The organism is Pseudomonas sp. GW821-FHT01A09 (genome assembly GCF_058986725.1).
This window is the reverse complement of sequence record NZ_JBYSWB010000001.1, coordinates 151881-207102: the sequence shown is the minus strand read 5'-3', so window position 1 is coordinate 207102 and position 55222 is coordinate 151881. Positions and strand designations below refer to the sequence as shown.

Below are 55222 nucleotides of genomic sequence, written 5' to 3'. Positions count from 1 at the left end.
CCGCCTTCAACGGCGCCCGTTATACCTGGGTAAAAAAACAGATAGGCCAATACGACTGGATGGAACGCGACGGCGTGACCGTGGTGTATTCCAACGGCACCCTGTACGGGCAATGGCCTGATGGCCGAGCGTTCGCAGGCAATCGCTACCTGGATCGCTATGAGGTGCAGGACGGTTTGATCACGCGCATGGATGTGTGGAACGACAGCGCGGAGTGGATCCTCGAGCCGTCGATCAATCGCCAGGCGTGAAGCCCGGCCACCCACGGTGCTCGGCAGCGCCACCGTGGGTGTTCACCGCCAGTTCGCTAGGGGGCAAGGTCCTTGCCGGGTTTGTAGAACACGAACTTGTCGGTCTGCGCGGTGCGCACATAGCGCTTGAAGCTCTCCGGCGACAGGCGCTTGTCGTGGAAGTACAGCGCGCCGTTGGTGCGGTCCTGCAACTGCTGATTCAGCGCCTTGCGGGCGACCTCCTTGGCATCCACGTAGCGATCCTCCTCCACCACCTGGTCGGAGCGGCCGTCGCACCACCAGGAGAACTGGCAGTTCTTCTTGTGTGCATCCTGCTTGACCACGCCGCACACGGTGTCGGCAAAACCTTCATGGCCAAGACGGTTGAGCACCACATTGGCAACCGCTTCCATGTCCTGCGCGTTGCCGCCCTTGGCCTCCCAATAAATCGTGCGCGACAGGCAGGTAATGGCATCGTCCACTGATTCCTTGCCCTTTGGATCGACCGCCTGCACCTCGGCCTTGGTGATGGTATCGGCCTTGGGCACGGGCGCCTCGGGCTGTGGTGAAGCGGCGTTCTGCTCCAGGGTTTCGGCCTTGTGCAGGGCCTTGCCGGGGTCGGCAGTGGCGTCGGCGGCCACAGCGCAGGATGAAGCGATGGATAACACGAGGACACATAGAACGCTGGCGGGGTAGCCCATGGTTGACCTGCTCTTGATGGCAAATTTCAGGGAGTACAGCCATACCATGGTTGCAGGCAATGCGCCACCACCTCACCCGTCGGCAGAAAATCCGCACTCAGCGCAACGGGCGAAAAAACTCGCGGATATCGTCGGCCAGCAATTGCGGTTGCTCCAGCGCCGCAAAGTGCCCGCCCTTGGCCTGCGGGCTTCAATGCCGTACATCGAAACGGCGCTGCAACCAGCTGCGCGGCGGCATCGGCAACTCACCCGGGAACAGCGCCACGCCCAGCGGCACTTCGACCCACTGCCCGGAGGTGAACTGCAACGGCCGCTGACCGCCCTCCACGTATTGGCGCAACGACGAGCCGATGCAACCGGTCAGCCAGTACGAGTTCAAGCCTCGCGCGCTGCCGGTTTGGCCCGCAGCAAACTGAGCGTCAACAACAGCGCCACGAACATCACCACGCCGCCCGCTCCTAGGCTCGCCTCGATCGCCACGCGGTACAGCTCGGTCAACTGCGCCATCTGCGTCGGCGAGCCACTGACCTCGCCCAGCCCTTCGAGCAGGTTGATGTGCTGAAACTGCTCCGGCAGCCGCGCCAGTTCACGATTGAGGGTAAAGCTCATGATGCCGCCCGCAGCCGCCACCCCCAGCGCACCGCCCAGGGAGCGGCAGAACGACATACCGGCGGTTGCCGCGCCCATCACTGCACTGGGCACCGAGTTCTGCACGATCACCGTGGCGTTTGGCATGCCGATGCCCATGCCGATACCGAGCACGCCCATGGTCACGAAAAAATACGCCGCGCCCATCTGCAGGTGCGCCCACACCAGCAGCAAGGTCAGCCCCAGGCACTCCAGGGCGACGCCCACCACCAGCAGTTGAATGAAATTCTGCCGCCTGGCGGAGAGCCAGCCACCGATCAGCGAGCTGATCAGTAGCATCGCCACCTGGGGCAAGGTCATGAAGCCCGATTCGGTCGGCGTTTGATGCAACACTGCCTGAAAGTACAGTGGCATGAACACCAGCGAGCCCATCATCGCGAAGGACATCGCCGCCGTGGCCGCCACCGCCACGCTGTAACGTCGATTGGCGAACAGCGCCGGGTCGATGATCGGCTCTGCGGCGCGGCGCTCGATGCGATACAGCAGGCCGAAGCCGACAAAGGCGATCACCCCCAGCAGCACCATCACCGCGTTGCCCAGTTGCTGAGCCAGCGATGACGCATGGGTCAGCAGCAACAACGCCGAGGTCGCCATGCACAACACGATCGCGCCCTTGTAGTCGATGGCCACGCGGGCCTGACGCTGCAAGGTCGGTACGTTGAGCATCAACCCAAGCATCGCCAGACCGCCCAGCGGCACGTTGATATAGAACACCCAGCGCCAGGTGAAATGGGCGGTGATGAACCCGCCCAGCAATGGGCCCGCCGCGCTGCTGATGGCGAACGCGGCGGAAAACAGCCCCTGGTAGCGCCCGCGCTGGGACGGTTCCACGGCGCGGCCGAGGACGATCTGCGACAGCGTCATCAACCCGCCGGCACCCAGCCCCTGCAAGCCACGAAACGCGATCAACTGCCCCATGCTGCTCGCCAGCCCGCACAACGCCGAAGCGCCGACGAACACGCCGATGCTGAGCAAAAACAACCGCCGCTGACCATAGAGGTCGGACAGCTTGCCGTACAACGGCGTGCTGATGGTCGAGGTGAGCATGAAGATCGTCACCACCCAGCTCATCGCCTCGAGGCCGTCCATCTCCCGGGCGATACGGGGCAACGCGGTGGCGACGATGCTCTGGTCCAGCGCCGCGAGAACCATGGCGACCATCAGTGACAGCATCAACCAAACGCGACCAGGTGCCGGCGTGGCGGCGGGAGGGGGAACGACGGCGGGGTTTTCCGGGAGCGACACACTAGCCTCTTGCAGGTCGGCCCGCACGACGACGGGCAAAAGGCTATTTAGCCTGATGCGCGTGGGGGTGAACAGGGCGACGGGGCAATCTCCTTATTGTCTGCACATTCCCCAAGGCCCAAGCGCTCGAGCCGACGCCAGCGCCTCACCCCTCGGCCATCACCCGATCGCGCCCTGCCCGCTTGCCCTCGTACAGCAAGTGGTCGGCCCGGCTCAGGGCATCACGAAACGCCTCGCCGGGCGCCATGGTCGCCACCGCCGCGGTGGCCGTGACCTGCAACGGCTGCGCCAGGCCCTCGCCCATCTCCGTGACCTCACCCGCGTCGGCACGGATGCAGGCCAGCACTCGCTCGGCCACCACCACAGCATCGGCGGTGGATGTCCCTGGCATCAGCACCAGAAACTCCTCGCCGCCCCAGCGCGCGGGCATATCGGTAGCGCGGATGCTCGTCGCGATCGCCTGGGCCACGCGTTGCAGCACGACATCGCCGACATCATGACCATGGGCGTCGTTGATCAGCTTGAAATGGTCGATATCGAGCATCAGCACCGACACCGTCTGCTGATGCCGCTGCGCGCCCAACTGCCGCACGCGCTGCATGATGCGCCGGCGGGTATAGAGGTTGGTCAGGCTGTCGGAATGGGCCGTCAGGAACAGGTTCATCTGCATCTGCAAACTGAAGCTCACCGACAGCGCCGCAGAGCGCAACAGCAACCCGGTAGCGGCCACGGCGTTGAGGATCCCGAAGATGTCCATCAATGTCGGGCTGATCTGTGCATCACGGCCCATGTAACGGCGCCCGGCAAAACCGCCGACCACCACCAGCATGATCGCCACGTTCAGGCACACCCGTAGCGCCCTCGCCCGCTGGAAACTGAACGCGACCACCGGCACCACACAGAACACGAACAGATAGAAATTGCTCTCCCAGCCCAGCACCCACGTGGCGAGCATGGCATGGGCGATGATCTCCACGCCCATGAGCATCCCTGCCAACCGGAATCGTTGCTGCTTGATCGCTTTGAAGCACCACACGTACACCAGCACACTCACGGCATTACCGAGGAACATCACCGGCACCTGCACGAACAGGAACAACACGAACAGCACCACGTGGATCGCGAACGCGAATCGCACGATGGTAAGGATGTGCTGCCAATACTGCACCGTAGCCTCGTAAAGCACCTGGGCGCGGTCGTCGTCGGAAAGGCTGTTCATCAAGGCAATCTCAGGGTACAGGCGGGCACGCGCCGGCGCGGAATCGAAAGTTCCACTCAAAAAGGTGTATCGGCCAAGGCGGTTGGAGCTTGATGGCGATCCGACCGGTAACTTCGCAGTCGGGGGGCAAGGCGGGCGCGATTTTGACTCGGGCGTCGACAAACAGCGAGCATCGGATTGGCTTTTTTTACCTCAACGATGGCTTGAAGTGATCCTCCATCGCGCCGATCCCCTACGACCTGCATGAATGCCACAGTGCCGGCCCCTGAGCCTTGATTGTCAAGAACCGGCCTGGAGATGAAATTTTCTGGTGCCGTGGGAGCCGGCTCCAAGGAGTGGTTCGCCCAAAGCAAGCGGATGTTGCATGCTCGCCGCAGGGCAAGATCAGCCCGGAAAACATGCCTCAGAAAAAATTGCAGATACCTTTGCCGTTATCTTTCGCATCGGTACTCGGCCAAGGCCCGAAGCCGCTTTGGGCAGTGACATTGGAGATCGAACGATCCTGGAGCATGGGGTATTTGGCCTTGAGTTTGGCGATCGACTCGGCATGGTCGATGTTCGAAAGGCAAAACGTCAGCGCGTTCGCATAGAAATCCCCGATATAGGCGATCTCACCGGGCTTGACCGTAAACACGATCGGCGCGGGCGCGGGTTTGGAGGTGCCTGCATAGAAGTGATAACGCCAGCCCTTGATTTCGTACTGCCCGGCCGGGACTTCATACATGAAAAAATTGCCAAGCAAGTTGGGCGGCGGCAAATCGTCTCCACCGCCGAGCGTCTGCAGTTGCAGCGCCGTGGCCGGCTCTGTTGCCTTGACGACATAAACTTCCAACCCATGGGGCTGAGTCAGAAAACCCTCGGTGATAGAGCCGATCAACACCGCCTTGGTCGGGTCCGGCGCAGTCTTGCCATCATAGCGGGGGTAGGTCGTCGCACAGGCAGACAGCACTGCGCTCAGGACGACGATTGCCATCCAGGCAAAAGGGGTGATTCTCGTGTTGCGTAGCATTTGATAGTCCTTGTCTCGAATATCCTGGAAGATCCTGAGCGCCATGCTCTACCGAGATGCATTGCCTCGGTGGCAACCACAGCAGCCGACCGCACCGCAGCCAACCCGCGCACCCGACCCAGCGCCCTAAGGCGCTGAGGCGTGGACGCCTTGCTTGCCTTGTTTGGCAATGGTCGCCAGCGCGGCACCCTTGATCAGTAATATTACGGCCGCGATATTATTGAGCCACTATTCTGACGTCAATGTTTTGCTGCAAATCGTATCGAAAAGGTTACGCGTCGCCGCCCAAAGGGACCGGGCGATCCGCGTGTTTCCAATACCAGCCTTCAAGTCGCTCGATGGCGCTGCACGCACAACACCGCCTGCCGCGTCAGCTGATCCAGATGCCGGTCCCGCTGCTTCTCGGCATCGGCCATCGCGCGCTTGCCATGCTGCTTGAGCAGGTAGGCATGAATCTGTTGTACCTCAAGGCTGCGGTAGATCGGTGCGATGTCCAGCAGCGGGATCAGCCCATGGGTGGCGTGGTCGCGGGTATTCATCAGCACCTGCGGACCGCGGGCGCCAAGCACCTGAAAGCCCAAGGCCTCGAACGTCAGCACCTTGCCCGGGTGGCACGCCAGTTCGGCATGGGGGTAACGGGCAGTCATGGCGTCGACCAGCCGGCGGGCGATGCCACGGCGACGATGCCCCTGGCTTACGGCCAGATAGGCCAGCGCGCAAGCCTCGGTGTCGTCCTTGACGGGCAGGTACAGCGCAAACCCGAGCACCGTGTCCGGGTCGTCTGGGTCGCAGGCGGTGAGCAGTTCGGCGGGAATGCCCTTGGCGCCGTCCATGCCGTCGAGATACAGGTGCACCTCGAAGCCCACACCGTATTGATAGAGGTTGTACAGCGGGTTGCTGGGGGCGATGGCGACGCTGCTGATGTCGGTGAGGTTGTCGACCACCATATGCAGGATCTGGCTTTTGACCGATTCGGCCGGGGTGGCGAGGTAATGGTTGAGGCTGTACATCAGGGGAGCGGCTCCGGGAGGCAGGACAGGCCGGGGCATGATAACCCGATCGCCGAGCAACTGTAGCGAGGGGGCTTGCCCCCCCAAACCTGGTCAGTCCGCACGTGCGTCGCTGACTGGGCCAATCGGGGGCGAGCCCCCCCGCTACATTGGGTTGGCTCAGCTCTTCTTGGTGTGTTCGGCGCTCAGTTTGTAGAAAGTCGCCGCGCCGCCTTCGGTGGCATAGCCGGTGTTGTCCTGGGTGTAAACGCCCGCCTTGAAGTACAGGGCCTTGGGCGCCCAGCTGCTGTCGACCTTGGAGCTCCATTGATAGTTGAAGGCGTTGACCGTCAGGTTGCCCGAAGGCGTCAGGTGGATGGTGTAGGTGAAGCGCTGGTTCATCGGCACCATCTGCGCCACGGTGATCACCGTCGGCTCGGCGTCCGGGGTCAGGCGATATTTGACGACGATATTGCCCAGGCGCTTGGCATCCTTGTACTGGTATTCGAGCTTGAGCATCGGCTCGGTGCTGCCGAAGCAGTGGATCTGGCCAATGACGATCTTGCCGGTCGAGGGCACCTGATTGACCGCCACCGCGGCGCGCAGCATGTTGTCGGCGTCGGCGTATTTCCAGTTGTTGACGCTGCCATCGGCCTTGGTCTCGCGCAGTTCGGTGCGCGGGTACACAGCGTTGGCGGTCTTGCTGCCGGTGACCGGCGCCCAGAAGAACAGCGTGTCGCCCGATTTGAAGTAGCCATCGGTGTAGCCGCTGACCAGTTGCGGGGTGTTGATGGTGACCGACGGGGTGCCGACGGGGATGCTCAGGTTCCAGGTATCGAGTGCGATCATGATTGACTCCAAAGGGGGCGCGTTTAGCCGTTGAACGGTCAGGCTGAGTGCCCACCGTTTGGTCAATGCTGTTATCGGCGCTCCGGCCCGGAGCTGAAACGGTAATGCCATATGAATGACGCCGGTAAATTGGCATGCGAACGCAAGGCCAGTATTACGCTATCAGCGCCTCATTTCGGGCCGCGAAACCCTATCCAATCCCGCTGCACCTCTGCGCCCACCCCCACCGCCAAGCAATTGGCAGACACCCGTCAACGCAGATGAAAAATAATTCAGTCATCAAGGCTGTTTCCCGACCAGCGGTATTCCAACCCGTGCGGTGATGACCCGCGCATGGCCGATTTCCACGCGCCCCTTAAGCTTGCGCCATACTTTCCGATACATTTGTAGACGCCTGCCAACACCCAACGCCATTGCCGCCGAGACCTCACATGTTGATCGCGCCCCATCCCGCCAATGAAGAAGCTCGCTTGCGTCTGTTGCGCAGCCTCGGTGTACTCGACACGCCGCCGGAAGAAGACTTCGATCGCATTACCCGGGTCTCCGCCGAGCTGCTGCAGGTACCCATTACTCTGGTGTCGCTGGTGGATGCCAATCGCCAGTGGTTCAAGTCCAAGATCGGCCTGGAGGTATGCGAGACCTCGCGGGACATGGCGTTCTGCGCCCACGCCCTGCATGTGCCGGACATTCTGTTGATCGAAGACGCCACCCTGGACCCGCGCTTCAGCGACAACCCGCTGGTGGTGGGTTTTCCGCATATCCGCTTTTATGCGGGCGTGCCACTGCGCAGTGACGAAGGCCTGGTGCTGGGCACCCTCTGCGCCATCGACACCCGGCCCCGCGATCTGACGCAAAAGGCCCTGGCGGCGTTCAAGGACCTGGCCCGGGTGGTGGAGCGCGATCTGCTGCAACGCAGCGTCACCCAGGACATGCGAATGGTCTGGGAGGATGACCGTCAGGCCAAGGTGCTCAGTGAGGCGCGCTTCGCGCTGGTGTTCCAGCAAACGCCCTGCGGCAAGGCCATTGTTGACCTGCAAGGGCGTTTCAGCGCGGTCAACCCCAAGCTCTGCGCCATCACCGGCTATGCGCATGAAGAATTGCTCAAGCTGACCTTCGCCGAGATCACCCACCCGGATGACCTGGAAAAGGACCTGCTCAACGTCGCCGATCTGCTGTTCGGTCGACGCACCAGCTACGCCTTGGAAAAGCGCTACATCCGTCGCGACGGCACCCCGGTGTGGACCGAGTTGAACGTGTCGCTGGTGCGCAACGAAAAGGGCGAGCCCGATCACTTTATCGCCGTGATCCTCGACATCACGGATCGCAAGCGCGGTGAAGAGGTGCTGCGCAACTACCAGCAGGAACTGGAAAGCAAAGTCGCCGAGCGCACCCGCGAGCTCAACGCCAGCCGCGAGACGCTGCAGGCGATCGCCGACAACATGCCGATCCTGATCGCGCACATCGATCGCGATCTGCGCTATCTGTTCAACAATGAGGTGTATCGCCAAGTGTTCGGCGTCGATCCGGCCTCCCTGCGCGGCAAGTACGTCAAGGATTTACTGGCGCCGGAGTTGTTCGCCGAGCTGCTGCCCAATTTCCAGCGTGCCCTCGCTGGCGAGCGGATGGTGCATGACGGCCTGATCTATAACCTCGAACAGGGGCGGATCTGGAGCGCGACTTACGTGCCCGATGTGCGTGGCGACGAAGTGGTGGGCTTTTACGTGATGTCCCAGGACATCACCGAGCGCACCCGAGTGGAGCGCAATCTGCGCGACAAGGCGATGCTCGATCCCCTCACCGAACTGCCTAACCGCCGGGCGCTGCACGAGCATCTGGAACGGGCGATCAATCAGAGCGCCCATTCGCCCGAGCCCTTCGCGCTGTTCTTCCTCGACCTGGACGGCTTCAAGGCGGTGAACGACCAGCACGGCCATGACGCCGGTGACGCGTTGCTCAAACAGGTGGCCGCGCGCCTTGAGCACACGGTGCGCAGAGGCGATTTCGTCTGCCGTTTGGCGGGCGACGAGTTCGTGGTAGTCGCCCATGGCGTGCCGGGGCCGGAGATCGCCGGGCGTATTGCGGAGAGCATTTGCGCGGCGATCGCTACGCCCTTTGAACTGAGTCAGGGCGCCGTGAAGATCGGCACCAGCCTGGGCATCGCCCTCAGCCCAGCGGCGGGCAATATTGCCGCCGAGACCTTGCTGACCCATGCCGATAACGCCATGTATGAAGCCAAGCGTCGTGGGCGCAATGGCTATCGATTCGCCGGCGGGGATTGATCGGCAGGGGTTTCAGGACTCGATCATCGCGGTGATCCGCGCGCTCAGCGCATCGAGGCCGAACGGCTTGGTCATGACCTGCATGCCGGGGTCGAGATGGCCGTGGTTGAGCACGGCGGATTCGGCATAGCCGGTAATGAACAGCACCTTCAGCTCGGGCCGCGCGACCCGCGCCGCATCGGCCATCTGCCGACCGTTCATGCCGCCCGGCAAGCCGACGTCGGTCACCAGCAGGTCGATGCGCATGTCCGAATTGAGTACCTCCAGACCGCCGGCGCCGTCGGCCGCCTCCACCCCGTGATAGCCCAGTTCGCCGAGCACTTCGGTCACCAGCATGCGCACCGTGGGCTCGTCATCGACCACCAGCACGGTCTGCCCTACCGCCACGACCGGCTCGCTGGTCGGTTGCAGCGGCGCTTCGCCCAGCGGCAGCTCACCCAGGTGGCGCGGCAGGAACAGACTCACCTCGGTGCCCTCGCCCACCTGCGAGCGAATCTTCACCTGGCCGTGGGACTGGCGCGCGAAGCCGTAGATCATCGACAGCCCCAGCCCGGTCCCTTGACCGATCGGCTTGGTGGTAAAGAACGGATCGAAAGCCTTGCTCAGCACCGCCGGGGCCATGCCGGCGCCGCTGTCCTGCACGCTGAGGCACAGGTACTCGCCAGTTGGCAGCCCCAGCGCCGCGGCCTGAGGCGCCTCCAGCACCCGGTTGCAGCAGTCGATGACCAGGCGACCGCCGTCGGGCATGGCATCGCGCGCATTGATGCACAGGTTGAGCAGGGAGTTTTCCAGCTGCCCGGGATCGGCATGGGTAATCCACAACCCCTGCGCCGCGCTGCAAGCCAGGGCGATATTGGGGCCCAGGGTGCGGCGGATCAGCTCTTCCATGCCGCGCACCAGCTCATCGAGACGTACGGGCCGGGGTTCCAGCGTTTGCCGGCGGGAGAACGCCAGCAACCGGTGGGTCAGCGCCGCTGCGCGCTTGGCCGAAGTCTGCGCGGCGCCGATATAGCGCTCGGCCTCGCTGAGGCGACCTTGGGCCACGCGGCTTTGCAGCAATTCCAGGCTGCCGGTGATGCCCACCAGCAGGTTGTTGAAGTCATGGGCCAGGCCCCCGGTCAACTGCCCCACCGCTTCCATCTTCTGTGCCTGGCGCAACGCCTCTTCGGCCTCATGCAACTCGGCGGTGCGCTGCTCGATGCGCACTTCCAGCGAATGCGTCAGCTCCAGCAACGCCGCTTCCTTGGCCAGCCGCCCGCGCACGATCGCCACATGGCTGGCGATGGTGGCGAAGAACTCCAGGCATTCGGGTTCGAAATGGGTGCGACCACGGGCGGCGAAGGACATCACCCCATACAGTGTCTGCCCCTCCAGCACCGGGAAGGCGGCGAAGGCGTCATAGCCGCAGCGCCGGCCCACTTCATAGCGCGGCTCGGTGGTGGCCTGCATATTGTCGATCACCAGGGGTTTCAAACTTTTGGCCACTTCACCGCACACCGGCAGATCGAAGGACGCATGCGCAAGCGTCGCCCGCACCTCGGCGCTGGCGCCCACCGAATGGGTCAGGTGCAGGTGCTGGCAATCGGGGGTCAGCACGTAGCTGTAGCTTTCATCGAAGCCCAGCAGGTCGGTGCTCTGCTCCAGGATAGGCCCGAGCACGTCATCCGGATCGACAGCGTCGAGCAGCCCGGCCGAGACCTTGGCCAGCATCATGAAGCGCTGCTCGCGGCGATGTTCGAGGGTGCGATCGCGCAGTACATGAACGTAGCCGCACACCGCGCCGCTGGCATCGCGCTCGGGCATCATCAGGCCCGGCGCCCAGAAGCGCCGGCTGTCCTTGCGCACGTACCAGCGCGCGCCGGTGCCCTGGCCGTGCTCCACCGCGGCCAGCATCTGCAGCCGGGCATGTTCGGCCTGGTTGTCCTGAGGAGTGAAGTAACGCTCGATCGGCTGGCCGAGCATCTCGGCCTCGCTCCAGCCCAGCATCTGCGTGGCTGAGCGGTTCCAGCGAGTGACGTTGCCGTTGAGGTCGAAATAGATCAGGGCGTAGCTGTCGCGGTCTTCCACGCTTGGGTCGCTCCCCAACATTAGCGTCGTGTGTAAGTGCCCGAATTGGCGTGCTGCGCACAGCCTGCAGCGCCACGGCAGGCCAGTGTAGTGTATTCGTGCCAGGCATGCCCGTGGCAAACGCCAAGCGTCTGCCCCGAGGTTTTCGCAACTTTATCGTGTCAGCCCCCTCGAACACTGGGCACCTTTCATCCTTCGAGGAGACCCACATGGCATCCGCCCCCCTGATTACCCTCAATGACGGCGTGAAAATTCCCCAGCTTGGTCTTGGCGTCTGGCAACTGGACGACGATCAGGCCTACGCCTCGTCCACCGCCGCGCTGAAGGCCGGCTATCGCCACATCGATACCGCCAAGATCTACGGCAACGAAGCTGGCGTCGGCCGCGCCGTGGCTGAAAGCGAGCTGCCCCGCGAACAGATCTTCATCACCACCAAGCTGTGGAACGAAGACCAGGGCTACGACAACACCCTGCGTGCCTTCGACGCCAGCCTCGAGCGCCTGGGCCTCGAGACCCTGGATCTGTACCTGATTCACTGGGCCATCCCCAAGAAGGGCACCTACCGTGACACCTGGAAGGCCTTTGTGCGCTTGCAGGAAGAAGGCCGCGTGCGCTCCATCGGCGTATCCAACTTCAATGTCGAGCACCTCGAACACATCATCCAGGACACCGGCGTCACGCCTTCGGTGAACCAGATCGAGACGCACCCCGACTTCGCCCAGACCGAACTCCACGCCTGGTGCCGCGCCAAGGGCATCGTCTCGGAATCCTGGAGCCCGCTGGGCCAAGGCGGCGAACTGCTCAAGCTGCCGCTGTTTGCCGATATCGCCCAGCGCCATGGCAAGACCCCGGCCCACGTGATCCTGCGCTGGCACCTGCAGCATGGCCACGTGGTGATCCCGCGTTCGTCCAACGCCGAGCGCATCGCCGCCAACATCGACGTGTTCGATTTCGAGCTCAGCGGCGAGGAGCTCAAAGCCATCGACGGTATCCGCCAGACCGGGCGTCTGGGGCCGGATCCGGAAACCATCGAAATGGGCCTGTAAGCCCCTATTCTTTTTGCACCCCGCGGCGCGGTGGGCCTGCAACGGCCACCCTCGTCGCCACGGAGGTTTTTAGTTATGTCTGAATCAGCATTGGTCGTCGGCGTCACCGGTATCGTCGGCAGCGCAATTTCTCGGTTGTTGGTTGATCGCGGCTGGCAGGTCGCGGGCCTATCGCGCACACCCACTCAGCAGGACGGCGTGACCCCGGTGGTCGCCGACCTCAACAATGCCGAAGCGCTCAAAACTGCGCTCAAGGGCCTGGCACCGACCTATGTGTACCTGGCGACCTGGTCGCGGCAAGCCACGGAAGCGGAGAACATCCGCGTCAACGCCGCCCACGTGCGTAATGTGCTGGGCGCCTTGGCGACCGATGGCACGGTGCGGCATGTGGCGCTGGTGACCGGCCTCAAGCATTACTTGGGCCCATTCGAAGCCTATGGCAAAGGCAGCCTGCCGCAAACGCCGTTCCGCGAAGAGCAAGGCCGCCTGGATGTGGAGAACTTCTATTACGCCCAGGAGGACGAAGTGTTCGCCGCCGCTGCGCGCGATGGATTTACCTGGAGCGTGCATCGCCCGCACACCATCATCGGCGTGGCGGTGGGCAACGCCATGAACATGGCCACGACCCTCGCCGTGCATGCTTCGATCTGCAAGCATACCGGCCGGCCGTTCATCTTCCCGGGCTCCGCCGCACAGTGGAACAGCCTGACCGACATGACCGATGCCCGGCAACTGGCCCGGCAACTGCTGTGGGCCGCGACCACGCCGGCCGCTGCCAATCAGGCCTTCAACATCGTCAATGGCGACGTGTTTCGCTGGCAATGGATGTGGGAGCGGATTGCCCAGTGGTTCGATATTCACCCAGCGCCCTTCCCCAGCGAGACACGACCGCTCGAACAGCAGATGGCCAATGACGCCGACGTCTGGAAGACCATGGCCGCGCAGTACGGGTTGAAGGAGGCGGATATCAGCCGATTGATTTCGCCGTGGCACACCGACGCCGACCTCGGTCGCCCGATCGAGGTGGTGACCGATATGTCCAAGAGCCGCAAGCTGGGCTTCCTCGACTATCAGGCCACCGACGATGCCTTCTTCGATGTATTCGCTCAGCTAAGGGAAGCGCGATTGATTCCGTAGTCCGTTAAACCCAACTCTGTAGCGAGGGGGCTTGCCCCCGATACGGTGAATCAGCCACACATGGGTTGACTGACACACCGCATCGGGGGCAAGCCCCCTCATTACAGGAGTGAGCTACCCTCCGGGTCTACAACTTGCGCACGCGCACATCGGTTATGCCCATCACCGCCGCCTGGGCCAGCACCTGCTCGGCGCTGGCTTCGGCGTTGGGCATCAGCAGGCTGTTCTCGCCATCGCCAAAGTGCAGCATCAACAGGTGCAGCGCCGCCTCCGGGGTGCTCATCTGCGTGTCTGCCAATTGCAGATCATGGTGATGAGGCTCGTGTTTGAGCAGGTAGTCGATGCGAAACACGTGCCCGGCCTCGGCGCTGATCGGTTGTTTTTCCCCCGTGCGTTCGGCGCTGTCGGCCGGGCCGATCACCGGGTACAGGTCATCGGCCAGCGGCGCCCCATGGTCGGGTGACTGCATACCGCTTTTGTAATTGGGATTGATGTCCATCGCTCACCTCGCTTGCAGGCCGCTCGAACCGGGCCTTTGAACATTCGAGCGAGGACGGGCGCAAGGGTGCCCGACAATGGGATGAGCGGTCACCCGGGCACCGTCGGGCAGACCGAGGGAATCCTCGTGGCTGCGTCGAGTCACAGCTGTCATGCACCCTGCAGCCGACGATTTATCGCTATCGGCGCCGCTGGGGATTGCATGCATTCAACCACTGCATCAGAGGTAGACATGACCATTGATAAAGAGCTTGAGAAAGAAGTGCTCACTCGACTCCTGCACGCTCACCCCCAAGGCCTGGGCAAGGAGATCCTCGATAACTATCGCGGCGAGACGGCAGTGTTCGAGACCCTCGGAGCCCTGCAGAACCGTGGGCTGATCCAGCACGGGCACGTCAACGCCAAGGACAGCGGCGCGCCGACGGTCAACTATCCCATCAAGCTCTCGGCGGCCGGAGTGAACGCTGCGCAAACGCTGTAGCGCCATCCGATGGCATGCCCGGCGCACGCGTCGGGCATGCCAGAGCCAATACTCCCGACAGTCACCCGAATCCGCGATCATTCCTGCCTTTATCGCTTCATTCCCGCCGTTCTGCCCCCAGTTAGCCCCGCAAGATGAAATTTCTCTCAGCTTTGTCCCGTAACCTCTTGTTACCGCTAATATTCAAAGCTCGAAATAATGTTTATGGAAGGTTTCTCCATGCACCGGCGCCGATTGCTGACTTTCCTGCTTGCGGGTGTCACCCTGCCCGCTCCTTTCCTCGCTCAGGCGGCACAAACCGTGCTGGCGGCCCGCGGATGGCGCCACGACGGCAAGATGCGCCTGGTGCTGGACCTCAGCGGCGACGTTCGCTATCAAACTTTTGACCTCGATGCACCGCCACGGATGATCATCGACCTGCACGGTACGCGCTTGGCCAAGGCGCTGAACGACGCGGCACTGGTGGGCGCGCCGCTCAAGGCGATCCGCAGCAGCGACCGCGGCAACGGCGATACGCGCCTGGTGCTGGAGTTCGTCGAGCCGGTGGACAGCAGCAGTTTCGTGCTGCCCCCGTCCGGCGAAGCGGGCCACCGCCTGGTGCTGGACTTCAAGCCCAAGGCTGCTCCGGCCACCGTGGCAGCCGCTACCGAGCCCGCCGCACCGGCCGTGGTTGCGCAAACCACCCAGCCCGAGATCAAGGCCCGCCCCGGCCAGCGCGACATTATCGTGGTGGTCGATGCCGGGCATGGCGGCAAGGACCCCGGTGCGCTGGGGGCCAAGGGCGAGCAGGAAAAACACGTGGCCCTGTCGATCGCGCAGATGCTGGCCGCCCGCATCAATCGGCAAAAAGGCTACAAGGCCAGGCTGGTACGCAACGACGATATCTTCATTCCGCTGCGCAAACGGGTAGACGTCGCGCGCAAATACAACGCCGACATGTTCGTCTCGGTGCACGCCGATGCTGCCCCGCGCCGCACGGCCTCCGGGGCCTCGGTGTTCGCGCTGTCCGAACACGGCGCCACCTCGACCATGGCGCGCTGGATGGCGGATCAGGAGAACAGCGCCGACCTGATCGGTAGCAAGCAGTTGCTCAATCTCAAGGACAAGGACCCGATGGTCGCCAACGTGATCCTCGACATGTCGCTCAACTCCACCATCAGCGCCAGCCTCGACCTGGGCGGCATCGTGCTCGACAGCGTCGGCAAGGTGGCCGGGGTGCATGGCGAGCGTGTCGAGCAGGCGGGCTTCGCTGTGCTCAAGTCGCCGGACATCCCGTCGATTCTGGTAGAGACCGGGTTCATCTCCAACGCCCGCGACTGCCAACGGCTGATGGACATGCGCCATCGGCAGAGCGTCGCCACGGCGATCTTCGACGGCGTCAGCGGTTACTTCGGGCGCAATCCGCCGGCCGGTACCTATCTGGCCGAGATCAAGGGCAACAGTCTGGCCTGAAGCCACGTCTGCGCGCGGTAGCCGGGGATCCCCCTGGCTACACCACCCGCCTGTTTCTTCGAACCAACGCCGCACCCCTCATGTCTACCTTTTTGTACCGGTCCAGCGCCCGGTATAAACGCTTTGGCATGCTGCACGTTTACCGATTGCCAGGGGCGACAATCCCCTGTCAGCACCGATGGCCATCGTGCAGCCATCCAATAACAAACAGGGAGTCAGTCATGACGGCACAGGTTTCATCGCTATTGGGTAATGCCCCCAGCCTGCTGGACACACAAGTGACCAGCCAGGTGCGCAACCACATCGGCTATCTGACGCTCAATCGTCCCCAGGGTCTCAATACCCTGACCCTGGCGATGGTGCGCAGTCTGCAGGGCATTCTCGACGCGTGGGCACTGGACAACCATATCCACGCGGTGGTGCTCAGGGGCGCGGGCGACAAGGCGTTCTGTGCCGGCGGCGATATTCGTGCGCTGTATGACAGCCATTTGCAGGGCCACACCCAGCACGTGAGCTTCTTCCAGGAGGAATACGCCCTTGACCTGACCCTGCACCACTACCGCAAGCCGGTGCTATGCGTGATGCACGGCTACACCTTGGGGGGCGGCATGGGCCTGGCGCAGGCCACCGACCTGCGCGTGGTGACCGACAGCAGCCGCCTGGGCATGCCGGAAGTGGCCATCGGGTACTTCCCGGATGTCGGCGCCAGTTATTTTCTGCCGCGTATTTCCGGCGAGCTGGGCATCTACCTAGGCGTTACCGGGGTGCAGATCGAAGCGGCCGACGCCTTGTACTGCGGCCTCGCCGACTGGTACCTGCCAGCGCCGCAACTGGAATTGCTGGAAGAGCGGCTGGACCGCATCACCTGGTCCGACATGCCGCTCAAGGACCTGCAGAACGTGCTCAGCAAGCTCGGCGTGCAAACGCTGCCCGACGCGCCGCTGGACCGCTTGCGCCCAGCCATCGATCATTTTTTCTCCCAGCCGGATGTCGGCAGCATGATCGAGCAGTTGCATCAGGTGACCGTCGCCAACAGCCACAAGTGGGCCGATGGCATTGCCTCGTTGATGGAGACTCGCTCGCCGCTGGCCATGGCCGTCACCTTGGAGATGCTGCGGCGCGGACGCGGCCTGTCGATCGAGGGCTGTTTTGACATGGAGCAGCATCTGGGCCAGCAGTGGTTTGACCACGGCGATCTGGTCGAGGGGATCCGGGCGCTGCTGGTGGACAAGGACAAGCTGCCTCGGTGGCGGCATCGCGGCATGGCAGATTTGAAGGTGGATCAGGTGCAGCGGTTTTTTGCGGGGCTGTAGGCACAGATTTCGATCGGACCAATCGGGGGCCTGGCGCCCCCGATTGCATTATGGCAGATTGCACATCCGCCGCGTCGCTCACTTGATCAGGGGCACGCCGCTCAACTCTTGCAGCGCTTCAAAACTGATGTCCGCGACGATCTCGCGCACCTTCAAGCCATCGGAGGTCACGTCCAGAATCGCCAGATCGGTATAGATGCGGCTCACGCAGCCGATCCCGGTCAGCGGATAGGTGCACTCGGGCACCAGCTTGCTTTCGCCGGTCTTGGTCAGGTGGTCCATCATCACGAATACCTGACGCGCGCCCGTGGCCAGGTCCATCGCCCCGCCCACTGCCGGGATCGAACCCTCGGCGCCAGTGTGCCAGTTGGCCAGGTCGCCCTTGACCGATACCTGAAAGGCACCCAGCACGGCGATATCGATATGGCCGCCGCGCATCATCGAGAACGAGTCGGCGTGGTGGAAGAACGCACCACCAGTCAGCAGGGTCACGTGCTGTTTGCCGGCGTTGATCAGGTCATCGTCCTCTTCGCCCTCCGCCGGGCTCGGGCCCATGCCCAGCACGCCGTTTTCGCTGTGCAGGAACACTTCCTTGTCCCCCAGGTAGTTGGCCACCAGCGTCGGCACGCCGATGCCGAGGTTGACGTAGGCGCCTTCGAGGATGTCTTCGGCCACTCGCTGGGCCATTTCGTTACGCGAGAGTTTTTTCGTGACAGTCATGGCAGGCCTCAGACAGCTTTAGCGGACGAAGAAGTGGCGTAGGTCGGCACCGCTACCACGCGCTGGACAAAGATGCCCGGGGTGATGATGTGCTCCGGGTCCAGCTCACCCAGTTCGACGATCTCGTTGACCTGGGCGATGGCGGTCTTGGCCGCCATGGCCATGATCGGGCCGAAGTTGCGCGCCGCCTTGCGGTACACCAGGTTGCCCCAACGATCGCCTTTGAAGGCCTTGATCAACGCCACGTCGGCGTGCAATGGCATCTCCAGCACGTAGTTGCGACCGTCGATCACGCGGGTCTCTTTGCCTTCGGCCAGCAGAGTGCCGAAGCCGGTGGGCGAGTAGAACGCGCCAATGCCCGAGCCGGCGGCGCGGATGCGCTCGGCCAGGTTGCCTTGAGGCACCACTTCCAGTTCAACCTTGCCGGCACGGTAGAGCTCGTCGAAGACGTAGGAGTCGGACTGGCGCGGGAACGAGCAGATGACCTTGCGCACGCTGCCGGCCTTGAGCAGCGCCGCCAGGCCGAGATCACCGTTGCCGGCATTGTTGCTGATGATGGTCAGGTCGCGAGCGCCGGTGGCGATGACGCCATCGACCAGCTCCGAAGGCATGCCGGCGGTGCCGAAGCCACCCACCATGATGACCGAACCGTCGGCGATGCCTTCCACCGCGGCAGCGACGGACTCATAGGTTTTATTGATCAAAGCGAGCTCCTGGTTTTCCTGGAGTATGAATGGATCGAGGCGCAGGCCAGCAATGCGACTTGGCCACGTCTTCAGCTCTTGTTATCAGCGTAGCCGACGCGGTGTCGGCAACGACGTCAGGTGGCCCGGCGGGCACGCTTGGCGTCTTGTGCTATAGCGTGCCGCAAGTTGGGGCCTGGAGGAAAACATCTGCAGCGAAATCGGTGCGATTATCGGACTGCCGTTCGCTGACCGGCGGCGCTGAATCGGTATCAGGCCGGTGCCCCGCGGCGCTGCACCGAAACCCAGTAGCGGCTGCGCGATTGCACCTCGATCGGCAGGCTGGCGCTGAGCAGGCTCAGGACGCGATCGGTGTCGTCCAGCTGGAAGCTGCCGGTGACCCGCAAGGCCGCGACCTGCGGCGACCAGCGCAGTACGCCGGGGCGATAGCGATCGAGCTCACGGAGGAAATCCCCCAGCGGCTGGTTCAGCGCCGTCAGCACACCGTCGCGCCACCCCGGTTGCAGGGCATCGAAGGCCTCGATACGGCCGGCGCCTTGAGCAAGCAGGCGCACTTGCTGACCGGCCTGGAGCAGCATCGAGCCGCCTTGTAATGGCTGCACCTGAGCGCTGCCACGGACCACCGCGACCTGGCAGCCCGCCTCTGACTGGCGCAGGCAGATGTCTGCCTGACCGACTCGCACCTGACCGACCGAGGTCAGCACAGTGGTGATCTGGGGGCCGGGGACGGTGAGTGCGATTTCGCCCTCGAGCAGGCGGATGGTGCGCGCCGCCATGTCGAGGTCGACTGCCGTGGCGGTGTTGAGCTGCAGGCGGCCGCCATCGAGCCAGGCAAGGGTGCGGCGCTCGCCGGTTGCGGTGCGCACATCGGCGGTCCAGTTGCTCCACGGCAGTTGCCGGCTGGCCAGCCAGGTGCTGGGCACTACCGCGGCCACCGCCAAGGTGCGCTTGAGCAGCTGCCGGCGATCTAGCGCTGGTCTGTCGAGGCTGGCCAGCGCCAGTGTCGGCGGCAATCCGGCGAAACGCTCGCGCAATTGCTGCGCCTTTTGCCAGGCATGCTCGTGACGGCTGTCACTGTCGCGCCAGTGCTGCAGGCGTGCATGGTCGCTGGCATCGGCGCCGCCCGACTCCAGCAGCGCCAGCCACTGCGCAGCGGCTCGGGCGACCTGCCGGGTGTCGGTGCCGGGAGCGGCGCTGCTCATAGCTCGGCCACCAGGCAATGCTCATAGGCCTGGGCCATGTAGCGCTTGATGGTGCGCTCGCTGACCCCCAGCCGCTCGGCGATCTGCCGATAACTCAAACCCTCCAGCTGCGCCAGCAGAAAAGCCCGACGCACCGCAGCGGGCAGACCATCGAGCAAGGCATCCAGCGCCTGCAGCGCTTCGAGCAGCAGCCAGCGTTGCTCCGGCGACGGCGCGCAGGCTTCAGGCAGCGTGGCCAAGGCCTGCAGATAGGCCTGCTCAAGGCTGCGGCGTTGGTAGAAGTTGATCAGCAGGCGTTTGCCCAGCGTCAGCAGATAAGCCCGCGGCTCGCGCAACTCGTTCAGCGGCTGCTCGCTGGCGTGCAAGCGCACAAAGGTGTCGTGACTGAGGTCGGCGGCATCCCAATGGTTGTCCAAACGGCGGCGCAGCCAGCCTTCGAGCCAGGAGTGATGATCGCGGTAGAGCATATCGAGGGCGGCTGCGTCGCTCATGAAGGGGTCCGCGCAGATTTAAAATAGAATGAGAACCATTCTATTGAATGATGCGATGGCAAGCTATATCGATTTTTGCAACCCCTGAACGCTTGTAGCGTACCTGCCCACCCTTCCAGCCTACGACGTACCTATCAGATCTGTGAGGTGCGCTGCGTTCGATCCGGTTTTAATATCCGCCACAACCAGCCGAGGACCTACTCATGAAGAAGCCACAAAGTACGTCATTGTTAGGAGCGGATAGTCAGGGCTCTACGTTGTATGCGCACGCGAGCAAAGGTATCGAGTACCGAGCGTATAGCAGTTTTGGCTATTCGCAGCCCGGGAGTGTTCGATCGGGCTTCGCTGGCCAGCCCGTCGAAGGTTCCACGGGCCTGTATCTGCTAGGTAATGGTCACCGCGCTTACAGGCCCACCCTCATGATCATGCTAAGCCCAGACGCCTTGAGCCCATTCGGCCAAGGAGGCTTGAACTGCTATGCGTACTGCAAAGGTGACCCGATCAATTTCACCGACCCCACAGGTGCTGTCGCGGCACCCGGTTTGTTGAAGACGCTTGGTTTAGCGGTAGGTGGCCGCGACGTGCTCGCCGCAACCGTAGGCGCGTCCGTTTTCGGTTTGGCGGGCACGGTGGCGGTATTCATCGAATTGGCAAAGATCATGAACCCGGAGACCGCAAGTGACTTCAATCTGAAGAATGTGATCCTTGGATTAGGTACGTCAGTTATGGCGGGTTTGACCGGCGGGCTCGCCAAGCGGGTTGGGAAACAACGCATAGCTGCAACCGAAACGGCCGCCCAACTAGCTATCTATAACACGCGTCCACCTTGGGCGCTGGAACTTCTTGAGCTGCAGACCATGCAAATCCGTTACCCAAGAGGATCTACGGATTCGCTTCGGCTCAACTCGCAATCCTCTTGGGAGGGGGAAATTTTTGAGCTGCAGCGTCGGTTCGCTCGCACAACAGGATCTACGGGGTTGCCTAGGCGCAACAGCAGTGTCAGAAGCGATTCGTCAACGACTACTTGATGGTTCAGGCAATGAGAGCGGGCAGAGATCGGCCCGTAGGAATCTACCCCGCCTCAACAGCAGTCGTAGACCTAGGCCTGATGGGCCCATTGCAGTAGCGCCTGGGTCTGCGAACGGCCCGACGGTCAGCGCATGGCGACGATGAACAAGCGCGGAAAGGGCAACAGCACGGTACCGTCGGGCAACGCTGGGTAGGCCTCCTTGATCTGTGCCAGATAGGCATCGAGAAAGGCCGTCTGCTCGCCCTCCTCCAGCTTTTGCAGATACGGCCGCAGCGCCGAGCCCTTGAACCAGTCCACCACCGCTTGATGACCACCCTCCAGCGGATGCAGGTAAGTGGTGCGCCACACATCCACGCTGTGGCAATGGCCGGCGAGCAGCTCGTAATAATAGCTGGGGGCATGGCGGTCGGGATGCCTGACGTTGCCGATCTTGCTCGCCCACGGCCCCTCGGCCGCCACTTTTCGGGCCAGCCGGTGGGAAGGTTCTTCAAGGTTGTCCGGGGTCTGTACCGCGAGAGTGCCGCCGGGCGCCAATTGATCCACCAGCCGCGGATACAGGGTGGCGTGGTCCGGCAGCCATTGCAGCGAGGCGTTGGCGAGGATCACATCGACCGGCTCTTGCGCAACCCACTCGGCGATGTCGGCCAATTCGAACTCCAGCGCGGGCAGCCGCTTGCGTGCGTCATCGAGCATATCCGCAGAGCTGTCGAGGCCGCTGACAAGGGCCCCGGGGAATCGCTGGGCCAGCACCTCGGTCGAATTGCCGGGGCCGCAGCCCAAGTCCACGGCCAAGCGTACGTTCTGGGTGGCGATGGCTGCCACCAGGTCGCGGACCGGGCGGGTGCGTTGCTGTTCGAACATCGTGTATTGCCTGGCGGACCAGCTCATGGGGTGTCCTTTTTCATAGCGCGCGGTGGGGGCATGAGCTCACGTGCACGACACCAAGGTGACTGCAGCGCAAGTTATCTGCCGGCGAGATTAGCATGCCCTTGGGCAGTGGAATTTGTCGGGGCCCTATGGAACGATTTCCGGCCGCCATCCTCAATTGCCAAACCGGCAATAAGTTATTGCTTTGCAAATCGAAAGCGCAAATCGACGCCACCACCAATTTGCTTGATACTTCGCTGATCGTTGCACACCTCATATCCAGAAAGTTCAGGAGCTCCCCCATGGCTGCGCTGCATGCCCGTACAGTCGAATCCTTCAAGCAACAGCAACCTGCGATCGCCAGCATCTGGTTGAACGATCTCGAGGCCAGTGGCGCCCTGCGCAACGTCAAGGAAGACGAGGTCAAGCAACAGACCCGCGATTTTCTTCACGCGCTGGTCAGCGGCCTGGAGCATGGCGACTCGCTCAATGTATCGAGCAGCAATTGGGATGAAGCTCGCTCGTTCCTGGAGAAGCTCTCCCACAGCCGCGCGCTGCTGGGCCATGACTCCCATCAGACCGCCAACTTCATCTTCGCCCTCAAAGGCCCGCTGTTCGAAGCTCTGCAGCGTGAATACGAAGCCGACCCAGCGTCACTGTCCACCCAATTGCTGCAAGTCTCCGAGCTGCTCGACGCTCTGGGCCTGCACACCATTCGCACCTTCCAGAAATCCCGCGAGGCGGTAATCAAGCGCCAGCAGGAAGAACTGCTCGAGCTCTCCACCCCGGTGGTCAAGCTGTGGGACGGCGTCCTGGCGCTGCCGATGATCGGTACCCTCGACTCGCAACGCACCCAAGTGGTGATGGAGTCCTTGCTGCAGCGCATCGTCGATACCGGATCGGAAATCGCCATCATCGACATCACTGGAGTGCCGACTGTCGACACCCTGGTGGCCCAGCATCTGCTCAAGACCGTCACCGCCATTCGCCTGATGGGTGCCGACTGCATCATCAGCGGCGTGCGCCCGCAGATCGCCCAGACCATCGTGCACCTGGGGCTCGACCTGCAAGGCGTGGTCACCAAGGCCAACCTCGCCGACGCCCTGGCGTTGGCCCTACGCCGTCTGGGCGTGACCGTCAGCAAGGCGGTCTGAATCCATGGACCGCATCCCGATTCTGCAAATGGGCGCTTACCTGCTGGTGACCATTCAGGTCGACATGCATGATCAGCTGGCGCTGACGCTGCAGGACGATCTGTCCGAGCGCATCAGCAACACCTCTGCCCGCGGCGTGCTGATCGATATCTCGGCATTGGACATCGTCGACTCGTTCGTCGGCCGCATGATCGGCACCATCTCCGGGCTGTCGCGGATCATGGACGCCGAAACCGTACTGGTGGGCATGCAGCCGGCGGTGGCCATCACCCTGGTGGAGCTGGGCATGACGCTGCCCGGCGTCAGCACCGCGCTGAACGTCGAGCGCGGCATGCGTCTGCTGCAAGAACGCGTGGCGCAGTCATGATCGTGCGCAGCAGCGGCACCCAACCTGTGCGCATCGAGCAGGACGTAGTGCTGGCGCGTCAGAGTGCGCGCAAACTGGCCCAGGAGTGCGGCATGCGCCTGATCGACCTGACCAAACTGGTCACCGCGGTCAGCGAGCTGGCGCGTAATACCGTGGTCTACGGCGGCGGCGGCGACATGGACTGGCAGATCCTCGAGGACGGCCCGCGGGTCGGCCTGCGCCTGACGTTTCGCGACGAGGGCCCGGGCATCCCCGACCTCAAGCTGGCGCTCACCGACGGCTGGACTTCCGGCGGCGGCCTGGGCCTGGGCCTGACCGGTGCACGGCGGCTGGTCGAGGATTTCGAACTGGACACCGCTCCCGGCAAAGGTACTCGTGTGACGATCGCTCGATGGACGTGACCCTCTACAGCGCGCTGACCCAGGTGATTGCCCTGGAAGATCAGACCCAGGTCGGTGAAGCGCGCCGCTGCGCACAGAAACTGGCCGAACAGGCCGGATTCGACAGCAATGACTGCGGGCGCGTGGCGCTGGTCGCGACCGAACTGGCCAGCAACATCCTCAAGCACGCCGGCCATGGTGAGGTGCATCTGCGCGCCTTGCCGGCACTGGCGGGGATCGAGCTGATCGGCGTCGATCGCGGCCCCGGTTTCGACCTGCACGACTGCCTTCCCGACGGCATGTCCACCCGCGGCACCCAGGGCATTGGCCTGGGTGCCCTGCTGCGTCAATCGGAAGTCTTCGACACCTATGCCGACGCCCGTGGCTCGGTGGTGCTGCTGCGGCTGTTCGCCAAGCGCGAGAAGCACAACGACTGGCCCGTGGGGATCAGCCAGCATTCATTGCACGACGACCCGGCCTGTGGTGATGCCTGGCAGGTCGCTCGCCAGGGTAGGCTGCTCAGTGCCCTGGTGGTCGACGGTCTGGGCCATGGCCCGGAGGCCGAAGTGGCGGCACGGGCCGGGTGCAAAGCCTTCAGCATTGCTCCCCATGGCAATCCGGGCTTGCTGTTCGACGACATGCACCAGGCCATGAACGGCACCCGCGGCGGCGCCGTGGCGGTGGCGCAATACGATGCCGGCAGCGGCCATCTGCGCTTTACCGGCATCGGCAATATCGGCGCCTGCCTGGTGTCGGCGGCCAAGACTCGCGGCATGGCCTCCCATCCGGGGATCGTCGGGGCGCAGTTTCGCCGTGCCCAGACGTTCGATTTTCCAGAGGCCGAGGGCCAGTTGCTGATCCTGTTCAGCGACGGCCTGCAGTCACGCTGGAACCTGCTGGACTATCCCGGCCTGGTGCATCGGCACCCGGCCGTCATTGCTACCGTACTGCACCGCGACTTCTGCCGCGGGCGCGACGATGTGACGGTTTTGGTTATCGCGCTGGAGGCACCCGATGTCTGACACTCCCGAACTCGACCCGGTCGCCAGCGCCGCGCTGATCGCGCATCTGCAGGCCGAAACCGAGGCCCTGCGCGCCGAACTCGACGAAACCAATCAGGGCGTGCTGGCCCTTTACGCCGAGCTCGACAACCAGGCCGAGGAACTGCGCCAGGCTTCGGACCTCAAGAGCCGCTTCCTGTCGTACATGAGCCACGAGTTTCGCACTCCGCTGGGCTCGATCCTCAGCATCACCGGCCTGCTCGCCGATGAGCTGGACGGTCCGCTGGGTCCGGAGCAGCACAAGCAGGTCGGCTTCATCAGCACCTCGGCGCGCGAGCTCAGCGACATGGTCGATGACCTGCTGGACCTGGCCAAGATCGAAGCCGGGCGCATCACCATTTCGCCGGCCTGGTTCGACATGCTCGACCTGTTTTCGGCTCTGCGCGGGATGTTCCGGCCGATCGTCGACGCCGGCACCGTGGACCTGATTTTCGAAGAGCCTGTAGGCTTGCCGCGGCTGTATACCGATGACAAGAAGGTTGCGCAGATCCTGCGCAACTTCATCTCCAACTCGCTGAAGTTCACCCAGGCTGGCGAAGTGCGCGTTTCAGCGCGCCTGGAGAACGAACGTGAGATTCGCTTCGCAGTCAGCGACACCGGTATCGGCATCCCCAGCGAGTTGCACAACACGCTGTTCGAGGATTTCTCGCAGATCGACTCGCCGCTGCAAAAACGCCTGCGCGGTACCGGGCTGGGGCTGTCCCTGTGCAAGCGTTTCGCGATGCTGCTGGGTGGGCGCGTGGGGGTCGAGAGCACGCCGGGTGTCGGTTCGGTGTTCTATGTGGTGATCCCGTTGGCCCTCGCCCTGGAGCCTGGCCATGATGCGTGACACTCGCGTGCTCATCGTCGATGACAACGCCGCGACCCGCTATGCCCTGCGCCGCCGCCTCGAACGTCAAGGCATCGAGATTCTGGAAGCCGGGACCGGACTCGACGGCCTGGAGCTGATCGCCGTCGAGACCCTCGACGCGTTGATCCTCGATGTCAACCTGCCGGACATGAGCGGCTTCGATATCGTCCGTCAGTTACGCGCGGCGCCGGCCACCGCATTGCTGCCGATCATCCACGTGTCGGCAGCCTCGATACAGAGCGGCGATATCATCACCGGCCTGGAAGCCGGCGCCGACGCCTATCTGATCCACCCGGTCGATCCGGATGTGCTGATGGCGACGCTGCGGACCTTGCTGCGGGTGCGCGACACCGAGTCGGCGCTGCGGGACAGCGAGGCGCGCTTTCGCGAGATCTTCGTCAACATCGCCGCGCCCATCGCGGTCATCGATGAAGACCTGCAGGTGATCGAATGCAACCACGCCTTCAGTCAGCTGTTTCAGGATGACCTCAAGCACATCTGCCTGCACGGGCGCTTCGCCGACCACCAGGAGGCGGTGATCGAAGAACTCGGCCTGCGCCTGCAGAGCAATGAACGCTGGCGTGGCAACCTGGCTCTGCAGGTGGACGGCCAACTGCGCGAAACCGAATGGCAAGTGTCGCCCTATCGCACGCCGGGCCACAGCCTGGTGTTCATCGAGGACGTCACCGAGCACCGCCAGCGCGAACGCCAGCAGCGCAAGCAACTGGCTACCGCCAATACCTTGCTGGCCGAAGAGGTGGCCGAGCGCGTACGCACCGAGGCGCAGCTGCTGCAGGTACAGAAGATGGACGCGTTGGGCAAGCTCACCGGCGGCATCGCCCATGACTTCAACAACCTGCTGACCGGCATCATCACCGGGCTGGAACTGATCAAGAAGCGCATCGAAGCCTCGCGCACCGACTCGGTGCTGCGCTACGCCGATGCCGCGCTGAGCTCCGCCACCAGCGCCGCCGCCCTCACCCATCGAATGCTCGCCTTTGCCCGACAGCAGCCGCTGGATACCCGGCCGATCGATATCAACGAGCACGTGCATTCGCTCGAGGACCTGCTGCAGCGCACCATCGGCGAGCGCATTACCCTGACGCTGGACCTCACCGGCAGCGTCGCCATCGCCATGATCGACCCGATCCAGTTCGAGAGCGCGGTGCTCAATCTGGTCATCAACGCCCGCGACGCCCTGCCCGAAGGCGGCACCATCAAGCTCTCGACCTATGCCGCCCATTCCCGCGGCGACAGTCGCCTGGCCGATGGCGACTATGTGGTGCTGTCGGTGCGTGACGACGGCGTGGGCATCGAACACACGGTCATCGACAAGGTCTTCGACCCGTTCTTCACCACCAAGCCGGTGGGCAAAGGCACCGGGCTGGGGCTGTCGACCATCTACGGCTTCGCGCGCCAGTCGGGTGGTGATGTGCACATTCGCAGTCTGCTCGGCCACGGCACCGAAGTGACGCTGTTTCTACCGGCCGGTCAGGCCATCGCCACCCAGGCCGCCGAGCCTGTCGAACTGCCTCATCGTGGCGCTGGCGAGCATGTACTGGTGGTCGAAGACATGGCCTCGGTGCGCATGTTCGTGCATGACGTGCTGGTGGATGCCGGGTATCGCTGCACCCTCACCGAAGATGCCGATCAGGCCCTGGCGCTGCTGGCCTCGGACAGCTCCGTCGATATCGTCCTGACCGATGTCGGCCTGCCGCAGATGACCGGCCGCGAACTGGCCGACAATGTGCGTGAACGGCATCCGCAGTTGCCGATCCTGTTCATGACCGGCTACGCGGAAAACGCCGTGGACCTGCAGACGTTTCTGGAAGAGCGGATGGACATGGTCATCAAGCCGTTTCGCATCGCCGACTTGCTGGGGCGCCTGCGGGCTTTGCTGGTGCCTTGATCAAGCAACGAGGCGGCTCTGGATCAGCGGGCAAGCCTCGCTCCCACAGCCTTACCCGCCTATCCGTAGCCGAACACCCGTGGGAGCAAGCCTTGCCCGCTGATCCAGAGCCGAACACCTGTGGGAGCAAGGCTTGCCTGCGAAGAGGCCCGCAAGCGCGCTGCGAATAGACCCTCAGCGCTCCAGCACATGCTCCCCCGCCTTGCGCTCCAGCGCATAGACATCAATCAGGGCCAACAAGCCGACCACCGCCACGCCCACGAAGGCCACACGGAAATCGCTGGTCAGAGCGTGGGCACTGTGGCCCTGCACCGCCATCGACAGGCGCAGCAACAGCGCCCCGACCGCTACCCCCATGCCCATGGCCAGCTGGAAGAACATGCTGAACATGGTCGAGGCCGCGCTCATGCCGGGCTTGGGCACATCCGCGAAGCCAACGGAGTTGTAGCAGGTGAACTGCAACGAACGTGACAGCCCGCCCACAAACAGCACCAGCGCAATGACCGGCCAAGGCGTATCGGCACTGAGCAACGCACAGGCCAGGATCGACAGCACACCAATGACACCATTGACCAACAACACCGTGCGAAAGCCCCAACGGCGCATGGTCGCAGTGGTGAACGGCTTCATCAGCAAGTTACCGGCGAACACCGCCAGCACCAGCATCCCGGCCGTCACCGGCGGCAGACCGAAGCCGACCTGGAACATCAGCGGCAGCAAGAACGGCAACGCGCTGATGGCGATACGGAACAAGGAGCCGCCATAAATACTGGAGCGAAAGGTCGCGAACTGCAGGGCATCCAGCGCCAGCAAGGGCGCCGGGTGGCGACGGCAATGGCGAATCGCCAGGAATGCCAGCACCACCCCCACCACCAACATCAGCATCGCCAAGGTGAGCCGCTGGGATTGCGCTTCACCCAACCACTCCAGGCCCAGCATGAGGGTCGCGCAAGCGCCCGCCAGCCACAGGAATCCCATGGCGTCGAACGGTCGCACGCTGGCGTCGCGCCCTGCCGGCACCAGCACCAGCGCACCCACGATAGCGATCAGGCCCAAGGGAATATTGACGAAGAAAATCCATGGCCAGGTGGCGTAGGTGACCATCAACCCCCCCAGCGGCGGCCCCAGAATCGGCGCCACCAGACCAGGCCAGGTGATCAGGGCGATCATCTTCACCAGGTCCTTTTTCTCCGTGGTGCGCAAGACCGACAGGCGCCCCACCGGCACCATCAAGGCGCCACCGATGCCCTGCAACACGCGGGCGCACACGAAGGTATCCAGCTCGGTGCACAGGCCGCACAGCAAGGATGCCAGGCTGAACACCGCAATCGCGATGGCGAAGATGCGCCGCGCACCAAAGCGATCGGCCATCCAGCCCGACAGTGGGATGAAGATCGCCACGGCGATGATATAGGCGGTGATACCGATGTTCAGGTCCACCGCGCCGACGCCGAAGGTCTCGGCCATTTTCGGCAAGGCCGTGGTGATCACCGTGGCATCGAGGTTTTCCATGAAAAAGGTCACGGCCACCAGCAGCGCGACGTTGCGTGCGCGGCTGGTGGCCGCGCGGTCGGGGCTTGCCGTGGCAGTGGCGCTCGATTCGGACAGCGGTGCAGACATGGGCAGTTCATCCTTGGTCGGGGCGCGCTCTTCAACGCAGTGCAGCGTTGCGCGCTCAGATTTTTCCGGTACTGGGCAGCGGCCGCAGCACGACGATGCCCGGCACACTTTTTATGTACGCCAGAAACGGTGAATCCACCACCTTCATATTGGCGACCCGATACGACGCATTGCGCAGCATCGGCCCCTGATCGGTGCTCACGAAGATGCCCGCGTGGGTGACGTCCAGCCCCTGCTCAGGGGTATAGATACCGATGTAGTCCCCCGTACGCAGGCGCGCCAGCAGCGCCTGATCGACATAGCGGCTGGGGATGTAATTGACCTGGCGGCGGGTCACGCCCAGTTGCGGCAGGAACGGGCTGCCGTCGGCTTTGCGGTTGAGGTCCTTGGTGACGCTCAGGCTGTGCTCGCTCAACTCGCGGGTGACGTCATAGGCGTTGACCGGTTGGGTCGCTGCCCAATCGGTGAAGAAGTGCCGGCGATGGAAGTAACTGACCTGATTGTCGCTGTAGCGGGTGCGCACCAGGTTCTGCACGAAACCGGCATAGCTCGACGACTTGCGCAGCGCTTCGACGTAATCCAGGTAGGTAAAGCAGTCCACGGTACGCAGGTCGACCACGAGTTTTTCCGGAGTCATGGGCGAGCCGATCAGGGTCTGGGCCTGATAGGGCGTACCGAGGAACTGCGCCGACACCGCGGCGATGCGCGCGCCGGCGTCGTCATTGTCGTCGCTGCGCGGCAGGTGCAAGGCACTGTCGATGCGCTTGGCGGTTACCGGATCGATCATCACCAGCGCTGCACTGGCCTGGCCGATCACGCCGACACACACCAGTGCCAGCATCCACTTGAAGATCTTCAACTCCCCCCCTCGTTCGGTCGTTCGCCGGGCGTAAATGGCCGCGTTGCGTATCGTACATGGGCTGGGTGGGGGTTGAGTGTGAAAATTTGCGGGGAAACGGGCATAGCGCCTTGTCTAGGCCGGGGTTTCCAGTGACCGGGCGACATCGTCCATGATCGCTTTGGCCATTTCACCGAGGTACAGGGCAGAGAGCGCCAGGTGCCTGGTAGGGTCGTTACTGCCCAAGGCTGATTCGAAGATCAGTTTGTTGGCGCAGTCTTGGAGGATGGAGGCGTGTTCCAAGGCATCAGCGGCGGGGATGTCGGCGTTGAGGGTGAACAGGACGTTGCCGCTGAGGGTCTGGCCGAAGGTGGTAGTGCCGGCGGTGTTGAGGTGGGTATGGGGCATTGGAAATGCTCTTAATGTTGACAATTTGTTGGATAGTCGTCTGTGCAATTGTGATATCGGCTGCAGACTCACTGAGTTCAATCCTAGATCTTTGAACCGCAAAAGCTACAGTTTTATGCTGGAAAAGCATCATTTTTGTAATTCAATGATTCTTTAGCCCTCAGCATTAGGTAGTTGCAACGAGCCATCGTTGATAATTGTGTCTTGATTTTTCAAAAATGCATTATCCAATAATAATAGCCTTCTAGTTTGTAACATTGATTATCATGACCATGAAAACCTCCAGAAAACACTGGATACTCCTCATCTGGAGTAACCCTCGGCTGGGAGGCATTCAATGCAGAAAAAACAAAGATCAGAGCAAATCAGAGACAACCTCAGGTACTTGATGAAAAGCCGGGGCGAAACCCAGATATCCCTGTGCCTTTCAAGCGGCCTGACGCGCAGTACTATCTACAAAATCCTGGACGGACGAGTGACCAACGTTCAACAGTCAACCATCCGAAAAATTTCGGATTTTTTTGGGGTATCTTACAGTGAAATAGAAACAATAGATTTCGAAGAGCATGAAATTGTAGGAAATACCTTGTCGCTTCACGGCAACATCAATCCGGCAGCGGTACCTATCATAAAGGAAAGGGCACTTCTGAAAAATCTGGAAAAACGAATCGGAGAGCTTTGTACGACTCATCCGCTGACCTATTATTTTGGCAAAGCCCGCAACCTGATAGGCGTACTGATTGAAAACGAGATCACAGGGTTATACGAGCCGGGTGATCTGCTGATCGTGAAAATAGGCCCCACAAGCCCCGAGGCGGAGGCGCTGGTATACGACTGCTTGAACAAACGCCTGCACATCACACGCGCCACCAGCATCGACTCGGAGCAAACACGCATGATTGGTGAAGTAATTGAGGAACGACTCAATGGCAACTGATGAACAAAACAACTACAAAGTGTTAGCCTTCAAAGATGGCGGCACTCAAGCCACCATCATGATTTCCTCAACAGGAAAGACCTTCGACATCAGATTACGTGATCTGATGAAAAGCGAAATCATGGACCAGCTCAGCAGGCACGATGTAAAGCATATCTTCAGAAGATACTACTCGCGCGATTCGGGCTCGACTGCCTACGAACTGAGCGATCGTCATGAAGCGTCGTGGTCGATTTATACCGCCCTTAACCTGGCACTTCTGCTGCTTTTTATATTTACCGGCATCGCAGCCACGAAACTGATCTACATAGCAGGGTTGGACATTATGGTAACACCCGGACTTTTTCTTTATCCGCTGACATTTTTAATAGTCGATATGCTGAACGAGTCATACGGCTTGAAGCTTGCTAGAAAGGCGATTTTTTTTGCGTTTGCGGGCAATGCACTGATCATTCTTCTGCTGGCGTTTTCCACCTTCTTTCCTGGAGCCCCCAATTGGGCGCTGGACACGCCGTACGGTGAAGTGATCAAGCATGTGTCGTCAGTGCTGGTGGCCTCCTCTGTCTCGTTTCTGATTTCGGAATACATTAACTCCTATCTGCTTTGCAAGATCAAGGAACTGACGAATTCCAGACTCCTCTTTCTCCGTGTATTCCTGAGTACTCTGTTCGCAGTGATCCTCGACAGCTTTCTATTCTGTTTCATAGCATTCTACGGCGCACTGGACAATTCAGACATCTTGAAGATGGTCTATGTACAAATCGCCGTCAAAGTCGTTTTGGCATTTCTCAATATCCTTCCCGCTTATGGGGCCAGGGCACTGTTCCGGCGCTACCTACCGGCAAATCATCCACACTAAAGCAAAATGGCGAGGCGCTTGGAAACATTTTGTTAACTTTCCAGAGCGCCGCATCCATCTGCATTCTTTTTTATCAAAGATCTGTACCGATGTATGAATCATCAGTAACACCTAATTAAACCAATAGCGTAAGTTTCCGCCCTCAGTCACTGGGAAACGCTTCCCTTTCTCCCTCGCCAGAAGTGAAACCAGGCCTACCGCGCAATTGAAGCGCGATTGTAGGCGCCCAGACGAAAGTACCGCTCAAGCGCGACGCAGACAGGGGCACCGGCAAAGGTTGCGTCAGGCGATCGCTGAACGCGACCGAAATCTGGAAGCGGCATTAACCATTTAGGAAGAGGAGTAGTTATGGCAACTCATGCAGAAATCGTCGCAGAACTCGTACAAGTGTTGAGGCATGACGGTACATCCGAGGCACGAGCCGGTGCCGCCACCGGTTTGGGAGCAGCAGGCGGCGCCCAAGCGCTTACGGCGCTTCGCTATGCAATGACCAACGACGGAACAGCGCTAGTGCGCGGTGCCGCAGCCACTGCGGTTGGGGTGATCATCGGCCGTGGCAACCTGCAAGACTTCATCAGTCTATGAACTGAACTGGCCCGAACGCGCGTCCCGGATCTGTCGAACGCCGGCTCGACAAGTCGGCTGCCAATAGTCATGTACGAAGGGATGCGCGTCCCCCACCATCGACAGAACCAATAAAAAACAGGCCGCCATCTGATTATCAGAGGCTATTGCAGGAGATAAGTGTGGGTTTCTTTACAGATGACGAAATCAATTCGCTGCGTATAAAAAACATGATTCTGCATGTCGTGGGTGGGCAGAGTTTCACGGCCAATCCGGCTCGCAAAGTGCAGCACGAAGAGTTTTTTATCGACAAGATCATCGATACTGCGGTGGATCCAGTGTTCCGCTTCGATACACGCTCCCCTACCAAGAGCAAACTCGAAGAAATCGCCAGTGGCAAGAACACTTTTGAACGGGGCGCTCAGGCGTTGGCGTCGAGTTTCAACAACAAGCACGTCAGCAGCAGTAGCGATGGCGCGCTGTTCATCTTCGAAATGACCGTCAAAGACAGCAGTGTACGCATCTACAGCCTGATCAAATATGACTACCGCGAGGCGTTGCAGCAGGATCCGCATCAGCCGGGTGGTGTGTTGCTGCGGATCATCAATGCCTTTATCGATGACAACCGTGCCGTGCAGAAAGCCGCCTTGATCCGCGTTGTCTCCGGCGTTGCAGAAGATGAAGTCTCGGCCCGGGACCGGGTAAAACGCGCGGCGCCTGAACTGTCGGATTACTTTCAGGAGTTTCTCGGGGTATCCCGTGAGGTGGATGACGCCGAACTGAGCCAAAAAGCATTGGATGTGGTGCAGGCGACGCTGCAGAAATTCAAGACACTTCTTCCCAAACAGGATGTTTCCACAGCCCTGGCGACCGCACGGGGAATACTCGGCAAGGCGCCGAAGGTCGATAACCAGGCGATTATCGACGCGATCATGGAAGGCGCGGGCAATCCCGCCGATGCCACCTTGATCAAGAAAATCACCGACGAAACGCAAAAACGCATCCGCAAGGCCAAGCTCGACAATCTGACCTTCAAGCCGGTGCGTAACGTCTTGCGCCAGGCGCCCACGCGGCGCCTGAAAACCACTGAAGGGGTGATCGTGATCTTCCCGGACGATGCTGCCGGTTCCACGGTGCAGATTCTCGACAACGGCACCGCTGGCCAGCGCATCATCATCGACACCAAGCAGATCACGGAAGACGACTTTGTCGCTAGACGCGCTGGCTGAACTGCTCGATACGCTCGCCAGTGAACACGGCGTATGGATCAATGAAACCCCAGGGTGCCTCGTCGCGTCGAAACTTGACGTCAGCTGCGCACGCGCTTTGGCCAAAGCTGTCGAGGGGCTGCAGTGGGAGTATCAGCTGGTCGACAGCGCGAACAATTCATTTAACCTGGCCAGGCTGGATGACGACTTCGCGCCCTATCGGTTGACGCTGCACAAGGTGTTGCCCAGGGATGACGGCGCCTTGTATCTGCTCAGCGCTACGGGCTTCAGCGATATGCTGATACGTGGGCATCAGGCTGATCACTGGCGACTGGCGCGGTTAAAGCAGGCGCTCATCACTCACGGCCGAGCGTACGGTGATTGGCACGAGCCGCTCGCGTTCAACAAGGCCGCAGCGACTCGCTCGCCCCGGGCACTGGTACGAGAAACGGCCGCCAACCGCCGGGTGCCGGAGGATATTCGGCTTTGGTTGCTGGACGAGCACAGCCAAATCAACCTGGCGGACCCGCTGCATGCCATCTGGGCGGGTAAAGCCTTTGATGCCCTGGCCCACTGCCTGGCCAATGAGCTGGCGATGGATAACGGCACACTGGTGTTCCGTGGGCCACCGACGCTGCAACTTCAAAGCCTGGAGTTGTCGCCGCAAGCGTTGCTGGCGTTAGGTGAAGGAGGATTCAACCAGTTACAGAACACCGCGCGCTGGGTCTACGAATGGTCGCGCGAGGCCGAACTGCGCCATGCCATGCTGTCCACGGAAATCGCGCGCTCGGGGCGAGAAATCGGCGACGCTGCGATGTACTTTGCGGCCCACCTGGGCAACGCCTTGGAAGGCGCAAAATTGGTCTATCAGCTGCACTTGAGCGATCTCACACTGGATACCTTGAATGCCTTGAGTACGCTGCGGGGCAATGTCAGTGATGATGCCGCCAGAACCACGGAGTCCACTCAGCAGGCATTGACCAAGGTCGCGGCGGCACTGGGTGTGGGTTTGACTGTCATCGCTACGCGTATTGGTAGTGACATCAGTCCTTGGCTGGTGTTTCTGGCCATGTCAGTGGCCTGTGTCTATTGCTTTCTCGAGCTCTGGGCGGGATGGCGCCTCATTCGAATACGCCGCAGTGCACGCAACGACTGGCACCCTAGGTTGTATCGATTTTTGCCGTCGGCGGATTACCGCAAGATGGTCATCAAGCCGGCCCAGCGCTCCGGGCGAGTATATTTGTGGGCGACTGGAGTCGGGTTCGCACTGCTGGTGACTTTAAGTGTGATTGTGGTGGTTTGGAGCTTTCATGGTGTGGAGCGGGAGAATGTCGTCACCCCACCTGAATCAGAAAGGGGGACGCAACAACCTGAGCGAGAAATTCCACGCAGGCCGCCCGAGCCATCGACTTGGCTTGCGGTCGGATAAAGAGGGATCCGTATACGTCCTGGCGCCCTCTTGCCTGGCAAAACGCCAACCGCCGGACTTATCCTGAACCCTCTACAGGCTCAGTGAGCACCGTGAAGAAAAGCATCCAAGGCTTGCCGTGTCAGGTCATTCAGTGAAATCTGCCGCTGACTCGCCGCCACACTGGCGGCCAGATGAAGATCGTGCCCGACGCGGACATTGAACGAGCCCTTGCAAGGGATTTCGGGCGCGTGTCCCAAAGATTCGCAGGTAGTCAGATAATCATCCACTGCCTCCCGAAACGCGTGGCCCAATTCGGCGACTGTCTGGCCTTCATAACTGATCAACGCCTTGATGAACAGCAACTTGCCAAACAGGCAGTTATCTTCAGCGCTGGCCTCGATGGACCCAAAATAGCCGCGATGCTGTAGTAGCGAACCCATTAAATCATTCCCTCCGCCTTCAAGCGCTCAATCACGTCCTTCCTGATGTAAGCCTTGATTTGATTGCTCGGATGCGGTTTATGAAGAGCAATCATTGCCCTCACATTTCCATTATCGAATTTTACCCGACTACCATCGCCCTCTATCTGACGATAACCGAGTCCTTTGAGAAGCGTACAAAGTTCGGTCCAAGTGAACACTCCATTGAGATTCATAAGCCGAATGATCAGTTTTTGTTGTTTGGACATCACATACTCCATCTGCGACTAAATTTAGTCGCAGATGGGGTGACCGTCAACCCTGACTCACCCGCCGCCCAGCCGGCCGCGCCATCCCCTCCCAATCCGGCTGAGCTTCCTTCTTAACTTGAATGCCTTGAGTACGCTGCGGGGCAATGTCAGCGATGATGCCGCCAGAACCACGGAGGCACTCAGCAGGCCTTGACCAAGGTGGCGGCGGTGCTGGGGGTAGGTTTGACCTTCATCGCTGCGCGTATTGGCAATGACATCAGTCCTTGGCTCGTTTTGGTAGCAATGGTCGTGGTCTGTGTCTATTGCTTTCTCGAGCTGTGGGCAGGATGGCGCCTCAATCGAATACCGCAGTGCACGCAACGTCTGGCACCCACGTTTGTATCGATTTTTGCCGTCCACTGACTACCGCAAAATGGTGATGAGGCCAGCGAAGCGCTCTGAACGTATATATGTATTGGCCACCGGAGTCGGGTTCGCATCGAGCTTCCAACGTCCCCGAAAACCGCTGCCAGATCTAAATCCTGCCTGGCCATTGATTATCGTCATGATTTGCAAAGAAATCATCCAAGGCCAACCCCGACATTCTCTCTATAATTTTCGTCAGAGCGCAAAAAACCCACCAGAAGGTGGGTTTTTTGTGTCTTTCATCTGTCCTCGGGGGGAGGCTGACGCCCGCGAATCCCGTGGCAAGTGGGAAAACTATAAGGAAGACCCGGAGCCATGTCAATGAACCTTCCAGACGCCATCCGCCGCTCACTATCGCCTGCCAGAATTGCCACCTATGAGGCAGCGGCTTTGGCGGCAGGTTGCGAAGCGCGCGAGGGTTTGACCTTGTACATCTGGAATACCCAAGTTTGCGCTGCATTTTTGACACCGTTGCATTTTTGTGAGGTAGTGCTGCGAAATGCAGCAGCGGATGCCTTGGAAGCAGTCCACGGCCCGCGCTGGCCTTGGAATTCGGGTTTTGAGCGTAGCTTGCCACGGCACCAAGGACCAGGTTACAGCGCGCTGACCGATTTACATGCTGTACGCAAAAGAGCCGCAACGCCGGGGCACGCTATTGCCGAGTTGAAATTTGTGTTCTGGGAGAAGCTTTTCACCAGCAGGCATGACGGTAGAATCTGGAACTCGCAGTTGAGGAGGGTCATGCCTAATCTGGCGTACGACCAATCGATCGCCGATCACCGTAGTTGGATCTTCGCCTCCGTGAACCTCCTGCGCCAGCTCAGAAATCGAATTGCCCATCATGAGCCGATCTACTCCAGAAACCTCAACAAAGATTTCGACATGATCCAACAGCTTGTCAATGCACGTTGCCAGGTGTCTGCGGAATGGATGTTGAGCAGAGATAGGATGATGGCTATTATCGCGGCAAAACCGTTTTAAGACTGTCAGCCTTCACTTACCTGCCGCCGCCCAGCCGGCCGCGCCATCCCTTGCCAATCCGGCTGCGCTTCCTTCGCCACCGCCACCACTGCCCCCTCACCCTCCACCACGCCGATCCACCAGGGTGCACAAGGGCTCGGATAATCCAGATAGAACGGCTGCCCCATTTCCGGCGTGGCGATGCGAACATTGTTCTCCCATGCCAGCGCCTGAATGCGATCCAGTGGTTCATGCCACGCGTGCAGGGCGAGGTCGAAGGTGCCGTTATGAATCGGCATAAGCCAGCGCCCACGCACGTCCAGGTGCGCCTGCAGGCTTTGTTCGGGGTGCATGTGCACGTCCGGCCAGTCGACGTTGTAGGCACCGGTTTCCATCAGGGTCAGGTCGAAAGGCCCGAAGCGCTCGCCAATCAGCTTGAAACCGCTGTGGTAACCGGTGTCGCCACTGAAGAATACCCGGTGCTTGTCGGCGATGATCACCCAGGAGGCCCAGAGGGTCTTGTTGCTGTCACGCAACCCACGGCCCGAGAAATGCTGGGACGGCGCGGCCACCAACTCGACGCCGTGCAAGCGCACCGACTGCCACCAGTTGAGTTCATGCACCTTGGCCGCGGGCACGCCCCATTCGATCAGCGTCTGGCCGACGCCCAGCGGCGCGACGAAGTGCTCGGCGCGGTCCTTGAGGGCAAGAATGGTGGCGTGATCCAGGTGATCGTAATGGTTATGCGAGAGGATCACTGCAGCCAGCGGCGGCAGCTCGTCAAGGCTGATGGGCGGTTGATGGAAGCGCTTGGGACCGGCCCATTGCACGGGAGATGCACGCTCGGCGAACACCGGATCAGTCAGCCAGAAGCGCTGGTTGAGCTTGAGCAGCACGGTGGAATGCCCCAGCCGCCAGACGCTGTTGTCCGGCGCCGCCAACAGCTGATGACGGCTAATGGCCTGCACCGGAATCGGCGCGGCGGGCCGGGTATCGGCTGGTTTGTTGAACAGGCTGTTCCAGATGATGCCGAGAGTCTTGAGGGTGCCGGCGCGATGGCGCGGTGCATGGTTGACGTAGCGACCATCGAGCTGACGCAGGGTGGCTGGCGTATGGCTGGCGGTGCTCACGGAGGTGAGGGTATTGGAGGGGTGGGACATGGCGGCATGACTCCATGAAAGGTGCGGCGCTGGCGGGCGAGCCCGACCGAGTGACGGATGACGGGTAGCAGGAACGAGGTACACTACACAGTGTAGTTTCTAGCTTGCATCATTCTCCCAGGCAAGTAAACTGGTCGGTGTACTTATTTTCAATCAAGAGCCCCCATGACCACCCCGCCCCCGAGATTGACCGACCGTAAACGTGAAGCCATCGTCGAGGCTGCCATCGACGAATTTCGCGACAACGGATTCGAGGTCACCAGCATGGACCGCATCGCGGCCCGGGCGGAAGTTTCCAAGCGCACCGTGTACAACCACTTCCCCAGTAAAGAAGAGCTATTCGCCGAAATCATGGAGCGCCTGTGGTCGCGCTTTCCGCCCGCCTCCGACGATCCTTATCGCCCCGACGTCGGTCTGCGCGAGCAGCTGCGTGAACTGCTCGAAGCCAAGATGGCAAGCTTGTGTGACCAGAATTGTATCGATCTGGCGCGTATCGCCATCGGCGCCACGGTGCACTCTCCCGAGCGTGCCATGGTCTGGGTCACCCGCATCAACGAACGCGAAGAGACCGTCAGCGTGTGGGTGCGCGCCGCGCAGAAGGATGGGCGTCTCAAGCCGGTCGAGCCCGGCTTTGCCGCCACTCAGATACACGCGCTGATGAAGTCCTTCGCCTTCTGGCCGCAGGTGACACTTAATGAATCACTTCTGTCGCCCGAACGCCAGGCCGAGGTAGTCGAGGGCGCGCTGGACATGTTCCTCAGCTGGTATGCTGTGTAACGGGCCAGCGGCACGGCCCACTTCCCGCTTCACCCCAAAACAATGATCGCCCGCTAGCACGCGATGCCAACCGCAATGGCAGCCGTCGCGGCGTCCGGCACAGGTCAGTCCGCTTCATGCACGAAGGATTTTCAATGGAACAGCAAGCGCGCCCCGGCCAATTGCGCCGAGGCCTCAAGAACCGTCACATCCAGCTGATCGCCCTGGGCGGGGCCATTGGCACCGGGCTTTTCCTGGGGGTGGCTCACACTGTCGCCATGGCCGGTCCCTCGGTCATTCTCGGCTACGCCCTCGCGGGCGTGATCGCGTTTTTCATCATGCGCCAGCTGGGCGAGATGGTGGTCGAAGAGCCGGTCGCCGGCACCTTCGCGCACTTCGCCGCGCGCTACTGGAGCCCGCAGGCAGGCTTCATGGCCGGTTGGAACTACTGGGTACTCTATGTACTGGTGGGCATGGCCGAGCTGACGGCGGTCGGCGTCTATGTGCAGTACTGGTGGCCGGATGTACCGACCTGGATGTCGGCGGCGATCTTCTTCATCGCCATCAACCTGATCAACGTCCTCAATGTGCGCGTGTTCGGCGAGATGGAGTTCTGGTTTTCGATGATCAAGGTCGTCGCCATCATCAGCATGATCGTCTTCGGCGCCTGGCTGCTGGCCAGCGGCAACGGCGGCCCGGACGCCAGCGTCGCCAATCTGTGGCAACACGGCGGCTTCTTCCCCAACGGCGTGCGCGGCCTGTTGATGGCCATGGCCTTCATCATGTTCTCGTTCGGCGGCCTGGAGCTGATCGGCATCACCGCAGCCGAAGCCGATGACCCCAAGGTGAGCATCCCCAAGGCCACCAATCAGGTCATCTACCGCATTCTACTTTTCTATGTCGGCGCCCTGACCGTGCTGCTGTCGTTGTATCCGTGGCAGAACGTGGTAACCGGCGGCAGCCCCTTCGTGCTGATTTTCCATGCGCTGGACAGCAACATCGTTGCCACCTTGCTCAACGTGGTGGTGCTGACCGCCGCACTGTCGGTCTACAACAGCTGCGTATACAGCAACAGCCGCATGCTGTTCGGCCTGGCCAGTCAGGGCAACGCGCCCAAGCGCCTGCTCAATGTCAGCGCGCGCGGCGTACCACTCACCGCATTGGCCGTTTCGGCGGCGGCGACGGGCGTGTGCGTGCTGATCAATTATGTGATGCCAGCCAAGGCGCTGGAGATCCTGATGGCCCTGGTGGTCGCGGCTCTGGTGCTCAACTGGGTGATGATCACCATCACTCACCTGATGTTTCGCAGCTCGCTGCGCGCGTCGGGGCAGGTGTCGAGTTACAAGAGTTGGGGCTACCCGGTCACCAACTATATCTGCCTGGCGTTTCTGGCGGGCATTCTGGTGATCATGGCCATGACGCCGGGTATCAACGAGTCGGTGCTGTTGATACCCATCTGGCTGGCCGTACTGGCGGTGGCCTACAGAACCAAGCAGCGTCGCTGATAAACTTGTAGCGAGGGGGCTTGCCCCCGAAAGATGTTCGCGTCACCAGACAATGTCAGGGTGCCGGCTATTTTTCGGGGGCAAGCCCCCTCGCTACAGGTGCAGGGTCAGAACGCCACGTCAACAGTGCTTTGCAACTTCACGAACGGCCCCGCCAACAGCTGATTGTGGTGCGCGATGATCGCCGCAGCGTCCAGCACCGGACTGTCCATCGTGGTATGGGCATCGGCCACCAGCACCGCCTTGAAGCCTAGATCCCCAGCCAATCGGCTCGTGCTGTCGACACAGTAGTCAGTCTTCATCCCACAGATCACCAACTCCCCTACCCCGGCATCATCGAGCCATTCGGCCAACCCCGTGTTGAAGAAGCAGCTGGGGCGCGTCTTGTCGATAAAGTGATCCTGATGGGCATCCACCGCCAGCTCGGGCAGTACTTGCCAAAAAGCACTCCCGGCGGCAATCGGCGAGCCATCGGGGCCGGTGTGGCGAACCACCACGATCGGCGCTCCGGCCCGACGGGCCGCGGCGATCAGCGTATTGATGTTGGCCAGTACCCGGTCAGCCTCGAAAGGCGCTTGCGGGCCGTGGAACAGACCGACTTGCATGTCGATCACCAGCAGAGCTTTTTTCATCGTCCTTCTCCATCGTTGGCCAGCCTGGACGGAGAAAACAAAAGGCCCCGTCCAGTGGGTGCTGGCGGGGCCTTTGTTGCATACCGATTCGACTCAGGTACGCATCACCGGGCCGCCATAGGCGGTCGTGGTGGTAGTGAGGTCGGGCGTGTGCGCGTTCATGGGAAAATACTGCCCCTGCTGGCAATAGTGTGTCAACCACCAAGTATCATTCGACTTCGTACAAGCCGTGCACATTGGGAATCGCCTGCAGACGCCGGCGCACGTCATCGTCGATCAGCGCATCGTCCGGATGATAGAGCCGGACCTGCCGATAGGCGTTGATGCGGTTGATCTCCAGCCCCAGATACTCCCACACCACGCGGGTGCATGCCGGGTTGCGCCGGTCACCGCTGGACACTCCGGTTTTCAAGCCATTGAGACGAGTGATACGGCTCTTGAAGCTGGGGATGAGGATGGTCTGGCTCATCTCGTTGACCGTCAGCGATTCGAAATCCACCAGGAATAACCGATCCTGCAGCGCAAAAGCAGCGCCCAGATAGCGGCAGCGCACCCAGTCATCGGCGTGGGGATCGCTGGTGCTGGAGCGTTCCTGACGCTCCTGGCGTTCGAAGAGAAAATTGCCCTGTTCCTCACGCAGGTGCACCAGCGACACCAGGATGGTGCCGGGCACCGACATGCAATTGGAGTATTCGAAGTAATAGCCACAATAGCGCGACAGGTCCGCGGCCTTTTCCCGCAGCGGCGCCAGCATGGCCAGCAGCGGGTCCTGGGGAGCGGGCGTGGGCATGGCCGAGGCGCGAGCACCGATCAGACGCGCAAACTGTTCGGGCGGCAGGCCCAGTTCGTAATCCTCGACCCCGAAGAAATCTCCGATGCGCTTGAGGTTGTAGGCCGTCGGCTGGCTTTGCCCGCTGAGGTACTTGTTGAATTGCGCCCGGTTGATCACCAGCAGCCGACAGACTTCCGATATAGAGCGGTAGTGACTGCAGGCGAGTTTGAGGTTGGTACTGAAATGTTGACTCATGACCCAGCTTTGAAATGAAGCGACAGGCGCAATAATAGCATCAACTCGCACCAAATCGGAGCAACCCGCGAAATTGTCACAGAGTATGTATCGGCCAATCATGCCCCCCTTTCGCGGTGACGCGTCCGTTGCGCTTGTCTTTACAGGTCAAAACAACAAGAGGGAGCACCTAACATGCTTGAAACGCTCAATGATTTTCTGTCCGGGAAAGTCCTTATCGTGCTGATCGTCGGTCTGGGGAGCTACTTCACCCTGCGCTCGCGTTTCGTGCAATTCCGCCATTTCGTTCACATGTTCAGTGTGTTCAAGGAATCGATTCGTGGCCAGGGCGGTCAGTTGAGCTCCTTTCAGGCCCTGATGCTGAGCCTCGCCGGCCGCGTGGGCGCCGGTAACATCGCCGGCGTCGGCATTGCCGTGACCCTGGGCGGCCCGGGCGCGGTGTTCTGGATGTGGGTCACGGCCCTGGTGGGCATGGCGAGCAGCTTTTTCGAGTGCACCCTGGCCCAGGTCTACAAGCGCAGCGAAGGCGAAGGCATGTACCGCGGTGGCCCGGCCTACTACATCCAGCATGGTCTGAAGCTGCGCTGGATGGCCGTAGTGTTCTCGATCCTGCTGCTGGTCACCTACGGCTTCGCCTTCATGGGCCTGCAGTCGTTCACCGTGACCCACTCGCTGCAGAACGCTTTCGGCTACGACCCGCACTACACCGGCATCATCCTCGCCGTGTTGCTGGGCGTGGTGTTCCTGGGCGGCATCAAGCGCATCGCTTCGGTTTCCGACCTGCTGGTGCCGATCAAGACCCTGGCCTACATCGGCGTGACCCTGTACGTGATCTTCACCCAGATCGGCCACGTCCCGGCCATGCTCGAAACCATCGTCAAGAGCGCCTTCGGCCTCGACCCCGCCTTCGCCGGTCTGCTCGGCAGCGCCATCGTCATGGGCGTCAAGCGCGGCGTGTTCGCCAACGAAGCCGGCCTGGGCAGCGCCCCTAACGTCGCCGCCGTCGCTTCCGTGCGCCACCCTGCCGCCCAAGGCGTGGTGCAGGCGTTCAGCGTGTTCCTCGACACCTTCGTGATCTGCACCTGCACCGCCTTGCTGATTCTGCTGTCGGGCTTCTACACCCCGGGCTTCGAAGGCGACGGCATTGCCCTGACCCAGAACTCCCTGGCTGCGGTAGTCGGTGACTGGGGCCGTACCTTCGTCAGCATTGCGCTGTCGCTGTTCGTGTTCACCTGCATCCTCTACAACTACTACCTGGGCGAAAACAGCCTGCAGTTCCTCAGCCGCAATCGCTTCGTGCTGCTGGGCTACCGCGCGCTGGTAATGGTGTTGATCGTCTGGGGCTCGACCCAGGACCTGTCCACTGTGTTCGCCTTCGCCGACATCACCATGACCGGCCTGGCGTTCGTCAACCTGACCGCGCTGGCCCTGCTGTTCAAGGTCGGCCTGCGGGTGATGCGCGACTACGATGATCAGCGCCGCGCCGGGATCAAACAGCCCGTGTTCGACGCCGCCCAGTTCCAGGATCTGGACCTCGACCAGCACGCCTGGCCAGTGGAGACCGGCAAGGTCGCCGAAAGCGCCTACGCCGCCGAACTGGCGCATGCGCAACGCTGATTGGCGATATGCAGCGAGAAGCCCCTTGCGAGGGGCTTTTTGCTGTCCGGATGTTTCGCTGCGAGCCTGCATCATCACCCCGCACCGCAGCATGGCGGCAACAGCATTTCCACCCCGAAAAACAATCACGTACCATGTCGCCCGCCGGTTCCTTCACAGGATCAATAGGGAATCCGTCACGTGCCCACCGCCGTGAAACGGAACTGCCCCCGCAACTGTAGGCGTCGAGCCGCATTCTGATCTGCGCCACTGGTTCACTCCGGGAAGGCCTGAATGCAGCCATGACACGCCAGTCAGGAGACCTGCCGGCGGCAATATCGAGTACCCACCGGCGGGGTGTCCGGAGTTCGTAGCGAGTAGATTTTCATGTCATTGATTCGTCCTGCCCTTCTGCTGAACGGCCTGCTGTTCAGCTTGATCACATGCGGCCCGGCATTGGCCGCACCGACCCACTATCCACTCACCGTGGACAACTGCGGCACCGCGCTGACCTTCGCCCAGGCGCCGAGCAAAGCGGTGACCATCGGCCAGTCCACCACCGAGATCCTCTATGCCCTCGGGCTGGGCGAGCGCGTGGTTGGGACCTCGCTGTGGTTCAACCCAGTGCTGCCGGCGTACCAGAGCCTCGACGCCAAGGTCCCGCGCCTAGCCGACAACCAACCGAGCTTCGAGGCGGTGATCAACAAGCGCCCGGACCTGGTGGCGGTGCAGTTCGAATGGTCGGTCGGGCCTCAGGGCGCCGTCGCCACTCGCGAGCAGTTCAACGACCTGCACATCCCCGCCTACGTGATGCCCACCGATTGCGAAGGCAAGGACAACCGGGTCGGCGCCGACGGCACACGCCTGCGCCCGTTCAGCGTCGACAGCCTGTACAAGACCATCGACCAGCTGGCGACGATTTTCGACGTCAGTGAGCGTGGCACCGCACTCAATGCCGAACTGGCGGCGCGGCTGGCAAAGGCTCAGGCCAAGGTCGCGGCCAAACAGCTGAATAACGCCACCGTGGCGTTCTGGTTCTCCAGCCCGGACCTGGCCAGCGACCCCTACATGGCCGGACGCAAAGGCGTGCCGGACTTCATGGCCAGCACCCTGGGGCTGCACAACGTGGTGCAGTCGGACGAAGAATGGCCCACCGTCGGCTGGGAAAGCATTGCCAAGGCCAATCCCACCGTGCTGGTCATCGCACGGATGGATCGGCGGCGCTTTCCGGCCGATGACTACCTGAAGAAGCTGGAATTCCTCAAGAACGATCCCGTGGCGCGCAATATGGACGCGGTCAAGCACGGCCGCATCGTGATCCTCGACGCCCAGTCGATGGAAGCCACGGTGCGCATGTTCGATGGCATCGACGGCCTTGCCGACGCCATCGATCACTTCAAGCTGCCGAAATGACCCGGACATTGGCCATCGCCGCGCGCCAGTTGCTGCTGCGCCTGAGCTGGGTGTTGCCGCTGCTGGCGCTGGCCCTGCTGGCGGGCGTGGCCATCGGTGAAACGCCGCTGGCGCCCGGTGTGGTCCTGCAGACCCTGGCCAACCAGCTGGGCCTGGGCAACTATCCGCTGGATGCGATCGACCAAGGCATCATCTGGAACTACCGTCTGCCCCGCGCCCTGGTAGCAGCTGCCTGCGGCGCCGGCCTGGCGACCTGCGGCGTGGTCCTGCAAGCACTGTTGCGCAACGCCCTGGCCGAGCCGTACCTGCTAGGTATATCGGCGGGCGCCTCGACCGGCGCGGTGCTGGTGGCATTGATTGGCATCGGTGGCGGCGCCATCTCGTTGTCGATGGGCGCCTTCAGCGGCGCGGTGCTGGCCTTCGTGCTGGTGGTGTTGCTGGCGCGCGCGGGGTCGGCCGCTGGTGCCCGCGGGCAGATCATCCTCGCGGGGATCGCCGGTTCGCAGCTGTTCAACGCCCTCACCGCCTTTGTGATCACCAAGTCGGCCAATGCCGAACAGGCCCGCGGCATCATGTTCTGGCTGCTGGGCAACCTCAGCGGTGTGCGCTGGCCGGCAGTGACCCTCGCGGTGCCGGTGGTGCTGCTGGGCCTGCTGACCTGCCTGTGGCACCGGCGCGCGCTGGACGCCTTTACCTTCGGCAGCGACTCGGCGGCGGCCCTGGGCGTCGCGGTGCGGCGGGTGCAATACATACTGATCGGCAGTACTGCATTGATGACTGCCGTGCTGGTATCGCTGGTCGGCTCCATCGGCTTCGTCGGCCTGGTCATCCCTCACGCCATGCGCTTGCTGGTGGGCCTGCGCCATGCCCGCTTGCTGCCGGCCAGCGCTTTGGCCGGTGCGGTATTCCTGATTGCCGCCGATGTCATCTCGCGCACCCTGATCAGCGGCCAGGTGCTGCCCATCGGCGTGATTACCGCACTGGTCGGCGCGCCGGCCTTCGCACTGATCCTGATCAAGGCCAGACGCCCATGAGCCTGGAAACCCCTCCGGTCCTGACCTGTTCGCAACTGAGCTGGCGCCATCAGGGCACGACCATCCTCGAGGGCGTCGACCTGCACGTGCACGCCGGTGAATCCCTGGCGCTGGTCGGCCCCAACGGCTCGGGCAAGTCGACCCTGATCAAGTTGCTGTGTGGGGTACTTGCGCCCTCCGCCGGCGAGGTGCGCCTGTTTGGTCAGGCGTTGTCCGATTACCTGCGCCGCGACATCGCCCAGCGCATTGCCGTGGTCGAGCAGCACAGCGACACACTCGATGCCATCAGCGTCCGCGATGCCGTGGAACTGGGCCGCACGCCATGGCTCAGCGCGCTGGCGCCGTGGTCGGCGGACGACGATCGCCATGTCGAACAGGCCCTCCAGGCCGTGGACCTCGGCCACCTGCGCAAACGCCGCTGGCACAGCCTGTCCGGCGGCGAACGGCAACGGGCGCAGATCGGCCGCGCCATGGCCCAGCAACCGCAGATCCTGCTGCTGGACGAGCCCACCAACCACCTGGACATTCAGCATCAGCTGTCGATTCTCGGATTGGTGCAGCGCTTGCCGGTGACCACGGTGATCGCCCTGCACGATCTCAACCAGGCCCTCACCTGTGACCGGGTGGCGGTGCTCGACAAAGGCCGCTTGATTGCCCTCGGCGCGCCTGAAGAGGTGCTGGTGCCCGAGTTGCTGCTGCGGACGTTCGGCGTACACGCGCACTATCTGGTCGACCCTGAAGACGGCACGCGGGTGCTGCGCTTTCGTCCGGCTGGCTGATTCAGGGCGCGGAACCCAGGCCGCTGACCAAGGTCGATGATGACTACGTCCTCTCATTCGACCGAATCCCCTGCCCATGCCAATTTCCAAAGCGCCGCTGTCGTTGCCGACACGACTGTGGCTCCTGCTGCTGAGCCTGATCATCGGCGCCGCCGGGCTGTTCCTGACGGGGTTCGGTTACCGCCTGCTCAGATTGCACGGCAGTGCCTACTTCCTCGTCTGCGGCGTGGCGCTGCTGCTGTCCGCCGTGCAACTGGCACGGGCGCGCACCTCGGGGGTGACCCTCTTTGCCCTCGCCTATATCGGCTCGGTGTGCTGGGCATTCATGGATGCCGGCATGGCGTTCTGGCCATTGATGTCGCGCCTGCAACTGCTGACCCTGTTGATGGCAGCCGTCGCCTTGACCCTGCCGCCACTCAGGCGCGCCGAGGGTCGCTCAGCGTTGAAAACCTCGGCCTATGCCAGCGCCATCGTGCTGATACTGGCCTCGCTGGGCGCCGCGGGGTCGATGTTTTTCCCCCATGCCGAGGTGCGGGCCGCCGCCCAGCTCGCACCGCGCCTGCCCGTCACGCCCGGCCAGGAACAAACCAACTGGCAGCACTACGGCAACACGCCGGGAGCCTCGCGCTTCGTCGCCCTCGATCAGATCAACAGCGACAACGTCCAACGCCTGCAAGTGGCCTGGACCTACCACACCGGTGACATCCCCATCAGCCCCACCGGCAACGGCGCCGAAGACGAAACCACGCCCCTGCAGGTCGGCCAGCAACTGTTCATCTGCACCCCGCACAACAACGTTATCGCCTTGCAGGCCAGCACCGGCAAACAGCTGTGGAAGACGCAGATCAACGCCCAGCAGAAAACCTGGATGCGCTGCCGCGGGCTGGACTATTTCGACGTCGACCAAGCCGTGACGCAACCCAGCGTCGCCGCCGCCAGCGCTGTGCCTTTGCCGCAGCCGCCGGTGGGCACGCTGTGCCGCCAGCGTATCGTGCTCAACACCATCGAGGCCGAACTGATCGCCCTGGACGCCCACACCGGGCAGTTCTGCCCGGACTTCGGCGTCGACGGCCGGGTCGATCTGAAACCGGGCATCGGCCAGGGGGTGGAGAGCAACCAGTACTCGCTGACCTCGGCCCCGACCCTGGCGGGCACCACCCTGGTGGTCGGCGGTCGAGTCGCCGACAACGCCAGCACCGACATGCCCGGCGGAGTGATCCGCGGCTACGACGTGATGACCGGCGCCCTGCGCTGGGCCTTCGACCCGGGCAATCCGCAGACCCGTCTGCTGCCCGCGCCCGGCCAGACCTACAGCCGCTCGACGCCCAACGTGTGGGCGCCAATGTCCTACGACCCCGCCTCCAATACCGTCTACCTGCCCGTGGGCAGCGCGGCCATCGACTTCTACGGCGTGCAGCACCATCCGCTCGACCGTCGGTTCGGCGCCTCGCTGCTGGCGCTGGACGCCACCACGGGGCTGGAAAAATGGCACTTTCAGACCGTCCACGACGACCTCTGGGACTTCGATGTGCCCATGCCGCCGAGCCTCATCGACCTGCCCCAGGCCGATGGCCGCAGCACGCCCGCGCTAGTGTTCGGGACCAAGGCCGGGCAACTCTTCGTGCTCGATCGCCTGACCGGCAGGCCCCTGACCCAGGTCGAAGAGCAACCGGTGCCCGCCGGTGACATCCCTGGCGAAACCTATTCGCCGACTCAACCGATTTCGCTGGGCATGCCGCAGATCGGCACCCAGCGCCTTGGGGAGGCGGACATGTGGGGCATCACCCCTTTCGACCAGTTGATGTGCCGCATTGCATTCAAGTCATTGCGCTACGACGGCCTGTTCACTCCGCCCGGCACCGAGACCACGCTGAACTTGCCCGGCTCCTTGGGCGGCATGAATTGGGGCGGTTTGAGTATCGACCCGACCCGCCAGTATCTGTTCGTCAACGACATGCGTGTGGGTCTCGAAGTCCAACTGGTGCCGCAAGGGCCAAAGGTAGAAGGCAAGAAGCCGCCCCGGGCGCTGCAGGGCACACCCTATGCGATCAGCATCAAGCGCCGGTTTCTCTCGCCGCTGGGCATCCCCTGTCAGAAGCCGCCGTTCGGCACCCTTACCGCCATCGACTTGAACACTCGCCAGATCGCCTGGCAGGCGCCGATCGGTACCGTGCAGGACACCGGCCCCCTGGGGATCAAGATGCACTTGCCGATACAGATCGGCATGCCGACGCTGGGGGGCACCCTCGCCACCCAGGGCGGGCTGCTGTTCATCGCCGCGACCCAGGATCACTACCTGCACGCCTTCGATTCCGCCAAGGGTATCGAGCTATGGAAAGGCCGCCTGCCGGTCGGCAGCCAAGGCACCCCGATCAGCTATCGCGACCCGACCACGGGTAAACAGTACGTGGTGATCACGGCAGGCGGCGGCCGCGGTTCGCCGGATCGGGGCGACTACGTGATCGCCTATGCGCTGCCGGATTGACCACTGTAGCGAGGGGGCTTGCCCCCGATCCGATCTATCGGTCGAGGCGAAGGTGCTGATGAGTCCGCAGAATGGCTGGCCCTTCGAAGCGCAGCGCCACCGTATCAAGGTGGCGCTGACGACCATCACCGCCGAGAACGCCCAGCTGTGACCACCGGGCCGACCGCGTCCTGCTTGCGCAGGGTATCGACCACCGCATCGAAGAACACCATGGGGTTGATGGCGTCCTTGTTCAGCGGCTTGGGCTGGGCGCCGAAGGTGACGATCACTACTTTCTGCACCGGATCGATGTAGATGTTCTGGCCCAGCAGGCCGACCGCCGCATAGGCGTGGTCCTGCAAAGAGCCTTTGGTCGACGCCGACCACCACATGTAGCCGTAGCCGGCCTCCTTGCCATTGCCCAGGGTCTTGCTGGTGGTGGCGTCCTCGATCCAATGGGGCGGCAGAATCGAGCGACCGTCGACCACGCCGTTGTTCATGAAGAACTGCCCGAAACGGCCGTAGTCACGCAAAGTCGCGGCGATACCGCTGCCGCCTATTTCCGTGCCTTCGGGGGAATCCAGCCACCAGGTGGCGTCGGCCTCCATGCCATACGGCTGCCAGACTTTTTCCGCCAGGTACTGCGACAGCGGCTTGCCGACCGCCGCACGCACCAGCGCACCCAGCACCTGGGCCTCCCCGGTGTTGTAGTTGAACACCGTGCCGGGCGGGTTGGCGCGTTGCAGGTGACTCATCAGTACCAGCGCCGCGCCGGGCTGCTGGGCCATCTGCAAGCGCAACAAGGCGCGGCGATCGGAGTTGGGGTCGGTGGCGGTCTCGTTCCATTTCGCGCCTGAAGCCATCATCAACAGGTTGCGCACGCTGACGCCGTCGTAGGCGGTGCCCTTGAGCTGCGGCAGATAATCCACCACCTGGGCATCCAGGCCCTTGATGCGCCCTTCCTGGATGGCGATGCCGGCCAGGGTCGAGGTCACCGACTTGGCCACCGACATCGACATCCACCGCGTCTGCGCCGTGTTGCCGCGCTGGTAGCTCTCGTGGACGATTTCGCCGTCACGGATCACCAGCAGGCCGGTGATGCTGTCGAGCGTGAGGAACTCGGCCAGGTCGTAGGCACGCCCCTGGTAGGTGAACTTGATATCGGTCAGGGGTGTTTCGGCCCGGGGCAAGTCCAGCGGATGACGCCCTGCCTTGATCACGCGGCTGGGGAACAACCGGTCGATATTGCGGTAGGTGTTGATGGCGATGTCCGGTGCCAGGGTTCCGGCATAGACCTCTTCGGCCGTGCCGATGGGCTGGTTGGCGAAGGGGTAAGGGGCGGGTTTGCTGGCGCAGGCGCACAGCCCCAGCAAGGTCGCCAGCAGCGCGACGCATCGAGCGCCGTGCAGCCCGCACGAGGTACGGGCAAAACTTCGCAGCATGCACAATCCTTGCTCGGTTCAAGAGCGGCCATGGGTTGGAATGCATCGGCTCAGTCACCAGGCGAGCGCCACGCATGAAATTTTATTTATACCCGATCTGTCACCCGATTGAACCCGCCAGCCGCCAAATGGCGTGGCGATCATGCCCTACCCTGTAGCGAGGGGGCTTGCCCCCGATAGGATGGTCCCATCAATACACGTGCGTCTGGGCGAACGCTGTCGGGGGCAAGCCCCCTCGCTACAGGGTTGGGGTGGTGTCACGCCTCGATATTCAGGCGTTTCAGGCGTGACGCCAGGGTCGTGGGCTTGAGCCCGAGCATCTGCGCCGCGCCGCCCTTGCCGAACAGCTTGCCGTTGCATTGGGCGAGCGCCGCCAGGGTGTTGTCGCGCTCGAGCTGGCGAATCTGCTCGTCGGTGAGAATGCCCGGTGTCGCGCTGACCGCCACACCGACGCCCGGCTGAGTGGTGACCTCGGGCAAATCGATTTTCAAGTCGCGGCCCTGGGAGGTAATCAACGCCCGCTCGATGACGTTCTGCAACTCGCGAATATTGCCCGGCCAGGGATAGCCCTGCAGGCGCTCCAGATCGGACTGCAGCAAACGTCGCCCCGTCAGGTTCAGGCGTCCGCCGATCTGCTGGAGAAAATGCAGGGCCAGGGGTGCGATATCCATGGGCCGCTCGCGCAACGCCGGGGACTGCAGCGGGAAGACATTGAGGCGAAAGTACAGGTCTTCGCGAAAGCGCTTGGCCTCCACCTCATGGCGCAGGTTGCGATTGGTGGCGGCAACGATACGCACATCGACCTTGCGCGTACGCTCCTCACCGACGCGCTCGAACTGCCCTTCCTGCAATACCCGCAGCAACTTGCTTTGCAGGTCCAGCGGGATCTCGCCGATCTCGTCGAGAAACAGGGTGCCGCCATCGGCCAGCTCGAAGCGCCCTATCCGGTCCCGCACCGCGCCGGTAAAGGCGCCACGGATATGGCCGAAGAACTCGCTCTCGAACAGCTCCGCAGGAATCGCCGCGCAATTGACCCGAATCAGCGGATGGCCGCTGCGCTTGCTGGCCTGGTGAATGGCGCGGGCGATCAGCTCCTTGCCGGTGCCCGACTCGCCATGGATCAGCACGCTGGCATCGGTGGGCGCGACCACGTCGATCTGCTTGATGATCTTGAGGATAGGCTCGCTCTGGCCGACGATCTCGCGGTAGTTGTGTTCGATGTGGATCTCTTCCTGCAGGTAGGCGTTCTGCTCCTCCAGGCGTTTTTTCAGGTCCTTGAGTTCGTCCAGCGCCGTTTGCAGTTGCAACTCGGTGGTACGCCGCTCGGTGATGTCGCGGAACACCACCACCGCACCGACGATGCGACTGTCGGCGATCACCGGGGTGCTGGTGAATTCCACCGGGAACGATGTGCCGTCGCGGCGCCAGAACACTTCCTGGCGCCCCTCGTGCACTACGCCATCGTGCACCGCGCGATAGATCGGGCAGTCCTCGACCGGATAATGCGAGCCGTCGGCATGGCTGTGGTGATGAATGCGGTGGATGTTCTTGCCGATCATGTCCTTGGGCTGCCAACCCAGCATGCGCGCGCCGGCCGGGTTGACGAAGGTCGCCAGCCCCTGGTTGTCGATACTGTAGATGCCGTCGCCGACCGCGCTGAGCAGCAACTGGTTGTCGCGCTCCGACTCCTGGAACAGGTTGAGGATATTGCGCCACTCCAGCAGACCGCCGCGCATGGTGCGTTCGGTGTCGGCCTGGTCACGCTGGTACTGTTTTTCGCTGCGCTCGTGCAGCACCAGGATGATCTGCAGTTGGCCTTTGATGCTCAGGGTGGTGGCGCTGATTTCGAGCTCGATGCGCTCGCCGCTCTTGCAGTTGCAACTGAGCCCATCGGTCCAGCCGCGGCCTTTTTCCAGCACCGCCTGGCTGAACACGATCAGGTCGGCCAGTTGATGGCCGAACAGTTTGCTGACCGGTAGCGCGAGCAGTTCGTGCCGCGGGTAGCCTAGCAACTGGCACGCGGCGATGTTGAGATCCCCCAGGCGATCGCCGTAGGGGTCGAGCAGCGCGATGGCTTCACTGCAGTGTTCGAACACCATGTGCCGCGAGGCATAGGCCAGGTCGGCCCAGCCACTGAGGTAGTCATCGTCGGTCATACGAATTCTCGTGGAAAGCCGCTACGAAGATTCGTATTTCTACGCCGTTGACCCCGGCTTGAACAGGGGCAGATGGCGCTGGAAAAGCCGGATCAGCAGTCACTGCCCCGCTGGTTCGCCCTCGGCCTGTTCCTCGCTGATACCCCAGAAACCCAGCAGGCACCCCGCGCCGCCGATGCCCAGGGCCACGCACAACGGCACCGGCGAGCCGTCGGCGAACGCGCTGACCATCCAGCTGAAGGCCATGCCACTGGCGAACTGCACCGCTACGGCGAGGCCGACCGCGGCACCGGCCTGGCGCTGAAACAGCGCCATCAGGCTGGCCGTGCAATTGGCGCCGATCAGGCCGGCGGTGGTCATGTACAGCACCACACACACGACGATCACCCCCGGTACCGCCCACCCCAGCAGGCCAGCGGCGGTCAGCGTCAGCCCCGCCAGCGCGGCGAGCCAGGCGCCGACCTTGAGCATCGCCAGCGGTCCGACCTGGTTGACTTTGCGTGCGTTGATCACCGAGGCCAGGATGATCCCCAGAATATTGAGCGCGAAGACCCAGGCAAACGCGCGCGGCGTGAAACCGAAATGCTCGATGAACACGAACGGCGACGCAGTGACGAAGGCGAAAATTCCGCCGGAGGAAAAGCCCATGCAGAGAATGAACGACATCGCCTGGCGATGCCCAAGGACGCTCAGATAACCGGCGAACGCGGCGCTGACGCTATGGCTGCGCTGCTCCGGCGCATGGCTTTCCTCGAGCAGGACCCAGGCGGACACCCAGCAGATCGAGGCCAGCAGCAACAGCACCAGAAAGATGCTGCGCCAGCCATCGATCAACACCAGCCAGGTGCCGGTCATGGGCGCTATCAAGGTGGCGACCATGGTGATCAATTGCATCAACGACAATACCCGCGCGGCCTGTGCCAACGGGAACAGATCACGCACCACCGCCCGCGCCAGCACCAGAGCGGCGGCGCCGCCCAGCGCCTGGACGAAACGACTGATCAGCAACTGCTCGACACTCTGCGCCAGCATGCACCCCAGACTGGCGAGCACATACAGCGCGATACCGCCCAGCAACAGCGGCCGGCGGCCATAGCGGTCCGACAGCGGCCCATAGGCCAGCATGCCCAGGCACAGCCCGCCGAGAAAGACGCCGATGGTCATCTGCACCAGCGCGGCAGAGCTGCCCAATTCACGGGCGATGTCCGGCAGGCTGGGCAGGTAGGTATCGATGGACAGCGGCACGAAAGCCGCGAGCGCGGCCAACAACAGGATCAGGCGGGGCGTACCGCTTTCGGCTTGCATGCTAGAGCTCACTGGTTGCGCAAAAAGGGCAATGATAACGCCCAAACCCGACCCAATGCAGATGAATTGCACAGACAGGTAGCGGGGGGGCTTGCCCCCGAAAATCTCAGCTGCGGCATATTTTGTCGCTGACACATTTTTCGGGGGCAAGCCC

Annotated in this window: 52 protein-coding genes, 1 pseudogene and 1 riboswitch (1 of these 54 running past the window's edge); of the genes and pseudogenes, 27 read left to right on the top strand and 26 right to left on the bottom strand. The window is 62.2% G+C overall.

Features of this window, described 5'->3' with window-relative positions; translation table 11 throughout:
• Positions 1-251: the 3' portion of a nuclear transport factor 2 family protein gene (locus AC3WJP_RS00885; RefSeq protein WP_493719349.1), read on the top strand. Its footprint begins 151 nt before the window's first position; 251 of the gene's 402 nt are visible here — the last part of the coding sequence; its start codon lies off the left edge, out of view; it ends in the stop codon at positions 249-251.
• Positions 252-307: 56 nt separating this feature from the next.
• On the opposite strand, the gene AC3WJP_RS00880 is transcribed toward AC3WJP_RS00885, so the two are convergent.
• The 7 genes from AC3WJP_RS00880 to AC3WJP_RS00850 form a co-directional block, all read right to left on the bottom strand.
• Positions 308-931 carry a cell wall hydrolase gene (locus AC3WJP_RS00880; protein ID WP_493719348.1) on the bottom strand — a complete coding sequence of 208 codons (624 nt, stop codon included), beginning with the start codon at positions 929-931 and terminating at the stop codon, positions 308-310.
• Between the two features lie 190 nt (positions 932-1121).
• Positions 1122-1310: a hypothetical protein gene (locus AC3WJP_RS00875; RefSeq protein WP_493719347.1), complete on the bottom strand. Its 189-nt coding sequence runs from the start codon at positions 1308-1310 to the stop codon at positions 1122-1124.
• A complete protein-coding gene (locus tag AC3WJP_RS00870; RefSeq protein ID WP_493719346.1) occupies positions 1307-2752 on the bottom strand; it encodes a DHA2 family efflux MFS transporter permease subunit in 1446 nt (481 codons plus the stop codon). Before AC3WJP_RS00870 ends, AC3WJP_RS00875 begins: the two co-directional genes overlap by 4 nt.
• A 217-nt stretch (positions 2753-2969) precedes the next feature.
• The gene (locus AC3WJP_RS00865; protein ID WP_493719345.1) at positions 2970-4043 is read right to left on the bottom strand and encodes a diguanylate cyclase; all 1074 of its coding nucleotides are present in this window, start codon (positions 4041-4043) and stop codon (positions 2970-2972) included.
• 403 nt (positions 4044-4446) lie between these two features.
• On the bottom strand, positions 4447-5097 hold the full coding sequence (locus tag AC3WJP_RS00860; protein ID WP_493735662.1) for a hypothetical protein: 651 nt from the start codon (positions 5095-5097) through the stop codon (positions 4447-4449).
• 281 nt (positions 5098-5378) lie between these two features.
• Positions 5379-6062 carry a GNAT family N-acetyltransferase gene (locus AC3WJP_RS00855; protein WP_493719343.1) on the bottom strand — a complete coding sequence of 228 codons (684 nt, stop codon included), beginning with the start codon at positions 6060-6062 and terminating at the stop codon, positions 5379-5381.
• Between the two features lie 159 nt (positions 6063-6221).
• On the bottom strand, positions 6222-6890 hold the full coding sequence (locus AC3WJP_RS00850) for a polysaccharide lyase family 7 protein (RefSeq protein ID WP_493719342.1): 669 nt from the start codon (positions 6888-6890) through the stop codon (positions 6222-6224).
• Positions 6891-7321: 431 nt separating this feature from the next.
• On the opposite strand from AC3WJP_RS00850, the gene AC3WJP_RS00845 reads away from it, so the two are divergent.
• A complete protein-coding gene (locus tag AC3WJP_RS00845) occupies positions 7322-9169 on the top strand; it encodes a sensor domain-containing diguanylate cyclase (RefSeq protein ID WP_493719341.1) in 1848 nt (615 codons plus the stop codon).
• Between the two features lie 12 nt (positions 9170-9181).
• On the opposite strand, the gene AC3WJP_RS00840 is transcribed toward AC3WJP_RS00845, so the two are convergent.
• Positions 9182-10879, bottom strand: a complete 1698-nt coding sequence (locus AC3WJP_RS00840) for an ATP-binding protein (RefSeq protein WP_493719601.1) — start codon at positions 10877-10879, stop codon at positions 9182-9184.
• Positions 10880-10897: 18 nt separating this feature from the next.
• Positions 10898-11257, bottom strand: a pseudogene (locus tag AC3WJP_RS00835) (PAS domain-containing protein); the annotation flags it as partial.
• Positions 11258-11445: 188 nt separating this feature from the next.
• On the opposite strand from AC3WJP_RS00835, the gene AC3WJP_RS00830 reads away from it, so the two are divergent.
• On the top strand, positions 11446-12282 hold the full coding sequence (locus AC3WJP_RS00830; protein ID WP_493719340.1) for an aldo/keto reductase: 837 nt from the start codon (positions 11446-11448) through the stop codon (positions 12280-12282).
• 75 nt (positions 12283-12357) lie between these two features.
• Positions 12358-13419: an SDR family oxidoreductase gene (locus AC3WJP_RS00825; RefSeq protein ID WP_493719339.1), complete on the top strand. Its 1062-nt coding sequence runs from the start codon at positions 12358-12360 to the stop codon at positions 13417-13419.
• Positions 13420-13546: 127 nt separating this feature from the next.
• On the opposite strand, the gene AC3WJP_RS00820 is transcribed toward AC3WJP_RS00825, so the two are convergent.
• Positions 13547-13918: a hypothetical protein gene (locus AC3WJP_RS00820; RefSeq protein WP_493719338.1), complete on the bottom strand. Its 372-nt coding sequence runs from the start codon at positions 13916-13918 to the stop codon at positions 13547-13549.
• Positions 13919-14149: 231 nt separating this feature from the next.
• On the opposite strand from AC3WJP_RS00820, the gene AC3WJP_RS00815 reads away from it, so the two are divergent.
• The 3 genes from AC3WJP_RS00815 to AC3WJP_RS00805 all read left to right on the top strand — a co-directional run bounded on the left by AC3WJP_RS00815 (position 14150) and on the right by AC3WJP_RS00805 (position 17163).
• Positions 14150-14398, top strand: a complete 249-nt coding sequence (locus AC3WJP_RS00815; RefSeq protein WP_493719337.1) for a hypothetical protein — start codon at positions 14150-14152, stop codon at positions 14396-14398.
• A 219-nt stretch (positions 14399-14617) separates the two neighbouring features.
• On the top strand, positions 14618-15850 hold the full coding sequence (locus AC3WJP_RS00810) for an N-acetylmuramoyl-L-alanine amidase (RefSeq protein ID WP_493719336.1): 1233 nt from the start codon (positions 14618-14620) through the stop codon (positions 15848-15850).
• 221 nt (positions 15851-16071) lie between these two features.
• Complete coding sequence (locus AC3WJP_RS00805; RefSeq protein ID WP_493719335.1) at positions 16072-17163, top strand: enoyl-CoA hydratase/isomerase family protein; 1092 nt, start codon at positions 16072-16074, stop codon at positions 17161-17163.
• A gap of 78 nt (positions 17164-17241) precedes the next feature.
• Here AC3WJP_RS00805 and AC3WJP_RS00800 read toward each other — a convergent pair whose 3' ends face one another.
• The 4 genes from AC3WJP_RS00800 to AC3WJP_RS00785 all read right to left on the bottom strand — a co-directional run bounded on the left by AC3WJP_RS00800 (position 17242) and on the right by AC3WJP_RS00785 (position 20280).
• A complete protein-coding gene (locus tag AC3WJP_RS00800; protein WP_493719334.1) occupies positions 17242-17883 on the bottom strand; it encodes a 3-oxoacid CoA-transferase subunit B in 642 nt (213 codons plus the stop codon).
• Positions 17884-17891: 8 nt separating this feature from the next.
• Positions 17892-18587, bottom strand: coding sequence for a 3-oxoacid CoA-transferase subunit A (locus AC3WJP_RS00795; protein WP_493719333.1), 696 nt, complete (start codon positions 18585-18587; stop codon positions 17892-17894).
• 251 nt (positions 18588-18838) lie between these two features.
• A complete protein-coding gene (locus AC3WJP_RS00790) occupies positions 18839-19789 on the bottom strand; it encodes a FecR domain-containing protein (RefSeq protein WP_493719332.1) in 951 nt (316 codons plus the stop codon).
• Entirely contained in the window at positions 19786-20280 is a 495-nt protein-coding gene (locus AC3WJP_RS00785) for a sigma-70 family RNA polymerase sigma factor (RefSeq protein ID WP_493719331.1), read from the bottom strand. The genes AC3WJP_RS00790 and AC3WJP_RS00785 overlap by 4 nt, the downstream gene beginning before the upstream one ends.
• 203 nt (positions 20281-20483) lie before the next feature.
• Here AC3WJP_RS00785 and AC3WJP_RS00780 point away from each other — a divergent pair, with 203 nt between their 5' ends.
• Positions 20484-21308, top strand: coding sequence for an RHS repeat-associated core domain-containing protein (locus AC3WJP_RS00780; protein WP_493719330.1), 825 nt, complete (start codon positions 20484-20486; stop codon positions 21306-21308).
• Positions 21309-21433: 125 nt separating this feature from the next.
• On the opposite strand, the gene tam is transcribed toward AC3WJP_RS00780, so the two are convergent.
• On the bottom strand, positions 21434-22198 hold the full coding sequence (gene tam, locus AC3WJP_RS00775) for a trans-aconitate 2-methyltransferase (protein WP_493719329.1): 765 nt from the start codon (positions 22196-22198) through the stop codon (positions 21434-21436).
• A gap of 281 nt (positions 22199-22479) precedes the next feature.
• On the opposite strand from tam, the gene AC3WJP_RS00770 reads away from it, so the two are divergent.
• The 6 genes from AC3WJP_RS00770 to AC3WJP_RS00745 are packed head-to-tail and all read left to right on the top strand — an operon-like array spanning position 22480 to position 27898.
• The gene (locus AC3WJP_RS00770) at positions 22480-23331 is read left to right on the top strand and encodes an STAS domain-containing protein (RefSeq protein WP_493719328.1); all 852 of its coding nucleotides are present in this window, start codon (positions 22480-22482) and stop codon (positions 23329-23331) included.
• A 4-nt stretch (positions 23332-23335) separates the two neighbouring features.
• A complete protein-coding gene (locus tag AC3WJP_RS00765) occupies positions 23336-23698 on the top strand; it encodes an STAS domain-containing protein (RefSeq protein WP_493719327.1) in 363 nt (120 codons plus the stop codon).
• A complete protein-coding gene (locus AC3WJP_RS00760; protein ID WP_493719326.1) occupies positions 23695-24099 on the top strand; it encodes an anti-sigma regulatory factor in 405 nt (134 codons plus the stop codon). Before AC3WJP_RS00765 ends, AC3WJP_RS00760 begins: the two co-directional genes overlap by 4 nt.
• On the top strand, positions 24090-25100 hold the full coding sequence (locus AC3WJP_RS00755; RefSeq protein WP_493719325.1) for an ATP-binding protein: 1011 nt from the start codon (positions 24090-24092) through the stop codon (positions 25098-25100). Before AC3WJP_RS00760 ends, AC3WJP_RS00755 begins: the two co-directional genes overlap by 10 nt.
• A complete protein-coding gene (locus AC3WJP_RS00750) occupies positions 25093-25968 on the top strand; it encodes a sensor histidine kinase (protein ID WP_493719324.1) in 876 nt (291 codons plus the stop codon). The genes AC3WJP_RS00755 and AC3WJP_RS00750 overlap by 8 nt, the downstream gene beginning before the upstream one ends.
• Complete coding sequence (locus AC3WJP_RS00745) at positions 25958-27898, top strand: response regulator (protein WP_493719323.1); 1941 nt, start codon at positions 25958-25960, stop codon at positions 27896-27898. The genes AC3WJP_RS00750 and AC3WJP_RS00745 overlap by 11 nt, the downstream gene beginning before the upstream one ends.
• A gap of 174 nt (positions 27899-28072) precedes the next feature.
• On the opposite strand, the gene AC3WJP_RS00740 is transcribed toward AC3WJP_RS00745, so the two are convergent.
• The 3 genes from AC3WJP_RS00740 to AC3WJP_RS00730 form a co-directional block, all read right to left on the bottom strand.
• The gene (locus tag AC3WJP_RS00740; protein WP_493719322.1) at positions 28073-29518 is read right to left on the bottom strand and encodes an MFS transporter; all 1446 of its coding nucleotides are present in this window, start codon (positions 29516-29518) and stop codon (positions 28073-28075) included.
• A gap of 55 nt (positions 29519-29573) precedes the next feature.
• The gene (locus AC3WJP_RS00735) at positions 29574-30377 is read right to left on the bottom strand and encodes a DUF1460 domain-containing protein (RefSeq protein ID WP_493719321.1); all 804 of its coding nucleotides are present in this window, start codon (positions 30375-30377) and stop codon (positions 29574-29576) included.
• 114 nt (positions 30378-30491) lie between these two features.
• The gene (locus tag AC3WJP_RS00730) at positions 30492-30764 is read right to left on the bottom strand and encodes a DUF3077 domain-containing protein (protein WP_493719320.1); all 273 of its coding nucleotides are present in this window, start codon (positions 30762-30764) and stop codon (positions 30492-30494) included.
• Positions 30765-31101: 337 nt separating this feature from the next.
• On the opposite strand from AC3WJP_RS00730, the gene AC3WJP_RS00725 reads away from it, so the two are divergent.
• From AC3WJP_RS00725 to AC3WJP_RS00705, 5 genes are all read left to right on the top strand, one after another.
• Entirely contained in the window at positions 31102-31701 is a 600-nt protein-coding gene (locus tag AC3WJP_RS00725; protein WP_493719319.1) for a helix-turn-helix domain-containing protein, read from the top strand.
• Positions 31691-32560 (top strand): queuosine precursor transporter, encoded by an 870-nt coding sequence (locus AC3WJP_RS00720; RefSeq protein WP_493719318.1) that lies wholly within the window; start codon positions 31691-31693, stop codon positions 32558-32560. Before AC3WJP_RS00725 ends, AC3WJP_RS00720 begins: the two co-directional genes overlap by 11 nt.
• A gap of 348 nt (positions 32561-32908) precedes the next feature.
• Positions 32909-33145, top strand: coding sequence for a HEAT repeat domain-containing protein (locus AC3WJP_RS00715; RefSeq protein WP_493719317.1), 237 nt, complete (start codon positions 32909-32911; stop codon positions 33143-33145).
• 161 nt (positions 33146-33306) lie between these two features.
• Positions 33307-34353 (top strand): nucleoid-associated protein, encoded by a 1047-nt coding sequence (locus AC3WJP_RS00710; protein WP_493719316.1) that lies wholly within the window; start codon positions 33307-33309, stop codon positions 34351-34353.
• Entirely contained in the window at positions 34331-35761 is a 1431-nt protein-coding gene (locus AC3WJP_RS00705) for a hypothetical protein (RefSeq protein WP_493719315.1), read from the top strand. Before AC3WJP_RS00710 ends, AC3WJP_RS00705 begins: the two co-directional genes overlap by 23 nt.
• Positions 35762-35841: 80 nt before the next feature.
• Here AC3WJP_RS00705 and AC3WJP_RS00700 read toward each other — a convergent pair whose 3' ends face one another.
• Together AC3WJP_RS00700 and AC3WJP_RS00695 are read right to left on the bottom strand one after the other, a co-directional pair.
• Entirely contained in the window at positions 35842-36183 is a 342-nt protein-coding gene (locus tag AC3WJP_RS00700; protein ID WP_493719314.1) for a type II toxin-antitoxin system HicB family antitoxin, read from the bottom strand.
• Positions 36183-36431, bottom strand: coding sequence for a type II toxin-antitoxin system HicA family toxin (locus AC3WJP_RS00695; RefSeq protein ID WP_493719313.1), 249 nt, complete (start codon positions 36429-36431; stop codon positions 36183-36185). Before AC3WJP_RS00695 ends, AC3WJP_RS00700 begins: the two co-directional genes overlap by 1 nt.
• Positions 36432-37160: 729 nt before the next feature.
• Here AC3WJP_RS00695 and AC3WJP_RS00690 point away from each other — a divergent pair.
• Positions 37161-37820: a hypothetical protein gene (locus AC3WJP_RS00690; protein WP_493719312.1), complete on the top strand. Its 660-nt coding sequence runs from the start codon at positions 37161-37163 to the stop codon at positions 37818-37820.
• Between the two features lie 5 nt (positions 37821-37825).
• Here the strand turns inward: AC3WJP_RS00690 and AC3WJP_RS00685 are convergent, their stop codons facing one another.
• The gene (locus AC3WJP_RS00685; protein WP_493719311.1) at positions 37826-38959 is read right to left on the bottom strand and encodes an MBL fold metallo-hydrolase; all 1134 of its coding nucleotides are present in this window, start codon (positions 38957-38959) and stop codon (positions 37826-37828) included.
• A 165-nt stretch (positions 38960-39124) separates the two neighbouring features.
• Between AC3WJP_RS00685 and AC3WJP_RS00680 the strand changes: the two genes are divergently transcribed.
• Complete coding sequence (locus AC3WJP_RS00680) at positions 39125-39736, top strand: TetR/AcrR family transcriptional regulator (protein WP_493719310.1); 612 nt, start codon at positions 39125-39127, stop codon at positions 39734-39736.
• A 134-nt stretch (positions 39737-39870) separates the two neighbouring features.
• Positions 39871-41220: an amino acid permease gene (locus AC3WJP_RS00675; RefSeq protein WP_493719309.1), complete on the top strand. Its 1350-nt coding sequence runs from the start codon at positions 39871-39873 to the stop codon at positions 41218-41220.
• A 107-nt stretch (positions 41221-41327) separates the two neighbouring features.
• Here AC3WJP_RS00675 and AC3WJP_RS00670 read toward each other — a convergent pair whose 3' ends face one another.
• Positions 41328-41852 (bottom strand): cysteine hydrolase family protein, encoded by a 525-nt coding sequence (locus AC3WJP_RS00670; RefSeq protein ID WP_493719308.1) that lies wholly within the window; start codon positions 41850-41852, stop codon positions 41328-41330.
• A 208-nt stretch (positions 41853-42060) separates the two neighbouring features.
• Positions 42061-42879 (bottom strand): helix-turn-helix domain-containing protein, encoded by an 819-nt coding sequence (locus AC3WJP_RS00665; RefSeq protein ID WP_493719307.1) that lies wholly within the window; start codon positions 42877-42879, stop codon positions 42061-42063.
• Positions 42880-43053: 174 nt separating this feature from the next.
• On the opposite strand from AC3WJP_RS00665, the gene AC3WJP_RS00660 reads away from it, so the two are divergent.
• The 5 genes from AC3WJP_RS00660 to AC3WJP_RS00640 all read left to right on the top strand — a co-directional run bounded on the left by AC3WJP_RS00660 (position 43054) and on the right by AC3WJP_RS00640 (position 50186).
• Positions 43054-44496 carry an alanine/glycine:cation symporter family protein gene (locus tag AC3WJP_RS00660; RefSeq protein WP_493719306.1) on the top strand — a complete coding sequence of 481 codons (1443 nt, stop codon included), beginning with the start codon at positions 43054-43056 and terminating at the stop codon, positions 44494-44496.
• A gap of 128 nt (positions 44497-44624) precedes the next feature.
• Positions 44625-44820: riboswitch (cobalamin riboswitch) on the top strand.
• 42 nt (positions 44821-44862) lie between these two features.
• Positions 44863-45888 carry an ABC transporter substrate-binding protein gene (locus AC3WJP_RS00655; RefSeq protein ID WP_493719305.1) on the top strand — a complete coding sequence of 342 codons (1026 nt, stop codon included), beginning with the start codon at positions 44863-44865 and terminating at the stop codon, positions 45886-45888.
• The gene (locus AC3WJP_RS00650) at positions 45885-46922 is read left to right on the top strand and encodes a FecCD family ABC transporter permease (protein ID WP_493719304.1); all 1038 of its coding nucleotides are present in this window, start codon (positions 45885-45887) and stop codon (positions 46920-46922) included. Before AC3WJP_RS00655 ends, AC3WJP_RS00650 begins: the two co-directional genes overlap by 4 nt.
• Positions 46919-47701 carry an ABC transporter ATP-binding protein gene (locus AC3WJP_RS00645; protein ID WP_493719303.1) on the top strand — a complete coding sequence of 261 codons (783 nt, stop codon included), beginning with the start codon at positions 46919-46921 and terminating at the stop codon, positions 47699-47701. Before AC3WJP_RS00650 ends, AC3WJP_RS00645 begins: the two co-directional genes overlap by 4 nt.
• 76 nt (positions 47702-47777) lie before the next feature.
• A complete protein-coding gene (locus AC3WJP_RS00640; RefSeq protein WP_493719302.1) occupies positions 47778-50186 on the top strand; it encodes a membrane-bound PQQ-dependent dehydrogenase, glucose/quinate/shikimate family in 2409 nt (802 codons plus the stop codon).
• 125 nt (positions 50187-50311) lie between these two features.
• Here AC3WJP_RS00640 and AC3WJP_RS00635 read toward each other — a convergent pair whose 3' ends face one another.
• The 3 genes from AC3WJP_RS00635 to AC3WJP_RS00625 form a co-directional block, all read right to left on the bottom strand.
• Complete coding sequence (locus AC3WJP_RS00635) at positions 50312-51607, bottom strand: serine hydrolase domain-containing protein (protein WP_493719301.1); 1296 nt, start codon at positions 51605-51607, stop codon at positions 50312-50314.
• A gap of 257 nt (positions 51608-51864) precedes the next feature.
• Positions 51865-53763, bottom strand: coding sequence for a sigma 54-interacting transcriptional regulator (locus AC3WJP_RS00630; RefSeq protein ID WP_493719300.1), 1899 nt, complete (start codon positions 53761-53763; stop codon positions 51865-51867).
• Between the two features lie 99 nt (positions 53764-53862).
• Entirely contained in the window at positions 53863-55068 is a 1206-nt protein-coding gene (locus tag AC3WJP_RS00625; RefSeq protein ID WP_493719299.1) for a multidrug effflux MFS transporter, read from the bottom strand.
• Positions 55069-55222 lie beyond the last annotated feature (154 nt).

What these genes read in the sequence shown, in the direction of transcription:
- AC3WJP_RS00880 (WP_493719348.1), bottom strand. Translation starts at nt 931, where the DNA reads ATGGGCTACCCCGCCAGCGTTCTATGTGTCCTCGTGTTATCCATCGCT.
- AC3WJP_RS00870 (WP_493719346.1), bottom strand. Translation starts at nt 2,752, where the DNA reads ATGCTGTCACTGATGGTCGCCATGGTTCTCGCGGCGCTGGACCAGAGC.
- AC3WJP_RS00865 (WP_493719345.1), bottom strand. Translation starts at nt 4,043, where the DNA reads ATGAACAGCCTTTCCGACGACGACCGCGCCCAGGTGCTTTACGAGGCT.
- AC3WJP_RS00860 (WP_493735662.1), bottom strand. Translation starts at nt 5,097, where the DNA reads ATGGCGCTCAGGATCTTCCAGGATATTCGAGACAAGGACTATCAAATG.
- AC3WJP_RS00855 (WP_493719343.1), bottom strand. Translation starts at nt 6,062, where the DNA reads ATGTACAGCCTCAACCATTACCTCGCCACCCCGGCCGAATCGGTCAAA.
- AC3WJP_RS00850 (WP_493719342.1), bottom strand. Translation starts at nt 6,890, where the DNA reads ATGATCGCACTCGATACCTGGAACCTGAGCATCCCCGTCGGCACCCCG.
- AC3WJP_RS00845 (WP_493719341.1), top strand. Translation starts at nt 7,322, where the DNA reads ATGTTGATCGCGCCCCATCCCGCCAATGAAGAAGCTCGCTTGCGTCTG.
- AC3WJP_RS00840 (WP_493719601.1), bottom strand. Translation starts at nt 10,879, where the DNA reads ATGCTGGCCAAGGTCTCGGCCGGGCTGCTCGACGCTGTCGATCCGGAT.
- AC3WJP_RS00830 (WP_493719340.1), top strand. Translation starts at nt 11,446, where the DNA reads ATGGCATCCGCCCCCCTGATTACCCTCAATGACGGCGTGAAAATTCCC.
- AC3WJP_RS00825 (WP_493719339.1), top strand. Translation starts at nt 12,358, where the DNA reads ATGTCTGAATCAGCATTGGTCGTCGGCGTCACCGGTATCGTCGGCAGC.
- AC3WJP_RS00820 (WP_493719338.1), bottom strand. Translation starts at nt 13,918, where the DNA reads ATGGACATCAATCCCAATTACAAAAGCGGTATGCAGTCACCCGACCAT.
- AC3WJP_RS00815 (WP_493719337.1), top strand. Translation starts at nt 14,150, where the DNA reads ATGACCATTGATAAAGAGCTTGAGAAAGAAGTGCTCACTCGACTCCTG.
- AC3WJP_RS00810 (WP_493719336.1), top strand. Translation starts at nt 14,618, where the DNA reads ATGCACCGGCGCCGATTGCTGACTTTCCTGCTTGCGGGTGTCACCCTG.
- AC3WJP_RS00805 (WP_493719335.1), top strand. Translation starts at nt 16,072, where the DNA reads ATGACGGCACAGGTTTCATCGCTATTGGGTAATGCCCCCAGCCTGCTG.
- AC3WJP_RS00800 (WP_493719334.1), bottom strand. Translation starts at nt 17,883, where the DNA reads ATGACTGTCACGAAAAAACTCTCGCGTAACGAAATGGCCCAGCGAGTG.
- AC3WJP_RS00790 (WP_493719332.1), bottom strand. Translation starts at nt 19,789, where the DNA reads ATGAGCAGCGCCGCTCCCGGCACCGACACCCGGCAGGTCGCCCGAGCC.
- AC3WJP_RS00785 (WP_493719331.1), bottom strand. Translation starts at nt 20,280, where the DNA reads ATGAGCGACGCAGCCGCCCTCGATATGCTCTACCGCGATCATCACTCC.
- AC3WJP_RS00780 (WP_493719330.1), top strand. Translation starts at nt 20,484, where the DNA reads ATGAAGAAGCCACAAAGTACGTCATTGTTAGGAGCGGATAGTCAGGGC.
- tam (WP_493719329.1), bottom strand. Translation starts at nt 22,198, where the DNA reads ATGAGCTGGTCCGCCAGGCAATACACGATGTTCGAACAGCAACGCACC.
- AC3WJP_RS00770 (WP_493719328.1), top strand. Translation starts at nt 22,480, where the DNA reads ATGGCTGCGCTGCATGCCCGTACAGTCGAATCCTTCAAGCAACAGCAA.
- AC3WJP_RS00765 (WP_493719327.1), top strand. Translation starts at nt 23,336, where the DNA reads ATGGACCGCATCCCGATTCTGCAAATGGGCGCTTACCTGCTGGTGACC.
- AC3WJP_RS00760 (WP_493719326.1), top strand. Translation starts at nt 23,695, where the DNA reads ATGATCGTGCGCAGCAGCGGCACCCAACCTGTGCGCATCGAGCAGGAC.
- AC3WJP_RS00755 (WP_493719325.1), top strand. Translation starts at nt 24,090, where the DNA reads ATGGACGTGACCCTCTACAGCGCGCTGACCCAGGTGATTGCCCTGGAA.
- AC3WJP_RS00750 (WP_493719324.1), top strand. Translation starts at nt 25,093, where the DNA reads ATGTCTGACACTCCCGAACTCGACCCGGTCGCCAGCGCCGCGCTGATC.
- AC3WJP_RS00745 (WP_493719323.1), top strand. Translation starts at nt 25,958, where the DNA reads ATGATGCGTGACACTCGCGTGCTCATCGTCGATGACAACGCCGCGACC.
- AC3WJP_RS00740 (WP_493719322.1), bottom strand. Translation starts at nt 29,518, where the DNA reads ATGTCTGCACCGCTGTCCGAATCGAGCGCCACTGCCACGGCAAGCCCC.
- AC3WJP_RS00730 (WP_493719320.1), bottom strand. Translation starts at nt 30,764, where the DNA reads ATGCCCCATACCCACCTCAACACCGCCGGCACTACCACCTTCGGCCAG.
- AC3WJP_RS00725 (WP_493719319.1), top strand. Translation starts at nt 31,102, where the DNA reads ATGCAGAAAAAACAAAGATCAGAGCAAATCAGAGACAACCTCAGGTAC.
- AC3WJP_RS00720 (WP_493719318.1), top strand. Translation starts at nt 31,691, where the DNA reads ATGGCAACTGATGAACAAAACAACTACAAAGTGTTAGCCTTCAAAGAT.
- AC3WJP_RS00715 (WP_493719317.1), top strand. Translation starts at nt 32,909, where the DNA reads ATGGCAACTCATGCAGAAATCGTCGCAGAACTCGTACAAGTGTTGAGG.
- AC3WJP_RS00700 (WP_493719314.1), bottom strand. Translation starts at nt 36,183, where the DNA reads ATGGGTTCGCTACTACAGCATCGCGGCTATTTTGGGTCCATCGAGGCC.
- AC3WJP_RS00695 (WP_493719313.1), bottom strand. Translation starts at nt 36,431, where the DNA reads ATGTCCAAACAACAAAAACTGATCATTCGGCTTATGAATCTCAATGGA.
- AC3WJP_RS00690 (WP_493719312.1), top strand. Translation starts at nt 37,161, where the DNA reads ATGAACCTTCCAGACGCCATCCGCCGCTCACTATCGCCTGCCAGAATT.
- AC3WJP_RS00685 (WP_493719311.1), bottom strand. Translation starts at nt 38,959, where the DNA reads ATGTCCCACCCCTCCAATACCCTCACCTCCGTGAGCACCGCCAGCCAT.
- AC3WJP_RS00680 (WP_493719310.1), top strand. Translation starts at nt 39,125, where the DNA reads ATGACCACCCCGCCCCCGAGATTGACCGACCGTAAACGTGAAGCCATC.
- AC3WJP_RS00675 (WP_493719309.1), top strand. Translation starts at nt 39,871, where the DNA reads ATGGAACAGCAAGCGCGCCCCGGCCAATTGCGCCGAGGCCTCAAGAAC.
- AC3WJP_RS00670 (WP_493719308.1), bottom strand. Translation starts at nt 41,852, where the DNA reads ATGAAAAAAGCTCTGCTGGTGATCGACATGCAAGTCGGTCTGTTCCAC.
- AC3WJP_RS00665 (WP_493719307.1), bottom strand. Translation starts at nt 42,879, where the DNA reads ATGAGTCAACATTTCAGTACCAACCTCAAACTCGCCTGCAGTCACTAC.
- AC3WJP_RS00660 (WP_493719306.1), top strand. Translation starts at nt 43,054, where the DNA reads ATGCTTGAAACGCTCAATGATTTTCTGTCCGGGAAAGTCCTTATCGTG.
- AC3WJP_RS00655 (WP_493719305.1), top strand. Translation starts at nt 44,863, where the DNA reads ATGTCATTGATTCGTCCTGCCCTTCTGCTGAACGGCCTGCTGTTCAGC.
- AC3WJP_RS00650 (WP_493719304.1), top strand. Translation starts at nt 45,885, where the DNA reads ATGACCCGGACATTGGCCATCGCCGCGCGCCAGTTGCTGCTGCGCCTG.
- AC3WJP_RS00645 (WP_493719303.1), top strand. Translation starts at nt 46,919, where the DNA reads ATGAGCCTGGAAACCCCTCCGGTCCTGACCTGTTCGCAACTGAGCTGG.
- AC3WJP_RS00640 (WP_493719302.1), top strand. Translation starts at nt 47,778, where the DNA reads ATGCCAATTTCCAAAGCGCCGCTGTCGTTGCCGACACGACTGTGGCTC.
- AC3WJP_RS00635 (WP_493719301.1), bottom strand. Translation starts at nt 51,607, where the DNA reads ATGCTGCGAAGTTTTGCCCGTACCTCGTGCGGGCTGCACGGCGCTCGA.
- AC3WJP_RS00630 (WP_493719300.1), bottom strand. Translation starts at nt 53,763, where the DNA reads ATGACCGACGATGACTACCTCAGTGGCTGGGCCGACCTGGCCTATGCC.
- AC3WJP_RS00625 (WP_493719299.1), bottom strand. Translation starts at nt 55,068, where the DNA reads ATGCAAGCCGAAAGCGGTACGCCCCGCCTGATCCTGTTGTTGGCCGCG.